This is a genomic window from Novosphingobium sp. PY1 (assembly GCF_017312445.1).
GTDB lineage: Bacteria > Pseudomonadota > Alphaproteobacteria > Sphingomonadales > Sphingomonadaceae > Novosphingobium.
In genome coordinates this window covers 398,415-454,661 of the sequence record NZ_BLTI01000001.1, presented here as the reverse complement: position 1 = coordinate 454,661, position 56,247 = coordinate 398,415, and the positions used below count along the sequence as shown (strand labels likewise).

59 protein-coding genes (2 of these 59 running past the window's edge) are annotated in these 56,247 nt (G+C 63.0%); 32 read left to right on the top strand and 27 right to left on the bottom strand.

Going from position 1 to position 56,247, the window contains the following annotated elements; genetic code table 11:
• On the bottom strand, positions 1–700 hold the start of the coding sequence (locus tag J3474_RS02125; RefSeq protein ID WP_242528146.1) for a TonB-dependent receptor. It extends 1,703 nt beyond the left edge of the window; only the first 700 of its 2,403 coding nucleotides appear in the window; the start codon lies at positions 698–700; the stop codon falls past the left edge of the window.
• A gap of 246 nt (positions 701–946) precedes the next feature.
• Here J3474_RS02125 and J3474_RS02120 point away from each other — a divergent pair, with 246 nt between their 5' ends.
• Complete coding sequence (locus J3474_RS02120) at positions 947–1,738, top strand: CmcJ/NvfI family oxidoreductase (RefSeq protein WP_207092931.1); 792 nt, start codon at positions 947–949, stop codon at positions 1,736–1,738.
• Positions 1,739–1,811: 73 nt separating this feature from the next.
• On the opposite strand, the gene J3474_RS02115 is transcribed toward J3474_RS02120, so the two are convergent.
• Positions 1,812–3,209, bottom strand: coding sequence for an aminomethyltransferase family protein (locus J3474_RS02115; RefSeq protein WP_013832463.1), 1,398 nt, complete (start codon positions 3,207–3,209; stop codon positions 1,812–1,814).
• A gap of 360 nt (positions 3,210–3,569) precedes the next feature.
• Here J3474_RS02115 and J3474_RS02110 point away from each other — a divergent pair, with 360 nt between their 5' ends.
• The 3 genes from J3474_RS02110 to J3474_RS02100 are packed head-to-tail and all read left to right on the top strand — an operon-like array spanning position 3,570 to position 6,060.
• The gene (locus J3474_RS02110; RefSeq protein WP_207092930.1) at positions 3,570–5,117 is read left to right on the top strand and encodes an FAD-binding oxidoreductase; all 1,548 of its coding nucleotides are present in this window, start codon (positions 3,570–3,572) and stop codon (positions 5,115–5,117) included.
• Entirely contained in the window at positions 5,114–5,530 is a 417-nt protein-coding gene (locus J3474_RS02105; RefSeq protein ID WP_207092929.1) for a cytochrome c, read from the top strand. The genes J3474_RS02110 and J3474_RS02105 overlap by 4 nt, the downstream gene beginning before the upstream one ends.
• Complete coding sequence (locus J3474_RS02100) at positions 5,527–6,060, top strand: hypothetical protein (protein ID WP_207092928.1); 534 nt, start codon at positions 5,527–5,529, stop codon at positions 6,058–6,060. Before J3474_RS02105 ends, J3474_RS02100 begins: the two co-directional genes overlap by 4 nt.
• Before the next feature lie 43 nt (positions 6,061–6,103).
• On the opposite strand, the gene J3474_RS02095 is transcribed toward J3474_RS02100, so the two are convergent.
• A complete protein-coding gene (locus tag J3474_RS02095) occupies positions 6,104–6,604 on the bottom strand; it encodes a nuclear transport factor 2 family protein (protein WP_013832459.1) in 501 nt (166 codons plus the stop codon).
• 96 nt (positions 6,605–6,700) lie between these two features.
• Between J3474_RS02095 and J3474_RS02090 the strand changes: the two genes are divergently transcribed.
• The 3 genes from J3474_RS02090 to J3474_RS02080 all read left to right on the top strand — a co-directional run bounded on the left by J3474_RS02090 (position 6,701) and on the right by J3474_RS02080 (position 12,475).
• Complete coding sequence (locus J3474_RS02090; RefSeq protein WP_207092927.1) at positions 6,701–7,615, top strand: NAD(P)H-binding protein; 915 nt, start codon at positions 6,701–6,703, stop codon at positions 7,613–7,615.
• Complete coding sequence (locus J3474_RS02085) at positions 7,612–9,810, top strand: PQQ-dependent dehydrogenase, methanol/ethanol family (protein WP_207092926.1); 2,199 nt, start codon at positions 7,612–7,614, stop codon at positions 9,808–9,810. The genes J3474_RS02090 and J3474_RS02085 overlap by 4 nt, the downstream gene beginning before the upstream one ends.
• A 277-nt stretch (positions 9,811–10,087) precedes the next feature.
• Positions 10,088–12,475 carry a TonB-dependent receptor gene (locus tag J3474_RS02080; RefSeq protein WP_207092925.1) on the top strand — a complete coding sequence of 796 codons (2,388 nt, stop codon included), beginning with the start codon at positions 10,088–10,090 and terminating at the stop codon, positions 12,473–12,475.
• A 66-nt stretch (positions 12,476–12,541) separates the two neighbouring features.
• Here J3474_RS02080 and J3474_RS02075 read toward each other — a convergent pair whose 3' ends face one another.
• Genes J3474_RS02075 through J3474_RS02065 form a run of 3 tightly spaced genes read right to left on the bottom strand, consistent with a single transcriptional unit; the run spans position 12,542 to position 14,216 of the window.
• Positions 12,542–13,048, bottom strand: coding sequence for a DUF3237 domain-containing protein (locus tag J3474_RS02075; protein WP_013832455.1), 507 nt, complete (start codon positions 13,046–13,048; stop codon positions 12,542–12,544).
• A gap of 14 nt (positions 13,049–13,062) precedes the next feature.
• On the bottom strand, positions 13,063–13,812 hold the full coding sequence (locus J3474_RS02070) for an SDR family oxidoreductase (RefSeq protein ID WP_207092924.1): 750 nt from the start codon (positions 13,810–13,812) through the stop codon (positions 13,063–13,065).
• An 11-nt stretch (positions 13,813–13,823) separates the two neighbouring features.
• Positions 13,824–14,216: a nuclear transport factor 2 family protein gene (locus tag J3474_RS02065; RefSeq protein WP_207092923.1), complete on the bottom strand. Its 393-nt coding sequence runs from the start codon at positions 14,214–14,216 to the stop codon at positions 13,824–13,826.
• Positions 14,217–14,487: 271 nt separating this feature from the next.
• Here J3474_RS02065 and J3474_RS02060 point away from each other — a divergent pair, with 271 nt between their 5' ends.
• Together J3474_RS02060 and J3474_RS02055 are read left to right on the top strand one after the other, a co-directional pair.
• Complete coding sequence (locus J3474_RS02060; protein WP_013832452.1) at positions 14,488–15,000, top strand: MarR family winged helix-turn-helix transcriptional regulator; 513 nt, start codon at positions 14,488–14,490, stop codon at positions 14,998–15,000.
• Positions 15,001–15,098: 98 nt separating this feature from the next.
• Positions 15,099–16,325 (top strand): multidrug effflux MFS transporter, encoded by a 1,227-nt coding sequence (locus J3474_RS02055; protein WP_242528145.1) that lies wholly within the window; start codon positions 15,099–15,101, stop codon positions 16,323–16,325.
• Between the two features lie 133 nt (positions 16,326–16,458).
• Here J3474_RS02055 and pnp read toward each other — a convergent pair whose 3' ends face one another.
• From pnp to J3474_RS02020, 7 genes are all read right to left on the bottom strand, one after another.
• Positions 16,459–18,744, bottom strand: coding sequence for a polyribonucleotide nucleotidyltransferase (gene pnp / locus J3474_RS02050; protein ID WP_207092921.1), 2,286 nt, complete (start codon positions 18,742–18,744; stop codon positions 16,459–16,461).
• A gap of 179 nt (positions 18,745–18,923) precedes the next feature.
• Entirely contained in the window at positions 18,924–19,193 is a 270-nt protein-coding gene (rpsO, locus tag J3474_RS02045; protein WP_007013686.1) for a 30S ribosomal protein S15, read from the bottom strand.
• Positions 19,194–19,198: 5 nt separating this feature from the next.
• A complete protein-coding gene (gene truB / locus J3474_RS02040; RefSeq protein WP_038575640.1) occupies positions 19,199–20,110 on the bottom strand; it encodes a tRNA pseudouridine(55) synthase TruB in 912 nt (303 codons plus the stop codon).
• 79 nt (positions 20,111–20,189) lie between these two features.
• Positions 20,190–20,600, bottom strand: a complete 411-nt coding sequence (locus J3474_RS02035) for a DUF6491 family protein (protein WP_207092920.1) — start codon at positions 20,598–20,600, stop codon at positions 20,190–20,192.
• 115 nt (positions 20,601–20,715) lie between these two features.
• Entirely contained in the window at positions 20,716–21,402 is a 687-nt protein-coding gene (locus tag J3474_RS02030) for a site-2 protease family protein (RefSeq protein ID WP_013832446.1), read from the bottom strand.
• A 78-nt stretch (positions 21,403–21,480) separates the two neighbouring features.
• The gene (locus tag J3474_RS02025; RefSeq protein WP_207092919.1) at positions 21,481–22,401 is read right to left on the bottom strand and encodes a hypothetical protein; all 921 of its coding nucleotides are present in this window, start codon (positions 22,399–22,401) and stop codon (positions 21,481–21,483) included.
• A 153-nt stretch (positions 22,402–22,554) separates the two neighbouring features.
• On the bottom strand, positions 22,555–23,136 hold the full coding sequence (locus tag J3474_RS02020) for a thymidine kinase (RefSeq protein WP_013832444.1): 582 nt from the start codon (positions 23,134–23,136) through the stop codon (positions 22,555–22,557).
• 119 nt (positions 23,137–23,255) lie between these two features.
• Between J3474_RS02020 and J3474_RS02015 the strand changes: the two genes are divergently transcribed.
• A complete protein-coding gene (locus tag J3474_RS02015) occupies positions 23,256–24,893 on the top strand; it encodes a DUF1963 domain-containing protein (RefSeq protein ID WP_242528144.1) in 1,638 nt (545 codons plus the stop codon).
• Positions 24,894–24,909: 16 nt separating this feature from the next.
• Here J3474_RS02015 and rbfA read toward each other — a convergent pair whose 3' ends face one another.
• From rbfA to pspF, 10 genes are all read right to left on the bottom strand, one after another.
• Entirely contained in the window at positions 24,910–25,308 is a 399-nt protein-coding gene (gene rbfA, locus J3474_RS02010) for a 30S ribosome-binding factor RbfA (protein ID WP_013832442.1), read from the bottom strand.
• A 190-nt stretch (positions 25,309–25,498) separates the two neighbouring features.
• The gene (gene infB / locus J3474_RS02005; RefSeq protein WP_041558812.1) at positions 25,499–28,201 is read right to left on the bottom strand and encodes a translation initiation factor IF-2; all 2,703 of its coding nucleotides are present in this window, start codon (positions 28,199–28,201) and stop codon (positions 25,499–25,501) included.
• 23 nt (positions 28,202–28,224) lie between these two features.
• A complete protein-coding gene (locus J3474_RS02000; RefSeq protein WP_013832440.1) occupies positions 28,225–28,950 on the bottom strand; it encodes a DUF448 domain-containing protein in 726 nt (241 codons plus the stop codon).
• Positions 28,931–30,565 carry a transcription termination factor NusA gene (gene nusA, locus J3474_RS01995; protein WP_013832439.1) on the bottom strand — a complete coding sequence of 545 codons (1,635 nt, stop codon included), beginning with the start codon at positions 30,563–30,565 and terminating at the stop codon, positions 28,931–28,933. Before nusA ends, J3474_RS02000 begins: the two co-directional genes overlap by 20 nt.
• 3 nt (positions 30,566–30,568) lie before the next feature.
• Entirely contained in the window at positions 30,569–31,129 is a 561-nt protein-coding gene (gene rimP, locus J3474_RS01990) for a ribosome maturation protein RimP (RefSeq protein WP_041558811.1), read from the bottom strand.
• 325 nt (positions 31,130–31,454) lie between these two features.
• On the bottom strand, positions 31,455–31,817 hold the full coding sequence (locus J3474_RS01985) for a JAB domain-containing protein (RefSeq protein ID WP_242528143.1): 363 nt from the start codon (positions 31,815–31,817) through the stop codon (positions 31,455–31,457).
• Complete coding sequence (locus J3474_RS01980; RefSeq protein WP_207092917.1) at positions 31,814–32,314, bottom strand: hypothetical protein; 501 nt, start codon at positions 32,312–32,314, stop codon at positions 31,814–31,816. The genes J3474_RS01985 and J3474_RS01980 overlap by 4 nt, the downstream gene beginning before the upstream one ends.
• A gap of 19 nt (positions 32,315–32,333) precedes the next feature.
• Positions 32,334–32,657, bottom strand: coding sequence for a hypothetical protein (locus J3474_RS01975; protein WP_232512642.1), 324 nt, complete (start codon positions 32,655–32,657; stop codon positions 32,334–32,336).
• Between the two features lie 92 nt (positions 32,658–32,749).
• Positions 32,750–33,265, bottom strand: a complete 516-nt coding sequence (locus J3474_RS01970) for a helix-turn-helix transcriptional regulator (protein WP_207092916.1) — start codon at positions 33,263–33,265, stop codon at positions 32,750–32,752.
• 137 nt (positions 33,266–33,402) lie between these two features.
• Entirely contained in the window at positions 33,403–34,437 is a 1,035-nt protein-coding gene (pspF, locus tag J3474_RS01965) for a phage shock protein operon transcriptional activator (protein WP_207092915.1), read from the bottom strand.
• Positions 34,438–34,603: 166 nt separating this feature from the next.
• On the opposite strand from pspF, the gene J3474_RS01960 reads away from it, so the two are divergent.
• The 6 genes from J3474_RS01960 to J3474_RS01935 all read left to right on the top strand — a co-directional run bounded on the left by J3474_RS01960 (position 34,604) and on the right by J3474_RS01935 (position 37,031).
• Positions 34,604–34,798: a hypothetical protein gene (locus J3474_RS01960; RefSeq protein WP_051010021.1), complete on the top strand. Its 195-nt coding sequence runs from the start codon at positions 34,604–34,606 to the stop codon at positions 34,796–34,798.
• Positions 34,795–35,655, top strand: coding sequence for a phage shock protein PspA (gene pspA, locus J3474_RS01955; protein ID WP_207092914.1), 861 nt, complete (start codon positions 34,795–34,797; stop codon positions 35,653–35,655). Before J3474_RS01960 ends, pspA begins: the two co-directional genes overlap by 4 nt.
• Before the next feature lie 121 nt (positions 35,656–35,776).
• A complete protein-coding gene (locus J3474_RS01950; RefSeq protein WP_207092913.1) occupies positions 35,777–36,154 on the top strand; it encodes a PspC domain-containing protein in 378 nt (125 codons plus the stop codon).
• 29 nt (positions 36,155–36,183) lie between these two features.
• A complete protein-coding gene (locus J3474_RS01945) occupies positions 36,184–36,468 on the top strand; it encodes a hypothetical protein (RefSeq protein ID WP_007013666.1) in 285 nt (94 codons plus the stop codon).
• A gap of 36 nt (positions 36,469–36,504) precedes the next feature.
• A complete protein-coding gene (locus tag J3474_RS01940) occupies positions 36,505–36,798 on the top strand; it encodes a hypothetical protein (protein WP_013832432.1) in 294 nt (97 codons plus the stop codon).
• Positions 36,795–37,031: a hypothetical protein gene (locus J3474_RS01935; RefSeq protein WP_041558808.1), complete on the top strand. Its 237-nt coding sequence runs from the start codon at positions 36,795–36,797 to the stop codon at positions 37,029–37,031. The genes J3474_RS01940 and J3474_RS01935 overlap by 4 nt, the downstream gene beginning before the upstream one ends.
• Here the strand turns inward: J3474_RS01935 and J3474_RS01930 are convergent, their stop codons facing one another.
• Complete coding sequence (locus J3474_RS01930; RefSeq protein WP_207093004.1) at positions 37,032–39,056, bottom strand: NAD(+) synthase; 2,025 nt, start codon at positions 39,054–39,056, stop codon at positions 37,032–37,034.
• Between the two features lie 139 nt (positions 39,057–39,195).
• Between J3474_RS01930 and J3474_RS01925 the strand changes: the two genes are divergently transcribed.
• Positions 39,196–39,606: a SufE family protein gene (locus J3474_RS01925; RefSeq protein ID WP_007013661.1), complete on the top strand. Its 411-nt coding sequence runs from the start codon at positions 39,196–39,198 to the stop codon at positions 39,604–39,606.
• Complete coding sequence (locus tag J3474_RS01920; protein ID WP_207092912.1) at positions 39,593–39,952, top strand: YbaN family protein; 360 nt, start codon at positions 39,593–39,595, stop codon at positions 39,950–39,952. Before J3474_RS01925 ends, J3474_RS01920 begins: the two co-directional genes overlap by 14 nt.
• 15 nt (positions 39,953–39,967) lie before the next feature.
• Here the strand turns inward: J3474_RS01920 and J3474_RS01915 are convergent, their stop codons facing one another.
• Entirely contained in the window at positions 39,968–40,486 is a 519-nt protein-coding gene (locus tag J3474_RS01915) for a sterol desaturase family protein (protein ID WP_013832430.1), read from the bottom strand.
• Between the two features lie 183 nt (positions 40,487–40,669).
• Here J3474_RS01915 and J3474_RS01910 point away from each other — a divergent pair, with 183 nt between their 5' ends.
• The 8 genes from J3474_RS01910 (at position 40,670) to J3474_RS01875 (ending at position 45,629) form a co-directional block, all read left to right on the top strand.
• Complete coding sequence (locus tag J3474_RS01910) at positions 40,670–41,056, top strand: hypothetical protein (RefSeq protein WP_207092911.1); 387 nt, start codon at positions 40,670–40,672, stop codon at positions 41,054–41,056.
• A gap of 97 nt (positions 41,057–41,153) precedes the next feature.
• Positions 41,154–42,587, top strand: coding sequence for a 3-isopropylmalate dehydratase large subunit (gene leuC / locus J3474_RS01905; protein WP_207092910.1), 1,434 nt, complete (start codon positions 41,154–41,156; stop codon positions 42,585–42,587).
• A 4-nt stretch (positions 42,588–42,591) separates the two neighbouring features.
• On the top strand, positions 42,592–42,756 hold the full coding sequence (locus J3474_RS01900) for a hypothetical protein (RefSeq protein ID WP_173364725.1): 165 nt from the start codon (positions 42,592–42,594) through the stop codon (positions 42,754–42,756).
• Positions 42,756–43,358 carry a 3-isopropylmalate dehydratase small subunit gene (gene leuD, locus J3474_RS01895; protein WP_207092909.1) on the top strand — a complete coding sequence of 201 codons (603 nt, stop codon included), beginning with the start codon at positions 42,756–42,758 and terminating at the stop codon, positions 43,356–43,358. The genes J3474_RS01900 and leuD overlap by 1 nt, the downstream gene beginning before the upstream one ends.
• Before the next feature lie 133 nt (positions 43,359–43,491).
• On the top strand, positions 43,492–43,815 hold the full coding sequence (locus J3474_RS01890; protein ID WP_013832426.1) for a DUF1476 domain-containing protein: 324 nt from the start codon (positions 43,492–43,494) through the stop codon (positions 43,813–43,815).
• A gap of 36 nt (positions 43,816–43,851) precedes the next feature.
• A complete protein-coding gene (locus J3474_RS01885; protein WP_007013653.1) occupies positions 43,852–44,085 on the top strand; it encodes a BolA family protein in 234 nt (77 codons plus the stop codon).
• Between the two features lie 34 nt (positions 44,086–44,119).
• Positions 44,120–44,449 carry a Grx4 family monothiol glutaredoxin gene (gene grxD / locus J3474_RS01880; RefSeq protein ID WP_013832425.1) on the top strand — a complete coding sequence of 110 codons (330 nt, stop codon included), beginning with the start codon at positions 44,120–44,122 and terminating at the stop codon, positions 44,447–44,449.
• 385 nt (positions 44,450–44,834) lie between these two features.
• The gene (locus tag J3474_RS01875) at positions 44,835–45,629 is read left to right on the top strand and encodes an NUDIX domain-containing protein (protein ID WP_207092908.1); all 795 of its coding nucleotides are present in this window, start codon (positions 44,835–44,837) and stop codon (positions 45,627–45,629) included.
• A 48-nt stretch (positions 45,630–45,677) separates the two neighbouring features.
• Here the strand turns inward: J3474_RS01875 and J3474_RS01870 are convergent, their stop codons facing one another.
• Positions 45,678–45,986 (bottom strand): PilZ domain-containing protein, encoded by a 309-nt coding sequence (locus J3474_RS01870; protein WP_207092907.1) that lies wholly within the window; start codon positions 45,984–45,986, stop codon positions 45,678–45,680.
• A 211-nt stretch (positions 45,987–46,197) separates the two neighbouring features.
• Positions 46,198–47,703: an AMP-binding protein gene (locus tag J3474_RS01865; RefSeq protein WP_242528141.1), complete on the bottom strand. Its 1,506-nt coding sequence runs from the start codon at positions 47,701–47,703 to the stop codon at positions 46,198–46,200.
• Positions 47,704–48,207: 504 nt separating this feature from the next.
• Here J3474_RS01865 and J3474_RS01860 point away from each other — a divergent pair.
• From J3474_RS01860 to J3474_RS01835, 6 genes are all read left to right on the top strand, one after another.
• Positions 48,208–50,433: a bifunctional diguanylate cyclase/phosphodiesterase gene (locus J3474_RS01860; protein ID WP_207092906.1), complete on the top strand. Its 2,226-nt coding sequence runs from the start codon at positions 48,208–48,210 to the stop codon at positions 50,431–50,433.
• Between the two features lie 77 nt (positions 50,434–50,510).
• Positions 50,511–51,629: a GGDEF domain-containing protein gene (locus tag J3474_RS01855; RefSeq protein ID WP_242528140.1), complete on the top strand. Its 1,119-nt coding sequence runs from the start codon at positions 50,511–50,513 to the stop codon at positions 51,627–51,629.
• A gap of 95 nt (positions 51,630–51,724) precedes the next feature.
• Complete coding sequence (locus J3474_RS01850) at positions 51,725–52,408, top strand: Fe2+-dependent dioxygenase (RefSeq protein WP_207092904.1); 684 nt, start codon at positions 51,725–51,727, stop codon at positions 52,406–52,408.
• Between the two features lie 86 nt (positions 52,409–52,494).
• Complete coding sequence (locus tag J3474_RS01845; RefSeq protein ID WP_207092903.1) at positions 52,495–54,702, top strand: TonB-dependent siderophore receptor; 2,208 nt, start codon at positions 52,495–52,497, stop codon at positions 54,700–54,702.
• Positions 54,703–54,758: 56 nt separating this feature from the next.
• On the top strand, positions 54,759–55,568 hold the full coding sequence (locus J3474_RS22545) for an energy transducer TonB (RefSeq protein ID WP_242528139.1): 810 nt from the start codon (positions 54,759–54,761) through the stop codon (positions 55,566–55,568).
• A gap of 39 nt (positions 55,569–55,607) precedes the next feature.
• Positions 55,608–56,247 carry the 5' portion of a PepSY-associated TM helix domain-containing protein gene (locus tag J3474_RS01835; RefSeq protein ID WP_207093001.1) on the top strand. Its footprint extends 32 nt past the window's final position, so only the first 640 of its 672 coding nucleotides appear in the window; its start codon is at positions 55,608–55,610; the stop codon falls past the right edge of the window.

The window sequence follows — 56,247 nt, the reverse complement described above, 5'->3', positions numbered from 1 at the left end:
AGTCAACCTGATCGACGTAGCCATCCTGCCGCTTGTGGACGGCAGCGATACGGGCATAGAGGTTGTCTGTCAGCACGAAGTTGGCACTGCCGCGCAAGTCCGTGCGATCGCGCGAACCGTAGGCGACCTCTACCGAGCCGCTGTTCTCGTTGCTGGGCTTCACCGAAAACAGCTTGATCGCGCCGCCGATCGAGTTGCGCCCGGTCAGAGTACCTTGAGGCCCCCGCAGAACTTCGACACGTTCGAGATCGAGCAGGTCCATGATCGAACCGGTCAGCGTCGCATAGTAAACGTCATCGACATACATACCCACGCCAGGTTCGTAGGCCGGGTTGAAGTCGTACTGCCCGATCCCGCGGACATAGACCGCCATCGACGAGCCGAAGGCGCCGCCCATCTGCGTAAGCTGAACGTTCGGCGCCTGAGCGGCGATCTGGGAAATGTCCGTCTGGTTTCTTGACGCCAACAGGTTTGCATCGACTGCCGTGATCGACAGCGGCGTATCCTGCAGGTTCTGCGCGCGGAACTGTGCGGTGACGATGATTTCATTGAAAGAGGGCGATTGCTCCGCCCGTTCTGTCTGCTCCGCTTCATTGGGCAGGTCCTGTGCAAGGACAGGCGCAGCAGCGAACAACCCGCTCCCCGAAACCGTTACAAGCAACACGCGACGCAAGCGTGCCCTGGTGAAGATCTGCATCATGGTCCTCTCCTGAACCGGCGCCCGGACGGTGTTCCGAACTCGGCGCCATGTGGTCGCCTGGATAGCGACATTATGTTTGTATGACATACTATTTTTGGATGGCAAGAGTATAGTCACGAATGTTACCCATCCATCCCATCGAAGCGCGGCCAGCCATCTGCATGAGAATCACGGAAACATGGATTTCGAGACCCGTTCCTGCGGGACGCCAAGTATTTTATACACTGTTAAAATTAGGAAATATCTATGATTTCTGAAATCTCCTACGCGGCAAGGACAGCCTCCAGAATGCTCTACCACGCAAATGATACTTCACGCGACACCGTCACGATTGACTCTAGAGCGATGCCGATTCACGATGCCAGAGGATCGAAAGCCTCGCTCGATTTTGAAGGATTCCAAATCATATCGGATGTTATGGCTACGCAGATTCTGCCAGCTGATGGCCAGACATCCGATTCACGACAGAATGAACTGGCGTCGCTTCTGACCCAAGTTACCGGCGCGGATCTTGTGATCCCGACAGGACGGGGCATACAACGCTTCTCGGAGCGCTCGCCCCTTTGCGGCACGCTCGACAATTCCCGTCCAGCCCGCTTTGCACATGTCGACGTTTCCGGCCGAACGGCCGAGACCTTCTCCCGGCGCTTCGCACCAGGCGGACAACCAAGACCCAGTCGCAGCGCGCACTACAACATCTGGAGCATCCTCACACCTCCACCCCAGGACGTTCCGCTGGCGCTTTGCGATGCAAGAACCGTCTCACCAGACGATCTGTTTCCCGCAGACGCCATCTTCGATCGCAACGGAGAAGACCTCTGGTCATTCGAAGGGCTGGTTCTGGCCCATTCCCCCCGACATCGCTGGTGCTGGTTCAGCAACATGTCGCCGGGCGAAGCACTTGTATTCAAGACGTACGACAGCGCACCGGACGTCGCTCGATGCGTCCCACACGTCGCCTTCGACAATCCTGACGCGAAGCACCACGCCGTGCCGCGCGCCTCCATCGAACAGCGGGCGATCGCATACTGGTTCTGATGCAAGACGCCCCACCAAAGCCAGACGGACAGGTCCGTACAAGCTTTGGCGGGGCGCCTAACGATTAGCGAAGTCAGGCGTCGACGCGCTGGGTACGCCATCCTTCGTGGTAGGTTTCACGGGCCACGCGCGAATAGGGAACCGGCGAAACGATGGCCCGCACCGCGAGCTGTTTGTGAGGCTCGACCGTGGTCTTGCGCGTGCCGCCGTCCTCTTCACCCCAGACAACCTGCACTTCGCTGCCGATGGGGATTTCAGGATCTATAGTCGCCAGCGAAAGCGCCTGCTTCTCATTGTAGGAGTAGCCGGTAAACATCGACAGGCCGACCGTCTTGCCGTCGGCATCGGTCACGCGGTCGTAGTTCGACGAAGCATAGTTCGCGAGGGGGACGTCGAAGAACTTGTACTGCTCGCCATCCGGATCGAACAGCGATGCCATGATCTTTGCCATGTCCTCAGGGTGCCAGGCCAGGGTCACCTTCCTGCGCTGCTCAGCCGGATCGATCGCTTCAAGCGCCTCGCGCCCATGGAAGTCGTGGTCGAACTTCACGAAGGGGCCATAACCCAGTTCCCAGGGATTGAGGTAATAGTCCTCGATCGACTGCGAGACGAAGCTGCCACCGATCGACCCCGTCGCTTCATAACTGTCAGCCCCCAGCCATTCGCGATAGCCCTTGAGCTTCTCGCCCGTGTAGATCGCCGGCAGCGGTGAGGGAATCCAACCCGATTCCAGCGTATTGGAAGGATAGGCGCGGCTGCCGCAGGCGATCAGGCCGAATTCCTTGCCTGCCTCGAGAATGGCCGCGCGGACTTCCTCCTGCTCCTCATAAGGCCCCCAAATTTCAAGGCCCGGCGCGCCGGACATGCCGTGGCGCAAGGTCCTGATTTCCCGGCCGGCGATTCGCATCGTACTCATGCTGAAGAAACGCAGCTGCTCGAGCGGTCCGCCATTGAGCTTCTCGATCACGTCCCAGGCCTTCGGACCCTGGATCTGGAATCGCCAGACCGAGCGTGACACCGGCTTGCCCATGGGCCGCATCGGCGAACGATCGTCAAGTTCGAGTTCGACATCGTAGCCCTGCTCGGCCTGATAACGCAGCCAGTTCGAAGCCGGAGCGCGGCCGACGTAGCAGAACTCTTCGGGAGCGAGCCAAAAGATGATCCCGTCGCCGATGACATGGCCATACGGCGTTGTCGGCACGTACTGCTTGGCCTTGTCGACCGCCCACCCCTTGGGCGAATTGATCATGGTATCGGTCAGAAGCTTGAAGGCATCCTTTCCGCGGATATACAAATTCACCATGTGGTGGGACTGATCGAACAGAACCGCACTGTTCTGCCAGGCCCACTGCTCCGAACGCCAGTTCGAGAATTCCGGCGCCACGACAGGATAGACGTAGGCACCCAACTGCGAATTTCGCAGCATCTCGACGGGATTACCCGCGCCCTGCAAAACCTGCTCAAGATTCATGGCCATCTAAATTCTCCCGCATCATGCGCACAACCTCTTGGCGCTTTCGCCCAGCCTAATACCGGCACGGCCCTTGAGACAAGGGGAATGTTTGCCAGAATGATCGTCACGTATGAAATGATGTTCATCCACCCAGACACCAGTCCGATGCTGCGATTGCAGCAGATATGCGCGATAATACGCAGCGAAAATGCCACGATTGACAGTGTCGCATTTTCGCATAAAAATATCATTTGTTACTGTACAAGATGAAATTTGGGCTTGGAGCAGGATGCAAACAATAGGCTCGAACAAGGCAAGCGAAGACCGTGCCGGACAAACTCGTCCCGGCGCCATCAGACCCGCAAGGGGAGCCAAGCAATGAGCGCGCCCTTACCGGACCTCGCAACGATCAAGCGCGCCAGGAACCAGTTCATCGCCGCCCTTGGTGCGTCGCAGGTCTTCTTCAACGAAGAGGATATCGCGAGCTATCGGGACAAGTTCGCAGTCGACGACTCCTTCCACTTGCCTGCCGGTGCGATCGCGCCGGAAAGCGTCGAGCAGATCCAGGCCGCCTTGCGCATCGCCCAAGAGAACGGCATCCCGCTTTGGCCCATCAGTCGCGGCAAGAATCTCGGCTATGGCGGTAGCGCGCCCGTGCTTGCAGGCTCGGTGATCCTCGACCTCTCTCGCATGAAGAAGATCGAGTACGACGAAGCGAACGGCACTGTCCTGTTGGAGCCGGGTGTCGGGTTCTACGATCTTTACGATTTCCTGCAGGCACGCGGGATGAAGCACTGGCTTTCGACGCCGGGCAATTCCTGGGGCTCCGTAGTCGGCAACGCGCTGGACCGCGGCGTCGGCTATACACCTTATGGAGAGAACACCAGCAAGATCTGCGGCATGGAAGTGGTGCTTGCCGATGGCACGCTCGTGCGAACCGGCATGGGCGCGCTGGATGGTTCGCCGACCTGGCAGCTCTATCGCTATGGCTTCGGCCCTGCCTGGGACCAGCTGTTCGTTCAGTCGAACTTCGGCATCGTGACCAAGATGGGTCTCTGGCTGATGCCGGCGCCGGAGTCGCTGATGGGCATGGACATCGAGTTCGATAGTCCGGACGATCTTGGCCCATTGGTGGACGCCATCGCCCCCTTGCGCCGCGAGGGGCTACTGCAGCAATCGCCGACCATCGGCAACTGGCTCCGCGCTGCAGCGGTCCTCACCACAAGGGACCAGTGGACCGACGAGCCCGGGGCTTTGAGCGACAAGGTCATCCAGGCGATCCGCAATCGCTACAAGGTGGGATGGTGGGGCGTGAGCCTGCGGCTCTACGGCAGAGAAGACGTGAACAAGGCTGCCTATGCGATTCTCGAACGAGAGATGGACCGGCTCAAGCCGATGAGCAAGAAACCGGCCCAATGGAAGCAAGGCGAGCCACTGGAAGCCTCGGGCTGGACCGGCACCCCGCTGACCTTCCCCATGCAGAATGCCAACTGGCACGGCGGACGCGGCGGCCATATCGGATTCTCCCCGGTCCTGCCCCAGTCCGGCAAGGCTGCCATGGAACAGTTCAAGCGGACCTACGAGCGCTATCGCGAATACGGCATGGATTACCAGGCGAGCTTCGCCTTCGGCGAACGCCACCTGATCAACGTCAATGCGGTCCTGCTGAACAAGGACGACCCGGCAATGATGAAGAAGGTCGATCCGTTCCTCAAGACGCTGATCGCCGACGCCCGGGCCCAGGGATACGGCGAGTATCGAACCCACCTCGACTACATGGATCTCGTCGCCTCGACATACGACTTCAACGGTAACGCCCTCGCGAAATTGAACCAGCGGGTGAAGGATGCGCTCGACCCGGTCGGCATCATTGCCCCTGGCAAGAGCGGCATCTGGCCGGGCAAGACCGGGGGAGCGCGCACATGAACTTCAAACCCCTGGCTTTGCTCAGCGGCCTCGCGCTGCTCAGCGGATGCAGCGTATCGGACGAAACTGCTTCGAACCAGGCGCCACCCGCCGGACCGCCGGCACCGGTAACCCTCAATGCGCGGCCCGATGCGAGTCCGGGCGAGCGTCTCTTCATCGAGAAATGCGCGATGTGCCACACCGCTGGAGGCATGGGCACTGGCCTGCTCGCCCGGCGATCCGAACAACCGCTGCTGGAAAAGCGTGAGGACCTGACGACAGAGTTCGTTATCCAGGCAGCCCGCATGGGGATCGGCAACATGCCGGCAGTTCCGCGAGGCGAGGTGAGCGACGAGGAGATGGACCAGATTGCCGCATACCTCGCACACGATCCCGCCACCCCCTCCAAGACGACATCGAAGGAGCAGCCATGACCTGGCTTTCGCGTCGGCAAGCCTTGAGCGCGGCAGCCTGCACGGCGCCTCTTGCGATGTTGAGCGGATCGCTGCCGCTTTTCTCCACGAACGGCAAGCATACTACGCATCTCGTTCATGACACGACGCTTCCGGCCGCCTGCTGCTTCGCTTCTCGCGCCATGGCTCTGGGCGCCCGGTCGATCCCCATAGAAGGCGACCGGGTGCGACTGTTCACGAAAATGCTGGACGCGGGACCTTCCCGGATATTCGGCGTGACCCGCCACGCCGAATATCTGCTTTTCGAGGAAGTCGCGCGCGAATACCGTTTTGCAGAGACTGTGCTGGTCCAACACAGCGCGTGCAGTGCCGCAACCGTGCATCATGACAGGGCCAATCTAAGCATGCCGTCGCTTGTTGCTGCGGCCGGGGCATTCTGGCCTGAAGCCTTTGCCGACCTCTCGCAAAATGAAACAACCGCACCGCCACCCGCAAGAAGAGCCAATCTCGCCGATGGCGCATTCAGCTGGGTGTTCGCGCGCGTTTCCTGAAGCGCTTGCGGGGCCGGACGCCAGACACGCCCAGCCCCATTGCTCACCGATCGATGACGAGCGATTCCGGGCGTTTGCGCGGCACCCATTCGCCCTTGCCCGGAAAGTTCTTCAGGATCTCTCCGTCCCACAAGCGGACCGTACGACGATGGAAGCGCCAGCGTTCGTCCTCGCACTTGACCGCATGATCGTCATACCAGCCGGTAAAGCGCAGCACATAGGGGGGCTCACCATCGCATTCGGTAACAAAGGCGAAAGCGCGCATCTTGACCGAGCCGTCGTCCTGCGGCCTGAACTGGATCTGCGTGACATGATGCTGCCGCCCCGGAAATCCGGGGGCATTGCGATAATGTTCAGCGATCCCGCGAATACCCTCGTGCCCTTCCCAGATATCGGGATCCTCAAACACTTCCTCGACCATGCGCGCATCGGGCGTGAAACAGGCGACAAGGGCATCGACGTCCCCGGTGTCGAGCGCCCAGCTGTAATCGGCAATCAGGTCCTGGAGGGCCAGGCGGTCTTCAAGCGGTAACAACAATGTCATCATCTCCTCAAATCGACAACTTGACCAAAACATAACATTCGTTACGTTTATCGGCAAGCAGCCTGATACATCCGGGCTCGTTGAAAGAGAGGACAAGTGGGCAAGATTATCGTCACCGGCGCTTCTGGCGCATTTGGCAATGCAGCCGCCGAACTTCTGCTCGACCGCTGCGCGGCGGAAGATCTCATCCTCCTGTCGCGCACACCGGACAAGCTCAAACACTTCGCGGAAGCCGGCGCGATCGTGCGCCAGGCCGACTTCGACGATCCGACCTCCCTGCCCCAGGCTATGGAAGGCGGCGAGCGCATGCTGCTGATCAGCACGGCGCGTGTGGGCACCCGGGTCTCGCAGCATCGCAATGCGGTCAAAGCCGCCGTCGCTGCCGGGGTTCGACACATCGCCTATACCTCGCTCATGTCCGCCGACGCCCCGGCCAATCCGGCGATCGTCAAGCTGGATCACCGCGCGACGGAAGAAATCATCGAGGGTTCGGGTGCTCAGTGGACCCACTTGCGCGACAGCCAGTATTCCGAAGCGGTGGCGCTGGCGATGGTGATCCCCGCCCTCGCCAGCGGCCGCAAGCCGGACAACTGCGGGGACGGCAAGGTCGCATTCGTGAGCCGGGACGACTGCGTTTCATCCGCAGTCGGTGTGCTGACCCAGGAAGGCCACGGCTGCAAGGCCTATACGCTGACCGGGCCCGAAGCGCTCTCCGTGCCCGAAGCTCTCGCCATGGCCAGCGAGATCGCCGGAAAGCCGATCGAAGTCGAACAGGTCGATGACGAGGGCATGTTCGCCTACTTCGATTCGCTCGGCGTCCCCCGCCACGCATCCGACATCATCCCCGATGGCCCCATTCCGTGGTCCAGCGACGACATGGTAACCTTCGGCACCGCCATACGCGAAGGGTACTTCGCGCAGGCCACGGATCACGTCGATCGCCTGACCGGTCACCCCCCGCGCTCCTTGCGTGAAGTCATGCTGCAGCATTGCGGAGCCTGGCCCAAATGAAGCATTTGACGGTGCGGCTGTGCGGCTTCGTCCTGCCCCTTGCACTTCTTGCGGGCTGCTCACCAAGCGCGCCGGATGAGGGAACGGGAGACGACTGGCCATCACCCAAGGGTGATAGCGATGCATCGCATTATTCGGCGCTGACCCAGATCGACAAAGGCAACGTTTCCCGGCTCGGCCTCGCCTGGTCCTATGACCTCGGCACCAACCGCGTGCAGGAAGCAACGCCCGTCGTCATCGACGGCATGATGTACACGAGCGGCAATCTGGGCCGCGTGTACGCACTCGACGCCGCATCCGGAAAACCGAAGTGGACCTTCGAGCCCGAAGTCGACATGCAGGTCAATCGCACGGCCTGCTGCGACCAGGCCAATCGCGGCGTCGCCGTGGCAGACGGCAAGGTCTTCGTCGGCACGCTGGACGGCCGGCTCTACGCTCTGGATGCCAAGACCGGCGAAGTCGCATGGAATGTCGACACCGTTGCCGACCATACGCGCGGCTACACCATTACCGGCGCCCCGGAAGTGGCCGGCGACCTCGTCGTGATCGGCAATGCCGGTGCTGAGTTCGATGCGCGCGGCTACGTCACCGCCTACGACCTGAAGACCGGTCGGCAGGTCTGGCGCTTCTTCACGGTACCGCACGATCCCAAGCTCGGCCCGCAAGAGAATCTGGAGCTGGAAGCGGCGGTCAGGACATGGGCAGCAGACAGCCGCTGGGACATCGGCGGCGGCGGCACCGTCTGGGATGCGATCAATTACGACCCGCGCTTCGACACCGTCATTATCGGCGTCGGCAATGGCGGCCCCTATAACATCACGCGGCGCTCGCCGGGCGGCGGCAGCAACCTCTACCTGTCATCGCTCGTCGCGCTCGACCGCAAGACCGGACGGGTCAAGTGGCATTACCAGGAAACACCCGGCGACGCCTGGGACTATACGGCCACGCAGCCGATGCTGTTCGCCGACCTCGAAGTGAACGGGAAGATGCGCCCCGTCCTGATCCATTCGCCCAAGAACGGCTTCCTTTTCGTGCTGGACCGGGAAACCGGAAAACCGCTGGCCATCAACGCGCTGGTTCGCACCAGTTGGGCGAAGGACTTCGATCTCAGCACCGGCCTCCCCAAGAAGACGCCCGCGGGCTCGGCCTACTGGCAAGGTCCCAAGATCGTCTTTCCCGCCTCGTCCGGCGCACGCAACTGGTATCCGGCAGCATTCGATCCGGATCGAGGCCTCTACTTCGCCTCGGTGCTCGACATGGGCAACCTCATGTTCACTACGCCCCCGCTCGAAAAAGGCGATCCCCGGCGCAAGAAGGGTCTGAACGTATCGGCGGCACTGATGTTCACTGCAGATCTGCAGACGGCCATGCCGTCCTTGCCGAAGCCGCTGCAGGATCAGGTCAGGGCCCTGCCGGAATGGCAGTGGGTCAAGGACAAGCCCTATAGCTCGCAGCTACGCGCGATCGATCCTCTGACGGGCAAGGCGAAATGGGCGGTCGAAACCGAAGGCTGGCAGGACCGGCCCGGTGTGCTCGCGACCAAGGCCGGCCTGATATTTCACGGCTCCGTCGGCGGGAAATTCATTGCCCGCGATGCCGACACTGGCAAGGTACTGAAGCAGATCGACACCGGCAGCTCGATCATGGCCGCACCCATGACCTACCGGATCGACGGCGTGCAATATGTCGCCGTGGCCGCCGGCTTCGGCGGTGGCGGCTGGGGCTCGGTTCCCGCCTATTCCGCCGCCTACACATACGGCAATGCGAACCGTTTGTTGGTCTTCAAGCTGGACGGAGGTGAAGTCCGCAAGCCCGAACCGCTGGGCCCGCTCGAAGTGGCCCCGGCTGCCCCGCCTCAAGCCCCGGGTGTCACGCCTGCCACCATTGCGCGCGGCCAAGCCTTATTCATGGGCACTTGCATTCTTTGCCACGCCAACCAGCCGCGGGCGGCCCTGCCCGACCTCAGACGCATGAGCCCGGAAACCCATGCGGCGTTTGACGATATCGTAATGGATGGCCTGTTTCTTCCGGCTGGAATGCCACGCTGGGACGATCTGCTTTCCAAGGACGACACGAAAGCCATCCATGCCTACCTGATCGATGAGCAGACGAAGCTGCGAGCCCGTGAACTGCGCCTCAAGGCGGATGGCAAGCCGCTTGGCGCGGGTCCCTCGGGCGCCCGGGCCGGATATTGATCGACCTGCCACCCGCCATCACCGACAACGAATCGCATTGACACATTCATAACGAACGTTATCTTTGTTGACAGCATGATATGCAGTCCTGTCGAAGCCTGTCTTCAGCGGCCTAGCAAAGCAGAATTGCATATCCATTGCGGCACAATGCCCCGCTAACCCGGGCGACAATGCAATCACGGCCCCGACACCGGACAGCGAATGTGCGCCTTGCCGCCTGCAGCAGGCCGGCCTGTCAGAGACTGCGGCGATCGGGTTCCGAAGGGAGGAAGCATCTATGAAACGCAAGTTAGGCGGCTATTCTTGTCATGGCGCAGCGCTGGCCGCGATCGCCCTGTCACTTTTTTCGAGCGAAGCATACGGACAGGACGTCGCATCCGGCGATGCGCCGCAAGAGAACGTCTCCGCGCCGGAAATCATCGTAACCGCGCAATTCCGTGCCCAGCGCCTTCAGGACACGCCAATTGCCATCACCGCAACGACCGGTTCGCAACTGGCGGCCAAGAACGTCGACAGCGTCACCGACCTCACGGCCATCGCGCCCAACGTCAATCTCTCCGAAGCGACGGGCCTGAACGGGAGTGCAGTGCAGGCCTATATTCGAGGTATCGGACAAAGCGATTCCAGCTTCGCGCTCGAACCGGGCGTAGGCATCTACATCGACGATGTCTATTACGGCACCACTTTCGGCGCGATCCTCGACCTCAATGACCTCGACCGCGTCGAAGTCCTGCGCGGACCGCAAGGCACTCTGTCCGGCAAGAACTCCATTGGCGGGTCGGTCAAGCTGTTCAGCCGCAAGCCGGATGAGGACACGGACGGCTTCGTCGAAGCGACCACGGGCAGTTTCGGCCGGATCGATTTGAGAGGCAGCGCCGGCTTCGTCATTGCCGACGGGTTCTATGCCAGGGTTTCCGGCGTCTCCAAGCATACCGACGGCTATTTCGATCTGCTCGACTATGGCTGCGTCTTCCCGGACTCCGGTATCGCGTCGACCGGTTCCGGCGGAGACTGCAAGGTCGGCACGGAAGGCGGCGTCGACGTCAAGGGAACGCGCCTGGCGCTTCGCTATGCACCGGTCGGCTCATCGCTCGAAGTGAACGTTGTTGCAGACTACGCACACAACACGTCCGACCAGGTCGCCACCAAACTGCTCTATGCCGACAATCCCAACACGCGCAGCTACGTGGCGGGCGACCCGACGGGCGGCATCCCACTGGATGATCGCTTCCTGACCGGCCGCCACGCCTATTCGAGTTACGCGAATTATGCAGCTGGCGGCAATTACACGACGGTCTTCGGAACAAACTATCAGGTCGAGCCGGGCAGCTTCAATTCCAGCCCCGACAGCTCCGCGAAAAGCTGGGGCGTGGCGGGAACCGTGGACTATGAGTTGACCGGCGACCTCAGCATGAAGTCGATTACCGCCTACCGGAAAGCGACAGGACGCACCGGCATCGATCTCGACGGCTCGCCCCTATCGATCCTCGTGCAGGAGTTCGACTACGAACACCGGCAATTCACGCAGGAACTGCGCATCTCGGGACGGATCGGCACACTCGTCGACTTCACCACCGGAGCCTACTACTACGATGCTCACGATCGCTTCTCGGGTCGCGTCCTCATTCCCAATGCATTCTTTAACTTCGTGCAGGACGATCCTGTCACCAACCGCAGCATTTCAGGCTTCCTGCACACTGAGTTGCACCTGAGCTCCAACCTCAACCTGATCGGCGGCCTGCGCTACACCGATGACCGCAAGACCTACGGATTCAGTCGAAGGAACGTCGATGGTTCCTTGCCAACCGGGGAATTCCTGACGGACAATTTCCTGATCGTTGGCCTCGATGGCCAGAGCGGAACTTTCAAGGGTGACCGCCTCGACTATCGCCTTGGCGTGAACTACCGGTTCAGTCCGTCCGTAATGGCCTATGCGCAAGTGGCTACGGGCTACAAGGGCGGCGGCATCAATCCGCGACCCTATACGCCCGACCAGATCGTGAGCTTCAAGCCGGAAACACTGACGACCTATGAAGCGGGATTCAAGTCGGATCTTTTCGAGAATCGCATTCGCCTGAACGGCACGGTGTTCTACAACGATTACCGGGACATCCAGATCAATCGCTATCTATGCCCGGAAAGCGCCAGCACAACCTGCTCGCAACCCGCGAATGCCGGCGATGCAAAGACGTGGGGTATCGAAGCGGAATTCTTCGCAGAACCTGTCTACGGCCTCACAATCGACGCTTCGACCGGCTACCTGCACTTCAAATACACGCGGGTCGATGCGACCACACTGGTCGAGAAAGACTTCAAGGCACCCTTCAATCCATCATGGCAGGCGAGTGCAGGCATCCAGTATGCGGCCAACCTGGGCGAGAATTGGGGCACGATTACTCCCCGGTTCGATTGGAACTACCAGTCGTCGTTCTACTTCGGATCGATCAACAACGAATACAACCGCGTTGCCGCGCGCAACCTGTTCAACTTGCGCGTAACCTATGATTCCCCGGACAAGTCCTGGCAATTGAGCGCCGGTGCAACGAACCTGTTCGACAAGTTCTACTACACCGGCGCAAGCGAAAACGTGGCCAACTACGGGGTCAGCTCCGGCACGGTCGGGAGGCCGCGTGAATGGTTCGTCTCGCTTCGAAGGAACTTCTGAAGCGAGACCGGCACCCGCTTGAGAGGAATGGCAGTGTACGGCGCCCCTTGCGCCGTACACACATCCTCAGGTCAGGGCGTAGTAACGCAGGACATTTCCATCGGCCCTTCGCTCGCCAACGCCGATGAAAACATGCTTGGTCAACCAGTCATGCTTGCCGACCGGACATTCGAACGTAGGATTTCCGCGCAGATAGTATTCCTGCTGGTCGACAGGCTCGCCCTCCTTGAAAGCCCAGTCGCGCAGCCGCTCCATCGTGTCGGGCCTGCGCCCCCACAGAAAGCCGCGGTTGTTGAGCAGGATCAGGGTCCCGTCGCATTCCTCGAGCATGTAGCGGGCATCGAAGACGGCAACGTCGTCCGGCCGAAAATAGGCGTAGTCGCCGCCCGATCCGGGCACGGCCGTTCCCTTGATATTGGGTCCTTCGAAAGTTCCTCCTTCGACGTACACCGCGCTGCGGTTACCGCCCATGGGTGTCCCGACAATCGTCTGCACCCGCGGAAACGTTAGACGCACTTCCATGGCGAATTCGAGACGCGGATTGTCGAGAGTGGAAAACGGGCCTTCATGCATATCTGGATCTATCCTCATCCGATTTCGACGGCACCGCCATCGACGAAAAGATTGGCGGCGGTAATGAAACTGGCCTCCCCGGATGCAAGGAAGAGCACGGCGGCGGCGACTTCTTCCGGGCGGCCCATCCGTTTCATCGGCACGGCGGCGACCATCTGCTTGCGCATGGCCGCCACCTCATCCTCGCTCATGCCCGGGTTGCGATAGAGCAAGGGCGTTTCGATCGGCCCGGGGCTCACCATGTTCACCCGAATTCCGCGCTCGACCAGCTCGCCGGCAAACTGCCTCATGGAGAACGCAAGTCCAGCCTTGGCCGAACCATAGGCCAGGTTGCCCGGAACGAAAGCGTGACCGCCGATCGAGCCGGTCACGACGATCGCGCCGCCCTCTCCCATGAGCCGCGCAGCCTGTTGCATCGCGAAAACGCAGCCGCGCAAATTGATGGCATGGACTTCATCCCAGTAGTCGACGGCAAGATCGTCGACGGTAGAAAAGCCGCCCATTCCTGCATTGACGACCAAAACATCCAAGTTGTCCCACTCGCGTTCGAGCACGCTGAAGTAATTCTTCATCGCGTTCATGTCGGATATATCGACGCTGTCGCCCCTGCTGCCGGGCAAGTCCCGCGTCGCCCGTGCAAGTGTCGCCGGATTGCGTCCGGTGATCCGCACTGCGCCACCTTCACGCGCGAAGGCATGCGCACAGGCAAGACCGATCCCGCTATTGCCTCCCAGGACCAGGACTTTCCTGTCTGCGAAACGCATCTTTATCCTCCTCAAAACGGGCCCAGGGGGTTTGGACTATCTTCCGGGACGTCCTGAACGACGTCCCAGTGCTCCACGATCATGCCGCCTGAGAGGCGGAAGATGTCGACCACGGCCCAACCTCGGTCCTGCGGCCAGCGCCGGACGTGATAGTGGACGATCACGTGGTCTGCGTCAGCGAAGATCCGTTTGATATCGTGCACGGCCTGCGGAGTTTCGCTGCGAATTCGACGAAGCAAGGCCTGGAGCGGCTCGAGTCCCTGGCCCACCGCCTGGTTGTGCTGGATATATTCACGGTCAATGAACTCATGCGCCGCTTCGGCATCAAGCGCATTGAGGACCTGGTCGAACATTGCGCGGACATGCCGGACATTGGCGTGCTCCTGCTCGGTCCATGTCTCCATTCGCATTGCCTGCCATTCCCATCCCATTCGTGCACCTGTCGTGCCGCTTACGCCCGGACAATCATCATAAGCTGCGTGAAGATCTTCTGGACACGCTAAGTTGATAACGATAGTTATTGATACAGTCATTGCAAGTGTAAAGATGGCTGAAGGAAACACCGCAATGGCGCGCTAATCCGTGCCTCAGGCCCTCAAGGTTCGATATAGCATTAATGCAAACCGTTACCGTCACAGCCGGCAGGAGCGTTGAAAGGGCGCGGGAGAACACAAGATGAAGAAGGCAACCACCACCAGCCCCCGCGCGAAGATCCTCCACCGAGTGCTCAAGCTGTCGAACCGGCTGCTGGCCCCGTTCTCCGCGCACCTTGAAGACCAGCACAGGATCAGCCTCAACGAATTCCGCGTGCTGATGCTCGTCGGCCACCTCGGGCGCGCTGCCAGTCATGAGATAGTCGAAAGAACCGGTGTGTCCGCCATGAGCGTTTCCAGGGCAGCCATCACGCTAGAGCGCCAGGACCGCATCCGCATCGAACGAGACCCCGCAAACCGCAGGCGCAAGCAGATCACTCTCACTAACGAAGGCCAGCGCCTCTACCGGGCTCTGCAACCGAACGCAGGAAGAGTGGCAGACTACATGTTGTGCAACCTGCAACCCCATGAAATTGCCATGCTCGATCACATCCTGGACACCCTCATCGCTGCACTCGAAGCGACGGACGAGAACGGACACTCCAGCTTCCTGGAGTTCACGAAGCCCGAGAACAAACAGGCGCCAACACCCTGAGCGAGGCGCCTCGCTTGCAACAGCGACCAATGTATAATAACGAACGTTATTATGATTCTGATAAACCGCAATGCATGCGCCACTCACGGCAGCGCGAAGTGACAACGGCCAAAGCCGGACCAACCACAAGAGAGCCCGGTCTCGGCCTTGGCATTGCCCTGGGATTTCTCTCCGCGCTCGGCCCCTTCGCCATCGATCTCTACTTGCCGGCCATGCCGGACATGACGGCGTCGATCGGAGCAGCCGAGGCCAATGTCCAGCGAACGCTCTCCGCATTCTTCCTGGGCCTGGCCATTGCCCAGATCCCTATTGGATCGCTGTCCGACCGCTTTGGCCGCAAGGCTCCTCTCTTGGGTGGCCTTTGCCTTTTCGTTGCAGCATCCATTGCCTGCATGCTGGCCACCGACCTGAACCAGCTGGTCGCTTTCCGTTTCCTTCAGGGCATGGGCGCGTGCGCCGGAACGTCAAGCGCACGCGCCATCATTCGTGATCTTCACCGCGGCCACAAGGCCGCGAGGCTGATGGCGTTTACCTTCCTGATCATCGGGATTTCCCCGATGGTCGCACCGCTGCTCGGCACCGGACTGCTTCAGCTCTTTTCCTGGCGCGGCCTCTTTGGCGTCCTTGCAGGCGCCGGTGCACTTGCCGCAATACTGGTGCTGTCTTTCCTGCCCGAGACACTCCCCCCAACCAACCGAACGAAGGACTGGTCCAATCTACCGCGACACCATGCAAGGCTGCTGCAATCGCCAAGGTTCGTCGGCTGGGCATTGGTCGCGGGACTGGCAACGACGATCCCCTTCGCTTTCATCACCGCAGCGCCATTCATCTATTCAGGACTCTACGCACTCACTCCGGCAACCTTCAGCCTGTTGCTCGCAGCCAATGCCGCAGCCTCGGTGCTGGCCACGCAATTCGCGCCCAACCTGCTGCAGCGCGTGGGAGCCCCGCGACTGGCCGGGAGCGCGGCTTTCGTCGCCCTGGCCGCAACGACTTCGCTTGCCCTTCTCGGCACCAGCGGCGTGTCGCTGGCCCTATTCCAGGCATTTTCGATGTTCCTTTTCATGATCGCCGGGCTGCTCCTCACTCCAGCGGCGACAAGCGCCCTCGATTCGGTGCGCTCAGGGATCGGTGCTGCAGCCGGGCTGCTCGGGACGATCCAGCTCGCCGTAACGGCTCTGGCCAGCGCAGCCGTCACCTTATGGCCGCCGACGTCACTGCGTCCGCTCACCTCGGTCCTGGGAACCGCATTCGCGGCCATGGTCGTGATCGTGGTTGTCCTTGGCAGGCTGCCTTTACCCGCGGAGGACACCCGGGCGAACTGATCCTGCGCCGCCCGGGTGCTTGCACCGGACAGGCTCAATCCTCTGCCGGTCCGGTGCGGCACTGCCCGCCCAAGAAAAAAGGGGCCGCGTTACCGCAGCCCCTTCTTCCGGATTTCGAATTGTCGAAAGCCTGTCAGTCTTCCTTGAGGAAGGCCGGCATGTGGTTGGGATCGCCACCGCCGTTGTCGTCACGATCGCGGCGCGGGCCACGGTCGCGGCCGCGGCCACCACCGCCTTCGCGACGCGGACCACGGCGATCGCCACCACGGCCGCCGCCTTCACGGTCGCCGCGCGGTTCGCGGGGCGGACGGGTGTCCTCCAGCTCTTCACCGGTTTCCTGGTCGACGACGCGCATCGACAGGCGGACCTTGCCGCGGTTGTCGATCTCGAGGACCTTGACCTTCACTTCCTGGCCTTCCGACACGACGTCGGTCGGCTTTTCCACGCGCTCGTTCTTCATTTCGGAAACGTGGACGAGGCCGTCCTTGCCACCCATGAAGTTCACGAAAGCGCCGAAGTCGACGATGTTGACGACCTTGCCGGTGTAGATCTTGCCGACTTCCGCTTCCTCGACGATGCCGAGGATCCAGTTCTTGGCGGCCTCGATCTGGTCGAGATCCGAGGACGAGATCTTGATCACGCCTTCGTCGTCGATGTCGACCTTGGCGCCGGTTTCGGCGACGATCTCGCGGATGACCTTGCCGCCGGTGCCGATGACATCGCGGATCTTCGACTTGTCGATCTGGATCGTCTCGATGCGCGGCGCGTGGGCCGACAGCTCGGTGCGGGCCGAGCCGAGAGCCTTGGTCATTTCACCCAGGATGTGCGCGCGGCCGGCCTTCGCCTGCTCCAGCGCCTTGCCCATGATTTCCTTGGTGATGCCGGCGATCTTGATGTCCATCTGCATCGTGGTGATGCCGTTCTCGGTGCCAGCCACCTTGAAGTCCATGTCGCCGAGGTGATCCTCGTCGCCCAGAATGTCCGAAAGGACAGCGAACTCGTCGCCTTCGAGGATGAGGCCCATCGCGATGCCCGAAACGGGGCGCTCGATCGGAACGCCTGCGTCCATCATCGAGAGACAGCCGCCACAGACGGTCGCCATCGAAGACGAGCCGTTCGACTCGGTCACGTCCGAAAGGACGCGGATGGTGTAGGGGAAGTCCTCCTTGGCGGGCAGGACCGGGTGCAGCGCACGCCACGCCAGCTTGCCGTGGCCGACTTCGCGGCGGCCCGGGGCGCCGAAGCGGCCGACTTCGCCGACCGAATAGGGCGGGAAGTTGTAGTGCAGCATGAACGCCGAGTACGACAGGCCTTCGAGGCCGTCGATCATCTGCTCGGAATCCTTGGTACCCAGGGTGGTGGTGCAGATGGTCTGCGTTTCACCGCGGGTGAACAGGGCCGAACCATGGGTGCGCGGCAGGAAGCCGACCATCGATTCGATCGGGCGGACCTGGTCGAGCTTGCGTCCGTCGATACGCTGGCCGTCCTTGAGGATGGCGCCGCGAACGATTTCGGCTTCGACCTTCTTCATGGTCTTGATCGCGACCATCTGGGTCTGCGGCTCGGCGTCGGCGAAAGCTTCCTTCGCCTTGGCGCGCGCTGCGTTGAGCGCGTTCGAGCGGGCCGACTTGTCGGTCAGCTTGTAGGCGGCGGCAACGTCCTTGCCGACGACTTCCTTGAGTTTCGCCTTGATGTCGGCCGTGTTGTCCGACAGGTCGATTTCCCAAGGCTCCTTGGCGGCCTGTTCGGCGAGGTCGATAATGAGGTTCACGACCTTCTTGCACTCATCATGCGCGAACATGACGGCGCCGAGCATTTCTTCCTCGGTCAGCTCCTTGGCTTCCGATTCCACCATCATCACGGCATCGCCGGTAGCGGCAACGACGAGGTCGAGGCGGCCATCGGCCAGCGCGGCTTCCTGCTTCGGGTTCAGCGTGTACTGGCCATCGACGAAGCCGACGCGGCAGGCGCCGATCGGACCCATGAAGGGCACGCCCGAAATGGTGAGCGCGGCCGAAGCGGCGATCATCGCAACGACGTCGGGCTCGGTCTCGCCATCATAGCTGAGGACCTGCGCGATGCAGTTGATCTCGTTGTAAAAGCCTTCGGGGAACAGCGGGCGAACCGGGCGGTCGATCAGACGGCTGGTCAGCGTTTCCTTTTCGGTCGCGCCGCGCTCACGCTTGAAGAAGCCGCCCGGGATACGACCGGCGGCGGAGAACTTTTCCTGGTAGTGCACGGTCAGCGGGAAGAAGTCCTGGCCTTCCTTCACCGACTTGGCGGCAGTAACCGCGCAGAGCACAACAGTTTCGCCATAAGTGGCGAGGACCGCGCCGTCGGCCTGACGGGCAATACGGCCGGTTTCCAGAGTGAGGGTCTTTCCGCCCCACTCCATCGATACGGTTTTGACGTCGAACATAGAGTTTTCCTCAACCCACCGGCCCTATTGCCTGGCGGGGTTTACTGCCGGGGATTCCGTCCCGGTCCGGTGCGGGGCCTTTCTCGGCCCCAAGGCCCCTCGCCGAATTGCGAGGATACCCAGAAAGGGTGGCCCAGATGCAAGAAGCGGCCCGCTCAGGGGCCGCCTCCGCGTCAGTCTTACTTGCGCAGACCGAGCTTCTGGATCAGTGCGTTGTACCGCGCGACATCCTTCTTCTTGAGGTAGTCGAGCAGCGAGCGGCGCTTGTTGACCATGGCCAGCAGACCGCGACGCGAATGGTTGTCCTTGTGGTGCGACTTGAAGTGTTCGGTCAGGTTGACGATGCGCTCGGTGAGGATCGCGACCTGAACTTCCGGGCTGCCCGTGTCGCCAGAGGCGCGAGCGTTGTCCGAAATAATTTCCTGCTTCTTCTCAGCGGTAACCGACATTCATTCTACTCCGCGACATCCGAAAGATTGAACCCCCTGACGACGCGGGCTTCACCGCCCGAAAGCTCCATCAACGCGACCGGAACAATTCCTTCTCGCGCCCAATGCAGCCCGTCTTCATGGGGCAGCCCGGTCAGAACGCGGCCCTGTCGGACCGCCCTTGCCTGCTCCGGACCGAGGTCGATGGCCGGGATGTCGTCCAGCCCCACCTCCAGTGGCAAGAGTATCTGTTCAAGAGGGGCGCCCTTACCGATTTCGTTCAATTTGTCCAGCGAAATCGCGTGAGACAGGTCGAACGGACCGGCCTTGACGCGGCGCAGCATGGTCACCGTACCGCAGCTACCCAGAGCCCGGGCGATGTCGCGCGCCAGCGACCGGATGTAGGTCCCCTTGGATACGTGGGCCAGAAATGTCGCCTCATTCGCCGCTTCACCCTCGGGATCGCACAGCGACAGCGCATGGATCGTCACTGCACGGGACTTGAGCGCGACGTCCTGCCCGGCACGGGCAAGGTCATAGGCGCGCTCACCGTCGACCTTCAGCGCCGAATAGGCCGGAGGCACCTGCTCGATCGGGCCGGTGAAGCGCGGCAGCACCGCTGCCACCAGATCGCGCGTGGGCACGACATCGCTGCGCGAGACGACTTCGCCTTCGAGATCGAGCGTCGTGGTCTCCTCACCGAAGCGGACGGTGAAGGCATATGTCTTGCTGGCGTCGAGCATGCGCCCGGTCAGCTTGGTCGCCTCGCCAACGGCGATCGGCAGGATGCCGGTCGCCAGCGGATCGAGGGTGCCGCCGTGGCCGACCTTGACCTTCTTGCCATAGCCTGCCTCGCGCAAGTTGCGCTTGACGGCGGCCACGCCCTGGGTCGAGCCGAGCCCATGCGGCTTGTCGAGAATGATCCAGCCGTGCGGCATCACGAAACGGTAACGGGAAGCTTCATTGCGCCTCCCAAGGCCGCCGGCATCGATTTGTCAATCGCACCGCCCCTTGGCACTACTTTGCGGGCTTCGCCTTGGGTGCGTCGATCCGGTGCTGTCCCTTGCCACTTTTCTTGGGCGGAGCATCGACCCGCTCGAACGAGGTGATCTGATAGCGCTGCCCCTTGACGACAACAGCGCCGAACTTGTCGAGCGTGCCGGTCGGACCCGCATCGATGCCGATATGCTCAACATAAGGCAGATCGAAAGCAGGCGACATCAACGTGGCACGATACCATTGCCGGTGACTGTCCCGAAAATAGATCGTCCGGCTGTCGCCCGCGCGCCAGTCATCGACTCCCCCGTGGTCGGCAAAGGGAATGGAGGCCTGGCCCTGCTGCTGGGCGGTCGCGGTTGGCGCCGGTTCGGCCATGGCCGGAACCGCGACAAGCAAACCGAGCGGGATGAGCAATGCGGACATCTTCATGGTGACTTCCTTTCGAACTCTCGAACGGTTTCACCCCCTTGCCTTCCCATTTCGGGCCCGGCGCGGGTCACTTCAAGGGCAACGACACTTTGTTACAAGCTCGCGCCGAAGCGGATCAGCCTCCCGCGACAGCTGCGGCCAGGGCATAGTAGTGATCGCTGGCCCAGATCACCGGCGGCAGCACCAGCCGGCGCACAATGCCCCAGTCCGGGAACAGGTAGGGGATCACCAGCAGGACAAGAAACAGCAGCGGCAGTCCGTAGGGTCGCATCCGCGCATAGACCCGCGCCGCATGGCGCGGCAGCGCGCCCTCGACGATGTGCGAACCGTCGAATGGCGGGATCGGCAGCAGGTTGAACAGCGCCAGGAAGACGTTGATCAGGATGAAGTTGTTGAAGTTCATCGCCGCGAACCTCTCAACCGGTCCCAGCTCCGCTCCGGCGAAGCGCACCAGCAAGCCCAGCATAACTGCGCCCACCGCGGCGAGCACGAGATTGGTTCCCGGCCCTGCCGCAGCCACGGCCATCATTCCCTTGCGCGGATCGCGCAGGCGGTGGTGGTTGACCGGCACCGGCTTGGCCCAACCGAATATCGGCATGCCGGTAAGCGCAAGAAAGCCCGGCAGAACGACCGTGCCGATCGGATCGACGTGGCGGAACGGGTTCAGGCTGAGGCGGCGCTGCTCATAGGCCGTCGGATCGCCCAGCGCCCTCGCGGTCCAGCCATGCGCCACTTCGTGGAACACGATGGCGAAAATGAGGGGGATGATGAGCGCTGCGGCCTGCAGCAGTGTATCGTTCATGCCTACCATCTAGGCACGGAGCGCCTGACCCGCAATCTCGGCCGGAAGATATGTCCGGCTGCGCGGGACCTGCGGGCATCACACCGGGTAGCCGAGTTCCTCCAGCGGCAGGTCGCGCAGCGCCATCAGCCGGCGATTGCTGTCAGGATAATGCTCGGCGATGCGGCTGCGCAGCCGGGGCGAGAGCTGCGCCGGCCTGCGGTTGATCACGGGAACCTGCCCGAGCAGCCACTTGGCACCGTGCCGCAGGGCCTGCCCTCCCGGCAGGTCGACAATGCGGTCCTTGTTGACCACCGACTGGCGCGTGAACAGGTTGACCGCGCGCATCGCCGTCAGCCCCGCCCCGCCCAGCGAGCGGTTGGAGCGCGATCCTTCCGGCGGCAGCGCCTCGAGCGAGAGGCCAAGGTCACCCTCCAGTCGGGCAATCAGGGCAGAGCGATCCTTGAGCCACTCATAAGGATAGACGTGTACCCGGTCGGCCCCGAAGAGACCGTCGTAGTGCGCCACGAGACGGTCGTACTCGAAATGCTCGAACTGGAAAACCGGGGCCTTCCAGGGACGGGTCAGCGCGCCGCGCACGAAGTTCGCCGTTTCGAAATAGCGCCGCTGCCCCCAGGTTCCGCCGCCCGAGACATATTGTGCATAAGTGGCGCGGCAGATGTCGAACTGGTTGCGGATGAAGATGACGATGCGGGCATCGGGCAGCACCGACTTGACCCGGCGCGCCACTTCGGGGGCGAGGAACCCGTGCAGGCCGCCATTGTGCAGATAGCCGGAGAGGTTTTCCTCGCTCAGCAGCACCGGTCGGTTGCGACCCTTGAGCGCAAGTACATCGCGCGCGCGATCCGGGCAGAAATGCATCCCGCAAGGCGCAAGGAAAGCCTCCTGGACCGTCTTGCGCGGCAGGAAGTCGTGACTGCTGGCCATCGGGAAGAGCTGCTTTTGCAGCCATGTCGTGGCGGTCTTGTGATAGCCCAGATGGACAATTGCGTTCTGCATGGCGGACCCGTTTTCTGCCGTCGTTGTCGCGGCGGAATATCGAATGCCCGTGTTGCATGAATTTTTCAGGTCCGTGCGCCCACTTTTGCAATCGAATGCGGGGGAGCGCCCCGGATATGCGGCAGCGCGAGTGCGCAGCCCGTTATCGCAGCCTCAGGCAGAACCCAGTGCCTCTCCGAAATGCCGGCGGCACAGCGCGACGTAGCGATCGTTGCCGCCGATCTCTGTCTGCGCACCATGGCTGACCGCCGCGCCTTCGGCATCAACGCGCAAGTTCATCGTCGCCTTCCGGCCGCAATGGCAGACTGCCTTGAGCTCGACGAGCGCATCGGCAATGCCCAGCAGCACCGCAGAGCCGGGGAACAACTCGCCCCTGAAATCGGTCCGCAAACCGTAACACAGAACCGGGATGTTCTCGCCATCGGCAAGGCGCGCCAGCTGCCAGACCTGCTCCGCACTGAGGAACTGCGCCTCGTCCACGAGGACGCAGGACAGCGGCCGCGCGCGGTGCAACGCCAGGACGCTTCCATGCAGATCGGTATCTGCAGCGAAGCGATGAGCATCGGCGTGCAGGCCTATGCGGCTCTCGATCGCGCCTGCCCCGCCGCGGTTGTCGATAGCCGCAGTCCAAAGCATCGTGCGCATCCCGCGTTCGATATAGTTGAAGTTCGCCTGCAATAGCGTCGCCGACTTACCGGCATTCATGCTGGCATAGTAGAAGTAGAGCTTGGCCATCGTGACAGTGGATAACACGGCCAATTCGGCCCCGCACGAGGACATCGACAGTTCTCCCCGCTTGAATGAATTCGTTTGAAGTACTCTAAGATGAACGACGCAGGCCGTGGGAGTTCGCAATGAAGAAATTGCTCGCCATGTTCGCTGTCTTCGGGTTGGTCGCACTCGTCGCCGCCTATGTGGCGCTGGCTCCGCTATCGACTTCCGGCCCCGGAGCCGTGCAGACCGCGCTCGCCTTTCTGGACGAAGGTGCAGCGCGCATTTCCGCCATTGCCGGGCGCAGCGAAGCCGTCCTTGCCCTGCTCGGCTCGGGCATGGTGCTTGGGCTCATTGCGGCCCTGGCCGTGGGCAAAAGCTCCGCCACCCCTCAAGACGAGGACGTAACGCCCGCGCCCGGCCCGGTCTGGCGTCCCGAACCGCATTCGCACGAAGACCGTATCGCCGGTCTGCGTCGGCGGGCAAGCGGCACGACTGCTTCCGAACCGGATTATGAAAGCCCCGTGATCACCGCGCTTGTCGACGAAACGGAGTATGGCCAGACGGCCGATGCGCAGGCCTGCGAAGCGGCAGAACCGGAAGTCATTACTGCAGAGCGTCCCCGGCCGGTTATACTCGTGCGCAAGGCGCGCGAACGCAATCGCGACTGGACCTGGGACCTGAGCTGGCTGGGCGGGTTGCCGCGGCTGGGCTCGGCGCCATGGCCGCGCGATTCCCACGGCACGCCCCTGCCCTTCGCAGCGCAGGTCAATCTTTCCGAGCTGGCCGGGGCCTGCGCTGAAAGCCCATTGCCCCATTCCGGGTCGCTGGCCTTCTTTCTGGGCGAAGGCGCGGTCGTCGCGGTCTCGCCGGGCGAACACGATTTCACCGATCCACCCGCCGACCTGCCGCCCGCCTACGAGGAAGACGGCACGCCGCTGCCGTCAACGCCGACACGGCTCAGCCGCTACCTGTTCCCGTTCTGGCCGGTCGAACCGGTGGCCGAGCCTGGCGACGAGGAGCCGGGCCCATCCACCCTGCAAGAACACGGCATGTCTTCGGCGGCGCTGGCCGAGGTCGGCGAGGACAACTTGTGGTGGTACGGCGTCTTCCATCTGACCGACCAGCTGCGTGAGGCACTGGACGGCGCGCAACGCGACTACGATGCCGAACTGTCGCAGGAAGGGAAAGCAAAGGACGCCCTGGCAGCCCTCGAAGCGCGCGGCGACGCGCTTCCTGAGGCGGTCGCCGGGGCGCGTCGGAAGATCCACGATATCGATGCCCGGCTGCGTGAAATCGAGGAGCAGGCAAGCGAGATGCCGGCCATGATCGAGGCGCTGGAGGGGTTCAGTTCAGGCCGCGGTCCCTGGGAACCGATGACCGAGGAAGAGCGCGGCCTCGTTACGGAGATCCTTGGAGAAATTCACGCCCGCCACGGCAAGCTGGTCGAAGCGCGCCTGCCGCACGCGCTGGCGCCGCTGCGGGCCCTGTGCATCCGCGCCATGGCGACCGGCGCGCCCAAGGCCTTTGCCGCCCTGCCCGACGACCTGCTGGAGAAAATCGCCGGAAACTGTGCGGTCCCGCCCCGCGACCATCACCGGATCTTCACCGGCCCGGCTCATGGATCGCAGGACGACGACCTGCTGCTGCTGCAACTGGCCAGCGACGACATGATGGAATGGCGCTGGGACAATCTCGGCCGCTACCAGTTCCGCATCGACCGCAAGGACGCGCTGGGCGGTAACTGGCAGAACGCAAGGCTGATCTTCGAACCGGCGTGATCCGGCTCGGCGGCGATCAATCTTCCTGGTCGAGATCGCGCTTCACGCGCGGATCGGACAGGAGCGCGTCGATGCGGCTTGCCTCGTCGAAAGTCTCGTCGGCGCGGAACCGGATCTTGGCCGCGAACTTGAGCTTCAGGCGCTGTGCCACTTCGCGCTGGAAATAGGCCGTGTTGGTCCGCAGCGCCTTGAGCACCGCTTCCTCGTCCATGCCGAGCAGTGGCTTCACATAAACGGTGGCCTGCCGCAGGTCCGGCGTCATGCGCACTTCGGTGACCGACACCGAATGCCCGCTCAAGGTGTCGTCGTGCACCTGCTGCCGGGTCAGAACTTCACTGATCACATGACGCACCTGTTCGCCCACCTTCAGGAGGCGGACAGAATGCTGTTCGGGGGTAACTTGCTGGCGTGCCATCGTCTGCGTCCATTTGGGTGCCCGGCGGCAATTTGCAACACGTGAGAACGGCCCGCAGCCGGTCCCCTGGCGGTGTCCCTCATGAGATTGCCTCACAAGGGAAATGGGGCAGCGATTCGCGATCGCCACCCCATCAATCCATCGATCCGACCGGTACCGCACCGCGGCACCGGGGAACGCGCGAAGGGCCTCAGCCGATCGTGCGCTCGCGCTCGCTGACCTCGAAGACTTCGAGGTGGTCGCCCGGCTTGATGTCGTTGGTATCGGCCAGAACCACGCCGCACTCGAGGCCGGTGCGCACTTCGTCGACGTCGTCCTTGAAGCGACGCAGCGAAGCGATGGTCGTTGCCGAAACGATGACGTCGTTGCGGGTAAGACGGGCATGGAGCCCCTTGCGGATGACGCCTTCGACGACCAGCAGGCCAGCCGCCTTGTCCTTCTTGCCGGCCGGGAAGACCTGCTTGACCTCGGCGCGACCGACGACTGTCTCGACCTTTTCCGGACCCCAGATGCCGGCCATCTGCTTGGCGACTTCCTCGGTGAGTTCGTAGATGACATCGTAGTACATCATCTCGGTCTTGGTCTTCTCGATCTGTTCGCGCGCCTTGGCGTTGGGACGGACGTTGAAGCCGACAATCGGCGCGCCCGAGGCCGAAGCCAGGGTCACGTCGCTCTCGGTGATCGCGCCCACGCCCGAATGCAGGATGCGGACCTTGATCTCGTCGTTCGAGAGCTTGTGGAGCGCGTTGTTGATCGCTTCCACCGAACCCTGGACGTCCGCCTTGATGACCACCGGATACTCGATGACGTTCTGCTTGGCGGCCAGCGCCGAGAACATCGTGTCGAGGCTCGCCGGCGCCGTCGCCGTGCGCTTGGCGGTCGCCTGCTCCTGACGATAGGACGAGACTTCGCGGGCACGCTGCTCGCTCTCGACCACGGTCAGCACATCGCCGGCCATCGGCACGCCGCCGAGACCGAGGACCTCGACCGGCATCGACGGTCCGGCTTCCTTGACCTGGCGCCCCTTGTCGTCGTTCATCGCGCGAACACGGCCGCTCTCGGTGCCGACCACGAAGATGTCGCCACGCTTGAGCGTGCCGCGGTTGACGAGGACGGTCGCGACCGGGCCCTTGCCCTTGTCGAGCTTGGCTTCGATGACGGTCGCTTCCGCGGCGCGGTCCGGATTGGACTTGAGTTCCATGAACTCGGCCTGGAGCAGGATCTTCTCGATCAGCTCGTCGAGACCCTTGCCGGTCTTCGCCGAGACTTCGACGTCCTGAACGTCACCCGACATTTGCTCGACGATGATCTCGTGCTCGAGCAGGCGCTCACGCACCTTCTGCGGGTTGGCGTCTTCCTTGTCGCACTTGTTGATCGCCACGATCATCGGAACGCCCGCGGCCTTCGTGTGATTGATGGCCTCGATCGTCTGCGGCATGATCCCGTCATCGGCCGCTACCACCAGGATGACGATGTCGGTGACATTGGCACCGCGCATGCGCATCTGGGTGAAGGCCGCGTGACCCGGCGTGTCGAGCACGGTGAGCTGGGCCCCGTTCTTGGTCTTGATCTGGTAGGCACCGATGTGCTGCGTGATGCCGCCGGCTTCGCCGCGCACCACGTCCGTGCCGCGCAGGGCGTCGAGCAGGCTGGTCTTGCCGTGGTCGACGTGACCCATGATCGCCACGACCGGAGGACGCGCCTTCAGCGTCTCATCGGCATCGACGTCGCCGGTGGTGTCGATGTCGACATCGCTTTCCGAAACGCGCTCGATGTTGTGGCCGAACTCGGTGACGAGCAGTTCTGCGGTATCCTGGTCGATCGTCTGGTTGACAGTGACCATCATGCCCATGTTGAACAGCGCCTTCACGAGGTCGGCACCCTTCTCGGCCATGCGGTTGGCCAGTTCCTGAACGGTGATCGCCTCGGGGACGATGACGTCGCGAACCTGCTTCTCACGCTGCTGGCTCTGGCCCGAGAAGTGCGCACGACGCTCCTTCTCGCGGGCGCGCTTGAGTGCTGCGAGCGAACGTGCACGTGCACCTTCGTCCTCGTTCAGCGCGCGGCTGACGGTCAGCTTGCCGGACTGGCGACGATGATCGGGAGCCTTGCGGTCGCCACCACGCGGAGCGGGCGCGCCCTTCTTGGCGCCCGCCGGACCCTTGCTGGCTCCGCCGCCGGCGGCACCGCCACCCGATGCGCCGCCTTCCGGCTTGCGGGCCGCAGGTTCGGGGCGCTTGACCGGAGTGAAGCGGCGCGGCGCGGGCGCCGGGGCTCCGGCTTCCCTGGTCTTGCCTGCGGGAGTTGGGGCAGCAGCAGCCTCGGGCGCGTCCTGCTCAGCTTCCTTGGCCTGCTCGGGTTCTGCTGCAGTTTCCGCTGCGGGTTCAGCCTTGGCTTCGGGCTGCGGCTCAGGAGCGGCCTTGGCCACTTCCTGTTCGGCTTCCTTGGCCTTGGCGGCCTCTTCCTCGGCGCGGCGATTCTCCTCGGCGCGGCGCTTTTCCTCCTCGATGGCGCGCAGCTTTTCTTCCTGCTCGCGACGATTGGCTTCCTCCAGCGCGGTGAGTCGGGCTTCCTCGGCTTCGCGCAGCAGGCGAGCCTGCATTTCCTGACGGGTCTCACCCGCAGGAGCAGCCGGCTTCTTGGGCGCGGGCGCCGGAGCCGGTGCAGGCTTCTGGGGCGCTGCCTTGGCTTCGGGCGCCGGAGTTTCCTCGGCCTTGGTTTCCACGACGTCGCCCGCCCCCGGCTTTCCGAGGATCTTGCGGCGCTTGACCTCGACCACCACCTTGTTGGTGCGGCCGTGGCTGAAGGTCTGCTTGACCTCACCCGCTTCCACCGAGCGCTTAAGCCCAAGCGGCTTGCGGCCCAGGGTCGGTTTGTTGTCGGTCTCGCTCATATCTCTCGTCGTGCCCTTCAATCTCAATTCGTCGTGACGGGCGCGGCGCCAGCCTGCCCGTTATCTTCATCCATACCGACCGCGTGCCCTTCGGACGCGGCCTGCCCCTGGAAATGCAGGAGGCGCTGCAGCAGCGATGCGACTCGATTAGCCGCGCCGCGATCGGTCAGCGCCAGGTGAACGACGTTGTCGCGGCCCAATGCCACAGACAGTGTCTCCCGGTCCAGTGGCAAGCGCGTCCCTTGCAGGCCGCTTCCCTCCGCCTCGCTACCGACCCTCCAGGCCTGATCGAGCTTTCGCGAGCCGTCCTGGCTCGCATCGGCGGAATGACCAAGCCACTCGACCCGGCCCTCACGCGCGTTCTGCGCAATGCGGTCCGAGCCCATGAGCAGCTTGCCCGATTTCAGTTCAAGGCCCAGCCTTTCGGTCAGCGCGCGAATCAGCGCCTGCTCGATCCGATCTGCCAGGTCGTCGGGAACGGACAGTGGCGCACCCTTGAAGGCGCGAGCCAACGCTCCCTTAAGTTTGCCCTTCGCGACCGCTTTTTCAAGAGCCTCGCGCGACACGCCGATCCACGCGCCGCGCCCGGGGGCACGCGCGTGGACGTCCGGAAGGACGAGGCCGTCGGGCGAGATCGCAAGGCGCAGGAGTTCGTCCCGCGCAGCCGTCCCGCCGGAAAGGATGCAGGTCCTTTCCGGGCTGGCACTATCGATGTCGGAGCTTAAGCGCTCATTGCGAGGATTCCGCATCGGCGGCCTCCTCGGTTACAGGCGCTTCGTCCGCCGGTTCGTCGTCGAACCAGTGGGCGCGAGCGGCCATGATGATTTCATTGCCCTGCTCTTCGGTCAGGCCGTACTCGCCGAGTACACCGCCCTTGTCCTCTTCGCGGGCGCGTCGGTTGACCGAGCCGTCGCGGCGACGCTGCTCGGAACGCTTCTTGGCGATGAGTTCGTCGGTGGCGAGGTCGGCAACGTCGTCGAGCGTCTTGATCCCGCCCTTGCCGAGCGTGACCAGCATCGCTTCGGTGAGGTGCGGCAGCTCGGCCACGGCATCCTCGACGCCCAGCGCGCGGCGTTCCTCGCGGGCGGCCTCCTCGCGGCGCTCGAGCGCTTCGTGGGCGCGGCTCTGGAGTTCTTCGGCAAGTTCCTCGTCGAAGCCCTCGATCGCGGCCAGCTCGGACAGTTCGATGTAGGCGACTTCTTCCAGCTCGGTGAAGCCTTCGGCAACCAGCAGCTGCGAGAGGGTCTCGTCGACATCGAGTTCATCCTCGAACATCTTGGAGCGCTCGGTGAATTCCTTCTGGCGCTTCTCCGAAGCCTCGGCCTCGGTCATGATGTCGATCTGCGAACCGGTGAGCTGCGAAGCGAGGCGCACGTTCTGGCCGCGGCGGCCGATCGCCAGCGAAAGCTGGTCATCGGGCACGACGACTTCGATGCGGCTCTCTTCCTCGTCGATGACGACGCGGCTGACGGTCGCGGGCTGCAGCGCGTTGACGACGAAAGTCGCGGTGTCCTCGCTCCAGGGAATGATGTCGATCTTCTCGCCCTGCAGTTCCTGCACGACGGCCTGGACGCGGCTGCCCTTCATGCCGACGCAGGCGCCGACCGGGTCGATCGAGTGATCGTGGCTGATCACGCCGATCTTGGCGCGCGACCCCGGGTCGCGGGCGGCCGCCTTGATCTCGATGATGCCGTCGTAGATCTCGGGCACTTCCTGCGCGAAGAGCTTCTTCATGAACTCGGGGTGCGCGCGAGACAGGAAGATCTGCGGACCGCGGTTCTGGCGCTCGACACGCAGGACCAGCGCACGCACGCGCTCGCCGACGCGGGCCGCTTCGCGCGGGATCTGCTGGTCGCGGCGGATAACGCCTTCGGCGCGGCCGAGGTTGACGATCACGTGGCCGAATTCGACCGACTTGATCACGCCGGTGATGACTTCACCCGCACGATCCTTGAATTCCTCGTACTGGCGGTCGCGTTCGGCATCGCGGACCTTCTGGAAGATCACCTGCTTGGCCGACTGCGCATCGATGCGGCCGAGATCGACCGGCGGCAGCGGATCGACGATGAAGTCACCGATCTTGGCGTCCTTCTGCAGCTTTTCGGCCTGCTTGAGATCAACCTGCTTGAAATAGTCTTCGACGTGCTCGACCACTTCGACGACGCGCCACAGGCGCAGGTCGCCGGTACGCGGATCGAGCTTCGCACGAATGTCGTTCTCTGCACCGTAACGGTTGCGGGCCGACTTCTGGATGGCTTCTTCCATCGCCTCGATGACGATCGACTTGTCGATCATCTTCTCCGATGCGACGGAGTTCGCGATCGCAAGCAGCTCGGCGCGGTTGGCGGAAATCGCACTGGCCATGGCTTAGTCTTCCTGTTCCTCGAGAATCTCGTCGGCGCCGCTCGTATCCAGCGGGCGGGTTGCAGCAATCAGCTTGTCGGTAAGGACCAGCCGCGCGGAATGAACGTCGGACAGCGGGAAAGTTACCCGGCCCGATTTCCTGTCTTCGAATTCGACCGTTTCACCGTCGAGGCCGACAAGTTCGCCATTCAGCGTCTTGCGATTGCCCTCAATGGGAGCGGTCAGATTGATTCGCGCCTCGTGACCGGCCCAGTTGACGTAATCCTTGGGACGCGTGAGCGGACGATCGATACCCGGCGAGCTGACTTCGAGGCGGTAGGCCTCTTCGATCAGGACTTCGCCCGCCTCTTCAAGAGCGTCCATGCGGTCGGAGATGCGATGCGAAAGCTTCACACAGTCGTCGAGGACGAGCTGCCCGGTCTTCGGGTTCTCGGCCATGATCTGCAGCGCATGCTCATCGTCGCCGACTTCCGAACGGCCGAACAGCTTCACGCGCACGAGATCGAATCCCAGGGCTTTGACCTCAGGTTCGATGACTTCGACAAGGCGCGCGATATCGACCAAACGAAACTCCACGTTAAATCACTGGTTTACCCGTAGCACATCGATGCAACGCGGTTCCGCGCCGGCCCCTTCCGGCGCCAGCCCGAACCTTGTTTCACCAATGTCGGGATGAGGCGCAGATAAGCGCATTGCCTTCAAAACGCAAGGCCCGATGAAAGCGGCGGCAATCTGGGCGAAGACCCGAGAAACCCGAAGCGCGACCTGCCGTACCGGACGCTGACCACACCGGTAACGACAGGCCGCTACTCCCCCATGCAGCTCTTGCCCCGAGACCCCGCGCCTGCCCGGCGCACGATTCGTATCCCGCGAAAGGCAGGGATGTCGGCTAAGTTTTGGACCGGCCGGGACGGCTGATCATCAATCCCGCCCTGCGCATGCTTACGGCCATGCGTCCGGCAATGACGAGATGATCGAAAAACTCGACTTCCACCGCTCGCGCGATCGCGGCTAGCTGGCGCGTGGCAGCAATGTCCGCCTCGCTCGGGCTCGGATCGCCGGAAGGATGGTTGTGGACGAGGACCAGCCCTGTCGCGTCAACATCGAAGATGCGCTTGAGCAGCGGACGATAGCGCCCGCGCACCGATGCGCTTGTCCCTTCACTACCGGACAGACAGGTTACCAGTATGCCGCGAACATCGAACAGGAGCGCAACCACGACTTCATGGCGCAAACCGCCGATCTGGCTCACCAGCGATTCGAGGGTCGCTCCGGATAGCGGCCTGACGACGCAGGCCCCCGGGACCAGTTCTGCCATGAGGGATCGGCTCCATTCCGCTTCAATCTGACCATGTGCAGGACCGTCCCCACCAGCAGGGCCGCCAGGGCCACGAAGGTCGGAGAGCCGCGCATCAGCGCGTAGACGAACGGCGGCACGCCGATGTCCGCCCACCGCGCGAAGTGCGCGCTCACGCTGAGGAGTTGTAGGGACGCTGCCCATATCGGCCAAATTCTCCGGGCTTGAACAGCCAGTATTCCAAAACCCGTAAGACCGACGAAATCGGTCACGAGTGCCGCCGGATCGACGCTGACGAAATGGCTGGGCACGAAGACGATGGCGATCCGCTGGATCACGGCCATCGCGACGATCACCAGTGCTCCGTAACGCTCCGGCGCCCCGCCCTTCCATGTCGCCAGAATGAGGGAGAGGGGCAGCAACAGGAAGAATGCCAATTGTTCACTTCCCAAACCTGCCCCTCCTCATTCCTCAGGCGACGGCGCGCTCCAGGTCGAGGTCGCGCAACTCGCCGCGATTATCCGGGCACTCGTAAGGAATGTCCATGCGTTCCGCGAGCTTGGACAGATCGGAGTGCGCACGAACCAGTTCCGAACGCGCTTCCATCAGATTGCGCTGCATGTTCGCGACCCGCATCATCGGGCGCTGACCTTCATAGGCATCTTCGGTCGTGGCGATGCGCCCCCGAGCGATTTCGGCAAGAAGTTCCCCGGCCTTGGCGAGCAGTTCGTCCATGCCCGTTTCCACCGACTTGATGCTGCGGGAAATCCGCATTCCAGCAATTTCAGGAGTCATGCTCTTCGTCTCCGCTGGCGCCCCCGGCGCTCATTCAGGTTCGAAGGCAATCGGTGCTCAACCGGGCCGGTTCGCCCCGTCAGGGCCGACCGTCAGATCAGCCTGCCCAGGGCATCGGCAATGGCCAGCGAAGACGCGAGCGTCATCGCCATGATCATGGCCAGAACGAGAATGGCCACCAGCCGCCCCGCCCTGCCGAATTTCGCATCGAAAGCCTCCAGGCCCGCCGGTCGCCGTCCCTTGTCCTCGTACCACTCGCGATGCATCGCCATCGGCCTTGCATCGGAGAGGACGAAGACCGGATCGACCGGCAAGTCCTGATCAGCGTCATCCCCGCCGCCGGGCTCATCGTCGACACGTGAAAAATCACATATGGTTTTGTCACATAGCTCAAGAAGCTGGACATAGCGCCGCGTGGTATCCTTGCGGTTGGTCGTCCCCCACTTGTCACGAACCGCGGAAATGCGCTGGTCGACCGTATTGGGCGCGATGTTCAGCTCACGCGCGATTTCCTTGGTGGTGCGGTGCATCGCGAGCAGGTCCAACACTTCGACCTGCTTGGCCGTCAGGCTGTCCAGCAGTGACCTGGCTTCATCTTCGTCGAACACCGGAATACGACTCGCCCGCCTATTGTATGCCTACCCTACACGACAAACCGGCACGCCATAAACGACCCCGGCCTTATCCTAAGCTGTCAGTTAATTGCATGGCAAAGCGACCCGCCCGTGACAAGGTCGCGCGCCAGTTATTCCGTCGCCATGATTCGGTGCTTGCGGATACAGTGCCTGATCTGATCATAAGTAAGCCCCAGCGCAGCAGCCGCTCGACGCTGGTTCCAGCGGTGCCCATCGAGCGCCGCGCGCACCAGGCTGCTTTCGTAGGCGTCGACCGCCGCGCGCAAGTCGTCGACCTGCTCCGGCTCCGGCGCCGACAAGGCCCGCTCCTGAGACGACGTCTCGTCTACCCGAATGCGGGCGCGTGGCTCTTGTAGCGAATCCGGTCGATGCCATGGGCTTTCGAAGGGATCGAACACGATTTCGGCAATCGGTTCGTCTTCCAGTCCCCAGCGATAGACCGCCCGCTCCACGACATTGCGCAACTCGCGAACGTTGCCCGGCCACTCATGACCTTCGAGCGCATCGCATGCGGCCGCGCTGAAACCGGGCCACCCCTGCCACTCCAGTTCGGCGGCCATACGTCTCCCATAATAGTCCGCCAGTTCGAAGACATCCCCTTCCCTCGCCCGCAGCGGAGGAAGATTGATGACTTCGAAACTCAACCGATCCAGCAGGTCGGCGCGGAACCTGCCTTCTTCGGCAAGGCGCGGGAGGTCGGCATTGGTGGCGGCCACGATGCGCACATCGACAAGTGAAGGTCGCGACGATCCGATCCGAGCGATTTCGCCATACTCGATCGCGCGCAGCAGCCGTTCCTGCGCGGCCATTGACAATGTTCCCAGCTCATCGAGGAAAAGGGTGCCGCGGTCCGCTTCCTCGAAGCGCCCGACCCTTGCCTTGACCGCCCCCGTGAAGGCGCCCGCCTCATGACCGAACAGCTCGGCCTCGATCAGTGTTTCGGGAAGTGCCGCGCAGTTCATGGTCACGAGCGCCTCGTCCCAGCGGGGGGACAGGCGATGAAGTCGCTGGGCAATCAGTTCCTTGCCGGTCCCGCGCTCCCCGATGACGAGAACCGGCCGGCTGACGGCGGCGGCCCGACTGGCCCGCTCCACCACATCAAGAAAGGCCGTCGACTGGCCGATGAACTGCACATCGCGATCCATGACCAATAATTAGCGAAATTTCCCATTAGTTGGCAATTCATCTTTTCCGTGGACCTTCAATCTTCGGATGAACCACAGGAATTCCGCCATTTCGGGCAATTGGCACGCCCTTTGCGTTCGATGGGGCGTAGTGAACGCAAGACCGGAAACTGAGGGAATTCACGTCATGTCGACCAGCATCGCAAGCACCGAACGCACCGACCGCCAGCCGGAAGGGCCCACCGTGCGCAGCAAGCTTGACTGGGCGATCATCGCCAGCGTCCTCGCCATGGGCACTCTCAATATCCTGGTCCTGTCCGACCAGGTCGGTCCGGCCAAGGCCTATGCCGCTTCGCCCGTCTGCGGAGTGCCGCTGCAATGAGCAGGCTCGACGCGGAAATCGAAATCCTCCAGAATCCGGTCAAGCACTCCTGCACCGGCGAGGCCCGCTTCGGCAGCGCCCCAACCGACGCCCAGACCCAGAACTTCGGCCCGACCTACATCAAAGGAAACATCAGGATGGGTATCTTCTCCCGCACGCGCGACATCATCGCCGCGAACTTCAACGACATGCTCGACAAGGCCGAAGATCCCGCCAAGATGATCCGGCTGATCATCCTCGAGATGGAGGAGACCCTCGTCGAGGTCCGCACTTCGAGCGCGCGCACGATCGCCGACCAGAAGGAACTGCGCCGCCATGTCGCCAAGCTGGAAAAGCTGCAGGACGACTGGGCGGACAAGGCCCAGCTGGCCCTCAGCAAGAACCGTGAGGACCTTGCCCGCGCCGCGCTGATCGAACGCAAGAAGGCAGCGGACATGGCGACTCAGCTGCGCGAGGAAGTCCTTGTCCTGGACGATGCGCTGCGTGCCTACGAGGAAGATATCGAAAAGCTGCAGAGCCGTCTTCGCGAGGCCCGCAGCCGCCAGAGCTCCATCGCCGCACGCTTGCAGAGCGCCGAAAATAGGGTCAAACTGCGCACCCTGCTTTCGAGCGAGCGCGTGGACGAGGCGATGGCACGCTTCGACCAGCTTGAGCGGCGCGTCGATTATGCCGAAGGTCGGGCCGAGGCGCTGGGCCTCGCCGACAGGCGCCAACCGACGCTCGCCGAGGAAATCGCCGCGCTTGCCGATGGCGACAAGATCGAGGCCGAGCTTGCCGAGATGAAGCGCAGCATGGGCCATGCCCCCGAGAAGTCGAGCGACGCATCGGGCAAGCGCGCCGAAGATCAACCGGAATAATTGCGGCGCGCGCCAGGCTCCCGGAAGCGCGCTCCGCCCGCGATGGGCCAGGACCGGGAAACAGGGACAGCGCACGCCCATTCGCAAACAGGGACGCGCGCAAACAAGGGAAGGAACACCAGTGTCACGCGGACAATTCTATCTCGACAAGTCGAATGCCAAGCTCGCAGGCGTATGCGCCGGCATCGCCGACTATACGGGCGTCGATGCGCTCTGGATCCGTCTGGCCGCCGTTCTGCTGACTTTCTTCGGCTTCTACCTTACCATTCCGATCTACATCGCGGTCATGGTGCTGGCCGACAAGCGCCCCAACTACCTCTACAGCAAGGAAGAGGAAGAGCGCCTGCTGCGCCGCATGGAGCGCCGCCGCTCCAGGCAGGGCCGCTCGACGCGACTGCGCTCGGAAATCTCCGACATCGACCGCCGCGTGGCGGACATGGAAGCCCACTACACCAGCAGCAATTCGCGGCTCGCCGCAGAGATCGAGAGCCTGCGCTGAGCGCAGGCCTCACGAAAGGACCGCTTCTTATGTTCAACTTTGCGGAACTCATCCCCATCGTGGCGCTGTCGATCCCGATCGTAGCGATCTGGACCCGGCACCAGCGCAAGATGGCGGAGCTCCAGGTTAAGGCGACCGCCGAAAAGGCCGCTCAGTACGCAACCAGCAACGCCGAACTCGAGGAACGCGTGCGGGTACTCGAGCGGATCATCACCGATGGCGGTTACGACACCGCCCTGCAGATCGAGGCCCTGCGCGATACGCGCGACGGCGACGCGCTGCGCAAGTCCGAAAGGGACACATCCGTCAACTGAGAGCCGCTTGCGGCCGGGTTACAGGGGCAGAATACGATGGGTTTCGGTGACGTCATCGCCTTTGCCGCGCTCATGGGCGCACTGATCGCCATGGTCGCGCTCGCATCGGGCGCCTACAAGCGCCGGCTTGACTTCCAGCAGCGGAAGCTGGAACTCCTTGCCGGCAAGGAAACGCAGCATGCAAAGCAGCTTGAGGTGCATTGCGCCGAGCTGGAGCAGCGCCTGCGCGTCCTGGAAAGAATTGTCACCGATGCCGAGAGCAAGAACCCGATCGCCATGCAGATCGAGGCCTTGCGCGACAGCGATGCACAAGAGGTTGTCACGCAATGAGTTTCTGGACTGCCGTCGTCGTTCTCTTCGCCATCGCGTCGATTACCTGGCTGCGCTCGCAAAAATACCGCGCCATGGGCGACCGTCGCGGGCCGGGCCACAGCGCCCGCGAGGAAGAACTCGAGCACGAGGTGGAAGCCCTGCGCAAACGCATCTCGGTGCTCGAACGCATTGCCACCGACGATCGGCGCAGCTCCGATCTCTCGCGCGAGATCGAATCGCTGCGCGACTGATCAGGGCAGCCGCGCTTCCAGTTCCGCCAGCCAGACCGCCGCGCTCGCATCGGACGGTGCACGCCAGTCCCCGCGCGGGCTCAGCGCCCCGCCAGAAGACACCTTGGGCCCGTTGGGGATCGCCGAGCGCTTGAACTGGCTGAAGGCGAAGAAGCGGCCCAGGAATTTCTCGAGCCAGCTGCGGATGGTCTCCAGGTCGTAGGCATTCTTGCGCTCGTCCGGGAACCCGGCCGGCCAGGTGCCCGCCGCCGTGTCATGCCAGGCATGCCAGGCAAGGAACGCCACTTTCGAAGGCTTCTGCCCGAACCGCATCACGTGGTGCAGGAAGAAATCGTTGAGTTCGTATGGCCCGATCTTGGCCTCTGTGCTCTGGATCGCGCCGTCGGCCCCGGCCGGGACCAGTTCGGGAGAGATCTCGGTAGCCAGAATCGCCAGCAGGATCTTCGCGGTCGGCTTGTCGAAGTCGCCAGTCGTCGCACACCAGCGGATCAGGTACTGGATCAGCGTCTTGGGCACGCCGGAATTGACCGCGTAATGGCTCATCTGGTCGCCCACACCATATGTGCACCAGCCCAGCGCCAGTTCGGACAGGTCGCCGGTCCCGATCACAAAGCCGCTGTTCTGGCTGGCCAGACGGAAGAGATAATCGGTGCGCAGGCCCGCCTGCACATTCTCGAACGTCACGTCGTAAACCGGCTCACCGTCGGCGAAGGCATGGCCGATGTCCTCCAGCATCCGGGTCGAGGCGGGAATGATGTCGATTTCGTCGGCAGTGATGCCCAGGGCCTTCATCAGCTTCCAGGCATTGGACTTGGTGCCCTCGCTCGTGCCGAAGCCGGGCATCGTATAGCCGCGGATGAAAGCGCGCGGCAGGCCCAGCCGGTCGCAGGCCCGGGCGGCGACGATCAGCGCATGGGTCGAATCGAGGCCGCCCGAAACGCCGATGACCATCGACTTCGCGCCGGTCGATTCGATGCGGCGCATGAGGCCGTCGACCTGGATGTTGAACGCCTCGTAGCAGTCCGCATCGAGCCGCTCTGCGCGGTCGGGAACGAAGGGAAAGCGGCTCACCTGCCGGATCAGGCCTATATCGCGCCCCGCGGGCGCGTGTCGGAACGACACGGTGCGGAACGTCTCGTCGGGCCGCCCGGCCACTTCGCCGGAATCGTTGAAGGTCGGCAGGCGCATCCGGTCGTTGAGGATACGGTCGCAGTCGACGTCGGCGATGCACAGCTCGGGATCGAGCGAAAATCGCTCGGATTCGGCGAGCAGGTCACCCAGTTCGTAGATGACGCCCTGCCCGTCCCAGGCAAGGTCGGTCGTGCTCTCGCCATGCCCGGCGGCGCAATAGACATAGGCCGCCGTCGCGCGGGCCGATTGCGAGCGGCAGAGCATGTGCCGCTCGTCCGACTTGCCGATCACGATGTTGGAAGCCGAAAGGTTGCACAAGATCGTCGCCCCGGCGAGCGCGCCAAGCGAACTGGGCGGGGTCGCGGCCCAGAAATCCTCGCAGATCTCGGCGAAGAAGCGGAAGCCCGGCAGGACTTCGGAGGCAAAGACGAGGTCCGTGCCGAAAGGCACATCGTGCCCGTTGACCCGGATCGACTGGCCGCGAATGTCCTTCCCGCTGGCGAACCAGCGCTTTTCGTAGAATTCGCGATAGTTGGGCAGGTAGGACTTGGGAACCGCGCCCAGAAGCTTGCCATGGGCGATTGCCAAAGCGCAGTTGTAGAGCCGGCCGTTCCTGCGCAGCGCAGCGCCGATCAGAAGCACAGGCGTCAATTGCGCGCTTGCCTTGACGATTTCGCCGATCGCCGCCTCGACTGCCTCGATCATGGCCTGCTGCAGGTGCAGGTCGTCGATCGCATAGGAGGACAGGCACAGTTCGGGATAGACCAGCAGATCGACATGCGCCTCGTGCGCGCGGCGCGCCTCGGCCAGAATCGCGTCGCGATTGAAGGCGACGTCAGCCGTGCGCACGTGCGGCGTGGAGGTCGCGACGCGCACGAAACCGTGCTCGTGCATGGCGTAGAACGGGTGGCTGTGCGTGGCGTTCAAGGTTGCGGGGCTCCGTACGTCTCTTGAGTGACTCCACTGACAGCAAGACGCTGGCGAGGCAAGGAATCCCCTTGCCCTTGCCCATTCGGCGCTTAAATGGCCTAGCATGCGCAGCCTCGACGATATCCGCGAAGAGTACGAATTCCTCGATGGCGACGAACGCTATCGCCTGCTGATCGAACTCGGCCGCGAACTGGACGCCATGCCCGATGCGCTCAAGACCGATGCGACCAGGGTGCGCGGCTGCTCGGCCAGCGTCTGGGTCTATCCGATGGCGCAGGACGACGGCAGACTGCACTTCCTTGCCGACAGCAACGCGGCCATCACCAAGGGCATCGTCGCGCTGGTGATCTCTGCCGTGCAGGACAGGCCCGCCGCCGATGTCGCTGCAACCGACATCGCCGCCGCGCTCGAACCTTTCGACCTGAAGAACCAGCTGTCGTCCAACCGCACTCAGGGCGTGCCCAACATGATCACCCTGATTCGCGAAACAGCAGCCCGGTATGCGGCAAGTTAAACGCGGGGTCTGGCTGGCGGCGGGGATCTTCTTCGTCGCGCTGGGGACCATCGGCATCTTCCTGCCGATCATGCCGACCGTGGTGTTCTACCTGCTGGCGGCCTGGTGCTTTTCCAAGAGCCATCCCAAATGGGCGGAGAAGCTTCACAACCATCCCATCCACGGCCATCACCTGCGCGCCTGGCGCGATCGCCGGGCGATCAGCCGCAAGGGCAAGGTCTCCGCGATCCTCGCGATGACCGCCTCGATACCCTTCACATGGCTGCTGACCGGCTGGCCCTGGTTCCTGATCCCGGTCGCGGTGCTGGCGATTCTGGGCCCCTGGATATGGACGCGGCCCGAATAGGGCCGGAAGCCTGGCTCAGTCCTCGACCGCCTCGCGCAGGACAGCGATGCCGGCCTGGCGCTGCTCGCGCAGTTCGCGCTTGAGCACTGCCGGATCGCGGGCGACCACGAAGCCGAAGCTCACCCCGCCTTCCTTGCCGATCGTTGCGTGGTGCAGCTTGTGCGCCTGCACCAGCCGCTTGGCATAGCCGCGCTTGGGCACCCAGCGGAAATAGCGCTGGTGGACGAGGCCATCGTGAATCAAGGTGTAGATCACACCATAGACGAGGATGCCGAGGCCGATCCACGTAGCCGGCGCCCAGGCGCTCTCTCCGAGGACAAGCGGAGAGCCGAGCGCGAACATCGAAATGCTCATCCCCGCGCCGACGAGCGCGAAGAGGTCGTTCTTCTCCAGCAGGTTGTCGTGCGGTTCGTGATGATCGCGGTGCCAGGCCCAGCCGAACCCGTGCATGACGTACTTGTGGCTCGACCAAGCGACGAATTCCATCGCGGCCACGGTGGCAAGGACGATCAGGCTGGCAACAACTGCGGACATGCGGATCGCTATAGCACTGCAATCGCGCCCTGCGACACTCTCTTACAAATGCGCATGGATTTGCGACGGGTCATATTCCTGCCGTTCATCTTCGCAGTCATATTTCTGAATGCACGGAACGCCGAGCAGCACCCCCGAGTTGCCCCGCCCTTTCCGGACAGATGCAAAGAAGGAAATGACATCATGCGCACCCTGACCAAGATCGTCGCCCCCGCCCTCGTCGCCGCACTGGGCATCGCCACCATCGCCCCTGCCTCGGCCCACGAAACCGCCCGCTACGACAATGTCCGTCATGACGCGGCGCGCCACATCCCGGCCCGCAATGCATCGATCCGCAGCGACATCAATGACCTGCGCCGCGACATTGACCGTGCAGCCGCCCGCCGCAAGATCAGCCAGCGCGAAGCCAAGGGCCTGCGCCGCGACGCTGCCGAAATCCAGCGCCTCTACGCCAGCTATGCCCGCAACGGCATCTCGGCCCGGGAGATGCAGATCCTCCAGCGCAAGGTCGATCGCGTCCACGTCGCCCTGCGCATGGAGCGCCGTGACCGAGACAACCGCCGCGGCTGACGCTGGGCACCCGGCACCGCCTCCAACATCCGCTCTACGATTAGGTCCGCTCGTTCCGCTTGAATTGCGGGGCGAGCGCGCCTAATCGCGCCTCATCATGAGCACGAAACCGCGTACACTCTACCAGAAGATCTGGGACGCCCACGTCGTTGACCAGCGCGACGACGGTACCAGCCTCGTCTACATCGACAGGCACATCATCCACGAGGTGACCAGCCCGCAGGCCTTCGAAAGCCTCCGCGCCGCAGGCCGCCCCGTGCGCCGCCCAGACCTTACGCTCGCGGTTCCCGACCACAACCTGCCGACTACGGCGCGCAAGGACGCTGCAGGCAATGTCCTGCCCATTGCCGACCCGCAGAGCGCCCAGCAGCTCGCCGCGCTTCAGAAGAATGCGCCCGAGTTCGGCATCCGCTACATCGATTCGACCGACCCGGAACAGGGCATCGTCCACGTCGTCGGCCCCGAACAGGGCTTCTCGCTGCCCGGCGCGACGATCGTGTGCGGCGACAGCCACACCGCCTGCCACGGCGGCCTGGGCGCACTGGCATTCGGCATCGGCACGAGCGAAGTCGAACACGTACTCGCTACGCAGACCCTGCTGCTCAAGCAGTCCAAGACCATGGAAGTGCGCGTCGAGGGCACGCTGGGCGCGGGCGTCACGCCCAAGGACGTGATCCTGCACATCATCGGCCTCATTGGCACCGCTGGTGGCACCGGCCACGTGATCGAGTATCGCGGCAACGTCTTCGAGGAAATGTCGATCGAGGGCCGCCTGACGGTCTGCAACATGTCGATCGAAGGCGGTGCGCGCGCAGGCCTGGTCGCGCCCGACGAAACCACATTCGCCTATATCAAGGGACGCCCCTACGCGCCCAAGGGCGAGGAATGGGACAAGGCCATCGCCTGGTGGAAGAGCCTTGCCACCGACGAAGGCGCGACTTTCGACAAGACCGTCTCGGTCCGCGCCGAAGACATCCAGCCGACCGTGACCTGGGGCACCAGCCCCGAGGATACCTCCGCGATCGGCGGCGTCATTCCGGCACCGGAAGACTTCGCCGACCCTTCGAAGCAAAGCGCAGTCAAGGTCAGCCTGGAATACATGGGCCTGACGCCCGGCACGAAGCTGACCGACATCGAAGTGCAGAACGTCTTCATCGGCTCATGCACCAACAGCCGCATCGAGGACATCCGCGCTGCCGCCGAAGTGCTCAAGGGCCGCCACAAGGCCGACAACGTCAAGTGGGCGATCATCGTCCCCGGCTCGGGCCTCGTCAAACAGCAGGCAGAGGCCGAAGGGCTCGACAAGATCATCATCGAGGCCGGTCTCGAATGGCGCGAACCGGGCTGCTCGGCCTGCCTTGCGATGAACCCGGACAAGGTTCCCGCCGGAGAGCGCTGCGCCTCGACCAGCAACCGCAATTTCACCGGGCGCCAGGGCCCCGGTGCCCGCACCCACCTGATGAGCCCGGCCATGGCCGCAGCGGCTGCCGTCACCGGCAAGCTGACAGACGTGCGCGATCTGGTAGGATAAGAAGATGTCCGAGGAATCCGAAAGCAATCTGGCCAGCAAGGCCGCCATTGCCGCCGGCGCCGCCATTGGCTCTGCCGCCATCGCCGCCGCCCTGCTCTTCGTGAAGCGCCGCAAGGCCCGCAACGAGGAAAAACCGCTCCACCCCGAAACCGCGCCCGAGACCGACTGATGGAATCCATTTCGCATGTATCCGGCCGCGCCATTCCGTTCGGCCGCAAGAACGTCGACACCGACGTGATCATCCCGGCCGCCTGGCTCAAGACGATCACCCGCGAAGGGCTTGGCCAGGGTGCCTTCGAGGCGGTCAAGCAGGAACCGGGCAACGTCTTCACCGACCCGGAATATGCCGGGGCGCCGATCCTGATCGCCGGCGACAACTTCGGCTGCGGCTCCAGCCGCGAACACGCCGCCTGGGCCCTGCTCGACATGGGCGTGACCTGCGTGATCGCGCCCAGCTTCTCCGACATCTTCTCCAGCAATGCCTTCAAGAACGGCATTCTCACCGTGGCGCTGCCGCAGGATGCCGTCGATCGCTTGCTGGAAGTCGCGAAGAGCGATGCCATCGACGTCGACCTCGAAGCGCAATCCGTGACCACGCCGTTTCAGGACCGCTTCACTTTCGAAATCGATCCGTTCCGCAAGCATTGCCTGCTTGAGGGTCTCGACGAAGTCGGGCTTACCATGGCGCAGGGCGCGGCCATCAAGGCTCACGAAACGCGCGCGAAAGAGGAAATGCCTTTCCTTGCCCGCACCATCGCGACGGTCGACTGAAAAAACCTTCGCCATGACGAAGGAATAAGGGCAATCGGCGAATCTGGATTGAACCAAGTCAATCCGGGCCTTATCCGCTTCTGGTAAGCAACAGGGGCCCTATTCCCGTGGGCATTATTTTCGAGGTTGTCATATGACGAGTTTTGAAGACCGCGAACGCGCAGAAGAAGCCAAGTTCGCACATGATGCCGATACGCAGTTCCGCATTCAGGCGCGCCGCAACCGGCTTGTCGGGGAATGGGCCGCAGAACGCATGGGCCTTTCGCAGGCCGAAACCGAAGCCTATGCCAAGGCCGTCGTCCAGGCCGACTTCGAGGAAGCCGGCGACGAAGACGTCATCCGCAAGCTGCTCGGCGACATCACCGCCGCCGGCGTAGAAACCACCGAGGCCGAAGTGCGCACCGCACTCGAAGCCAAGCAGGTCGAGGCCCGTCGCGCCTTTCTCGGCGAAGTCTGAGAAGCGCAGGGCACAGGAAACTCAGGGAACCCAACCATGGCAATGTCCGCAGAACAGATCGAAACCCTCATCCGGGCCTCGCTGCCCGATGCGCAAGTGACGATCACGGACCTTGCCGGTGACGGCGACCATTATTCCGCGCACGTGGTTTCCGCCGCATTCACCGGCAAGCCGCGCGTTGCGCAGCACAAGATGGTCTACGAAGCACTGGGCGGTCGCATGGGCGGCGAACTCCATGCCTTGCAACTGACGACCGCCGTTCCCAACTGAGCTTGCGTAGAAGATTAAAAGGTCAGCCTTCACCATGTCCGAAGTCAACGCCCGCATCGGCGAGATTGTAAACAAGAACGACATCGTCCTGTTCATGAAAGGGACGCCGCTATTCCCCCAGTGCGGCTTTTCCAGCCGTGCCGTGGCGATCCTCGAACACCTCGGCGCTCCCTATGAGAGCGTCGATGTGCTGCAGGACATGGAAATCCGCCAGGGAATCAAGGCCTACTCGGATTGGCCGACGATCCCCCAACTCTACGTGAAGGGCGAATTCGTCGGCGGCAGCGACATCATGATGGAAATGTACGAGGCCGGTGAACTGCACCAGCTCTTCATCGATTCCGGACTCGCCACGCAGGGCTGACCTGCGCAGGGTATCGCGTCGCATCGCAAGATCGGGACGCTCGGAAGGAAACTTCCGGGCGTTTTCTCTTGCACTCAAGGGATTGGCGGCGACGCAAACCTCTCGGCCTGTCGCAGTGCAAGATCGTCGATGCCGGGAAGTGTCTCGGGGAGACGGGGCCGTGGAGACTGGTCGGCCCCGTCTCTATTCGAGACTACTCGGGGGTACGGACCTATAAGCATATACCATGCCAATTTCGATTTTCGCCGGTTTTCCGCGTTTCCGGTCCGGCTCGCCCAAAGGCCACCGCAGGATAGTGTAAAGGCACCCGACACCATTCCAGTGCCGCGCGCGCCTCTCACATTTATGCCTTGCCTGCTTCGCCCCGTCGCGCGACAGCAAGGCCATGTTCGAATTCCCTCAGACCGATGAGCCCATTCCCGCAGATGGCCCGAATGTCATCCCCGCCGCGACGGTCGTCATCTTCCGCCAGTCGAGGACCGGAGGCGCGCCTGAACTGCTGATGCTGCAGCGGGCGAAAGAAATGCGCTTCGCTGGTAACGCGACCGTCTTTCCCGGCGGGCGGGTCGACCCTGCCGACCGCGATCTCGCCAAGGCCTTGCTTCCCGAGGTGCCAATCGAAAGGGCAGCGGCCAAGATCGCGGGAATTCGCGAAACGCTGGAGGAGACGGGGCTGATGATTGCCGTGCGCACTCCGGTCAGCCCGAAGGAAGCCGCTGCTGCCCGGGCCATGCTGCTCAAGGACGGCAGGCTCGCACCGGTTCTCGATCATTTCGGCTGGGAACTGGCCACCGACAGTCTCACGCTCTATGCCCACTGGTGCCCGATCTGGGAGCGCGCTTTCGACACGCGCTTCTTCATCCACGACCTCGGCACCGGCTCGGTCGATGTCGAAGTCGATGCGACGGAGAACACGCGCCTGTTCTGGACCAGCGCCGCCGATACCCTGGCCATGGCAGGCCGCGGTGAGATCAAGATCATCTTCCCGACCAGGCGCAACCTCGAAAGGCTCGCACAGTTCAATTCCTACGACGAGGTTCTGGACGACATTGCACGCCATCCCGTGCGTCGCATCAATGGGATTACCGTCGACCACGATGGCGAGAAGTGGCTGATGCTGCCTGAAGATGCGGGCTATCCGGTCCTCGGCGAACCCCTCTCAAGCGTCAGGCGCAGCTGACTTACCAGTCATCCCGGCAGGCAGGCACGTGCCCAAGCCTGCCTTCGCTCAAGGCTCGATGGCGTGCCTCTGCGCGAGGTGATCGACAACGGGAGCGTAGATCGGCCGATCGAACTCGATCCCGGCCACATCGTTCTTGTTCCAGCGCACGACGCCGGTCAGCGCTTCCATGCCCTCGGGCCGGATCATGACACGCGTGCCAACGCGGAAGAACAGGCTGCGCGGCCGGATGCAACATCCTTCGACCGAAATGTCGGAGATCTCACCCTCGTCGCGCATGCCCGCCTGCGTCCGGCACTGCACGGGCAGGGACACGGGCCGACGGATATAACGGCGAGGCAACAAGGGTCGGGTCATGGTCGCTCATCATGACCGAAACTGGTTGATCAACTTTTAAAGCGGCCTGCAGACATGTCGAAGCGAACCAGTAATCGTCCAGTAGACCGACGGCATTACTGAGATTTTAAAGGCACTTGGCAAGATAACGATCAAGCACAAGCACTCGCCTTTTCTCACGGAAAGACGTTCAGAATCGACCATTCACCTGCGCTGCAAAACAAAAATCGGCTCAAGCGAAGAGCCCGGCGAACTGTTCGCGCAAGAGCTTTTTCTGGATCTTGCCCATCGTGTTGCGCGGCAACGCATCCAGGGTCAGAATGGTTTTCGGCACCTTGAACGCCGCCAGATCCTTGCGCAGGTCCTCGCGCACCGCATCGGGATCGAATGCTCCCGCGGGCTGGACCACGGCGACGACCGCCTCGCCGAAGTCGGGATGGGGCACGCCGATCACGGCGGCTTCGGCCACGTCATCGCGGTCGTCCAGCAAGGCTTCCACTTCGGCCGGGTAGACGTTGAGGCCGCCGGAGATGATCAGGTCTTTCTCGCGCCCGACCAGCTGGACGTAGCCCTCGGCATCGATCACCCCCATGTCGCCGGTAATGAACCAGCCGTCGGGCCGAAACTCGGCCGCGGTCTTCTCGGGCATCTGCCAATATCCCTTGAAGATATTGCGCCCCTGGACTTCGACGATACCGACTTCCCCCTGGGGCAGCACCGTGCCGGTCTCGAAGTCGGCAATGCGCAGCGAAACGCCGGGAAGCGGCGGACCGACAAAGCCGGCGCGGCGCTCACCGTCATAGGGATTGGATGTGAGCATCCCGGTCTCGGTCATCCCGTAGCGCTCAAGGACGCGGTGGCCGCAGCGTGCCTCGAATGCGCGGTGGATGTCGGCAGAGAGCGGGGCCGAGCCGGAGATGAACAGGCGCATGTTCGACGCCGCCTCGCGCGTGAATGCAGGATCGGCAAGCAAACGAATGTAGAACGTGGGCACCCCCATCAGCACGGTCGAATGCGCCATCAGCTCGATCACCCGCCCGCTTTCGAACTTCGGCAGGAAAACCATCGAGGCGCCTGAGAAGAGTACACAGTGAACCGCCACGAACAGGCCGTGGACATGGAAGATCGGCAAGGCGTGAATGAGCCGGTCGTCAGGCGTGAAACGCCAGAATTCGATCAGCATTTCGCCGTTCGAAGCTAGGTTGTCTTGGGTCAGCATAGCTCCCTTGGGCTTGCCGGTCGTGCCCGAAGTGTACAGGATCGCCGCGATGTCGTCGCTCTGGCGCGGCACGGGCGCCGCCCCCTCTTGCGGCATGTCGGCGAAGAGCCGTTCGAGCGTCGTCACCTGCATCTTGCCGCCGCCGATGCGCTCGAAAAGCCCTGTGCTCGGATCGCGGCAGACGGCCAGGACAGGCGTTGCATCGCTGGCAAAATAGGTCAGCTCGGCTTCGGTATAGTCGACGTTGAGCGGCAGGTAGATCGCCCCGGCCCGGATCGCGGCGATGTAGAGGATCAGCGTCTCGACGTTCTTGTCGGTCTGCACCAACACCCGCTCGCCCGGCGCCACGCCCAGCGCCTGCAGCCGCGCGGCCAGTCGTCCAGACTCCTGTTCAACCTCGCGATAGGTCCAGCAACGCTGCCCGTCTTCGACCAGAATCCTGTCCGCGAACACACCGAAACTGCGCGCAAAGCGTGAATAGAGATCGCCCGACACGTATTGCCTCTTCCCTTGCGTCAATGCCTGAAGCCTCGAATGGGGGAGGCGCTGGGGATACGCAACCCCTGCGCCAGAAGCAGCCTTTCCCAATTTCCTCAAGTGAGCTGCAGAACCCACTGCAACTTAAGGAAATATATGACGAATATTACCGCAGCTCTTTCCCGGCGTGCAGCATTCCTTGCAATGCGATCCAATTGACGCGGCCATGAACGCATGGGTCATAAATTCAACTAACGCAATACATCCCCGGAATACTGCCGAAGCAGCCCACCGGACAAGAGTCCGGATGCAAGGAGCCGCCACGAGAATGCGTTGCAATAGTGCCACTACGGTCACTCTTACGCTTGCCCTGCAAGCACTCTCCTGCGAAACGAAGCAATCAGCACAACTCCGGACTTGACCGAAACCCATCGCAATTGACGTTTTCACATGCATTATCGAAAAAATAACCAAATATTTTCAATAGCGTAAAATCAGAGCACAAAAGTAATTCGGATCGCCGCGCTCAAGGAATTTCAGAAGATAATGCCCCCCATTCCACCGAATGATGCAGAGCGGGTCGCAGCGCTCAGGCAACTCGAATTGCTCGACGGTCCCGGACACCCATCGTTCGACGATGTCGTGCAGGTCATCAGCCGAACGCTCGATTCCTCGATCGCGATGATCTCGCTGATGGATGAGCAACGGCAGTGGTTTCTTGCCTCTCGAGGGATCGATGTCCGGGAAACGCCGCGCGAGATGGCGTTCTGCAATTATCCGGTTGCCTTTGGCGAACCTTTCCTGGTTCGGGACGCTCACAGCGACACGCGTCTCGCCGATAGCCTGCTTGCGCACGAGGGCCCGCAGATCCGCTCCTACATCGGTTATCCGGTGCGCGCCCCCGACGGCCATATCCTCGGCACGGTGTGCGCAGCTGACCCGGCCGCGGACAAGTTCGACACTTCGCACCTCGACCTGATGGGAAATCTATCGACACTGGTCGAACAGCTTGTCGCGGCCCATGCCCTCACGCTCGAGCTGGATCGCATGCATCGCGACCTGGCAGCGGAGAAGACGAGGCTAGAGCAGGTCAACATGACCTTCAGCCAGATGGAACGGATCGCCCGGATCGGGGCCTGGGAGTACGACATCGAGTCCGCCCGGCTCTCCTGGTCCGAGAGCATTCACACGATCCATGGACACCCCATCGATCAGCCCATCGATAGCAAGACCGCCATGGACTACATCGTCCCAATGCACAGGCCGATAGTGCGCGATGCCATTCGGGCCATGGTGGACGGTGCGAACGAGATCGACTTCGAGGCCGACATCATCACCCGTACCGGCAAGTCGAAGCGCATACACATCGTCGGCCAGAGGCATAAGGAAAGCGAACGCGCCCGACGCATCGTCGGTGTCCTCATGGATGTCACCGAACGATACAAAACGCACCTTGCGCTGAAGCGCGCGGCCGAAATCGACGAGCTGACCGGGCTGCTCAATCGCAATGCCTTTGCCGCACACCTGGATGACACGGTCCAGTTGAACGGCGCCGGCAATCGGCCGCCACACCTGCTCATGTTCGACCTCGACGGACTGAAGGATACAAACGAGATCTACGGCCACACCGTGGGCGATCAGGCTCTGCGCGAGGTCAGTGCGCGGATCGCCGCTCTGGCGACGGACCGGCTTTCCGTCTCGCGCTGGGGAGGCGACGAATTCGCCGTCACCATACCGGGCGACATGCCGGTCAATGCGATCCGTGAATTTGCCCGCAAGGTGATCGACGCCATCGCGGTCCCGATCGAGCAACCCCGCCGCACGATCTACCTGAGGGCCACTTGCGGCGTCGCGGAAAGCGAACCGCACATTTCGGGCAAGGAACTGGTGCGACGCGCCAACCAGGCGCTCCACCTCGGCAAGACCACCGGGATGGGCCTCGTCCATTTCTACGACCAGTCGTTCGAGCAAAGGAAGCAGGCGCGCAAGGCAATAGAGCTGGAAATCCGTTCGGCGCTCGAACAGGGGCGGATCTTTGCGCGCTACCAGCCCATCGTCGACCTGCATACCGGCCGCACCGAAGGCTATGAAGCGCTGCTGCGACTGACCAACGCAGCGGGCAAGGAACTCACGGCGGCACAGCTCCTGCCCGCTCTTGTCGATCCGGAACTGTCCAGACTCGTCGCCTCCCGGATGATGAACCTCGTCGCCGCGGACTTCGCGGAGATTTCACGCTCTGCCGGAATCCCGGGCTTCATCAGCATAAACGCCACCGAGGCAGACCTGCTGGGCTGCGACTATGTCGATATGCTGCTCTCCACCCTCGCCGCGCATGCCATTCCCACAGAGCACATCACGCTGGAAGTGACGGAAACGATGCTGCTGGTAAACGATCTGGACCGGATGCGCGCCGTGCTCGAACGCCTCAAGGCCGCGGGGATCTCGATCGCTCTCGACGATTTCGGGACCGGATTTTCCTCGCTGACCCATCTCAAGGTCTTCCCGATCGACAAGGTGAAGATCGATCGCAGTTTCGTGTGCGACATCACGCAGGACCGCTATGCGCATTCGATCGTGGCTGGCGTCATTGCCATGGCACGCAGCCTCTCGGTCGACATCATTGCCGAAGGTATCGAAACCCGGGAGCAGTTGGCGATGCTGCGCGAAATGGGCTGCGTGATGGGCCAGGGCTTCCTTCTGTCCAAGCCCGTCCATGCAAGCGACTGCCGGCCGCACGCCGCTTTCGTTGCAGCTACTGAAAACGGCTTATGACAAAACTAATCTTTTCAGATTAGGGATAAATGTGTCGCGCTGCCGGCACAAGCCGGCAAGCTGGGAGAGAAACAGGCGTGCCATTGAGTTCGACAGAGCCGCTCAACGACAGGGTTTATGTTGAGCTCGTCCGCAGCCTCTACGCCAACATCACGCCCGCCCTGATCATGATGCTGGCCTTCATGCTCGCGTTTGGCATCATCTGGCTGGAATCCCCGGGCGAGGATCCACTCCTGATCGTCCTCGGGACGGTGAGCACGCTGGCAAGCCTGGCCCGGTTCCTCGTAACGCTCGCCTATCGCAACACCGCGCTTACGGCAGCCCTTGGCCGCCGCCGGGCGCGCCGGCTCGAACTGGTCTTCGCGGTCCCCTACATCGGCTTTGCGGCTCTGCTCGGGCTTTATGGCGCATACGTCTTCTGGATGCCTTTGACCGAGGCCCATACCATGATCATCGCCCTGCTCGTCGGCTATTGCGCCGGCGTTGCCACAGGCACCGGGCTGCGTCCGAACATCGCCGTTCCCAGCATGTGCCTGGCAATCGGGCCGACGATCCTGATTTCCGCAATCCGCGCCGACCCGGTGCACATCGGCCTTGCCGTCATCACCCTCGCGTTCCTCTTCGCCGGTTCGCAGACAGTGCTGATGCGCCACGATACGACGCGCGCGGAGATCGCCAAACGGCTGGCATCGGTTTCGCTCGCCCGGCGCGACACGCTGACCGCCCTGCCCAACCGGCTGGCGCTTCAGGAATATTACGAGGAAAACGCCGCGACTATCTCTCCCAACGGATTGATCGCCGTGCATTATCTCGATCTCGATGGCTTCAAGCCGGTCAACGATACTTATGGCCACGGGGTCGGCGATGCCCTGCTAACGTCGGTGGCCAGCCGCCTGCGCGGCGCGATCCGCAGCGGCGATATCGTTGCGCGGCTGGGCGGAGACGAATTTGCCGTCATCCAGTTCGGTCTGCAGCGCGCGGACGAGGCTGACCTGCTTGCCCGCCGGATCGGCGCAAACATCGCGCAACCTTTCGAAATCGGCGATCACAGCGTCACGATCAGCACCTGCATCGGAACCGTGGTCAGCACCGACCGCGGCCAGCGACTCGACCTGTTGCTGCAGGAAGCGGACGAGAAACTCTACGCCCGAAAGCGGGCCCGCGGTGAAACCGCGGCACTGCGCGACATCGCCTGAATTGCAGCCCGGAAATCACCCGCGAGAGTCTTCGCGGTTGTCTTGGGGCCCTCTCCTGACCTAGGTGCGCGGCCTTCAATCATGGAGAGAGACGCATGTTGCTCAAGCTTGAGGGAGTGATGTCCCCCGATGACGTTGCCGCCTGCCGCGCCCTGATCGATCGCGGAGATTGGGTCGACGGCAACGAGACGTCCGGCCACCAGTCGCGTCTGGCCAAGAACAACCTGCAACTGCGCAGCGGCAGCGCCGAGGAGCGTCAGGCCGGGGAGATGGTCGCCGCCGCGCTGGGCCGCACGCCGCGGTTCGTTGCGGCCGCCCTGCCGCTCAAGGTCTTCCCCCCCCTGTTCAACCGCTACGGCGGCGGGCAGGCGTTCGGCGCCCATGTCGACAATGCGATCCGGCAGGTCCAGGGCACAGAATTCCGCATTCGCAGCGACTTGTCCTGCACCCTGTTCCTGACCGAGCCCGAGGACTACGACGGCGGCGAACTGGTGATCCAGGACCTCTACGGCGAACAGCGGGTCAAGCTGCGCGCCGGAGACATGGTGCTCTACCCCGCGTCGAGCCTGCACCGCGTGACGCCGGTCACGCGCGGTGAGCGCATCTCCAGCTTCTTCTGGCTGCAGAGCATGGTTCGCGACCACGGCGAGCGCGAACAGCTCTATCGCCTCGACTGTTCGATCCAGACGCTGTCGGCCGAGCGCGGCGGGCAGGATCCGGTCGTTCTGGAGCTGACCAACCTCTACCACAACCTGCTGCGCCGCTGGGCGGACACCTGATTGTTAATGAAAATAATTCTCATTAAGCATTGACTCGTTGCGACTGACTCGCAATAGCCCCTGTCGAGATTCAACAGGGGAGTTTTATGACGCGTACCCGCATTACTGGCGGCCAGGCGGCCGCCAGCTTCGTCGCTCTGAGCTGCGTTGGCTTCATTGCGACAGCACCGGTTCAGGTCTCGGCGCAGGAAGCCAAGGACCAGCCGGTCCGCCTCGAGGGCGTCTCCGTCACCGAAAGCGCCATTGAAGAAGATTACGGCGCCGATCGCGTCCAGAGCCCCAAGTCCACGGCTCCGCTGATCGACACCCCGCGTACCGTCAATGTCATCACCACCGACGTGCTAAAGGACACCGCGTCATTCGATTTCGCCGATGCCCTGCGCACGGTACCCGGCATCACGCTTGGCGCCGGCGAAGGCGGCGTCGCCAGCGCCGACATTCCACTGATCCGCGGCGTCGACGCCACCTCGGACACTTACGTCGACGGCGCCCGCGACGTCGGCTCGCAGACCCGCGAGACATTCGCGGTGGAGCGCATAGAGGTCTTCAAGGGGTCCACGGGAGCGTTCGGCGGCCGAGGCTCGGCCGGCGGCGCCATCAACATCGTCTCCAAGATGCCGCGCGACGGCAACTTCGCCAATGCTGACGTGACCGTAGGCACCGACGACTTCAAGCGCGTCGCCGTCGACGTAAACCAGAAGCTGGCCGAAAAGCTGGCCGTGCGCATCAACGGCATGTGGCACGATGCCGATGTCGCCGGGCGTGACGCGGTCTTCAACAAGCGCTGGGGCATCGCTCCTTCCGTCACCTGGGGGATCGGCACGGAGACCACCGCGACGCTCTCGTACTACCACTACGAAACCGACGACATGCCGGACTACGGCATTCCGATCACCTCGCGCGGCCAGCTCGACGGCGTGCTGCCCGAGGGATCGCGCCGGCCCGCCGACACCGACTACGACAACTTCTACGGCCTGACCGACCGCGACTTCCAGAAGACCAAGGTCGACTCCGTCACCTTTCAGTTCCAGTATGACTTCGGCCGCGGCTGGGTCCTGTCGAACACCGCCCGCTGGTCGCGCGTGCGCAACGACTACATCGTCACAAACCCTGATGACAGCAAGGGCAACGTCGCCAACGGCCTCGTCTGGCGCGGGGTCAAGAGCCGCAATTCGCTCAACCAGAGCCTCGTCAACAACCTGAACCTGGCAGGCCGGTTCAAGACCGGCGGCATTGAGCACAGCATCGCGATGGGCTTCGAGATGTCGGCTTCCGACACCGACCGCTACTCCTACTCGGTCGATACCGGCGACAGCACCTGCGCTTCGCTGGCGGACTACAACTGCACCACGCTCGACAATCCCAACCCCTCGGATCCGTGGGCCGGGACGATTGCTCTCAACACCGACAGCCCTGTCCTCACCCGCGCTGAAGACTACAGCTTCTACGCTTTCGACACGGTCACGATCATCCCGCAGCTTCTGGTCAACGGCGGCGTACGCTGGACCAGCTTCAATATCCGTGCGAGCGGTTCGAGCCGCGGCGTTCCTTACTCGGTCGACAAGCAGACCGACTTCTGGACCTGGCAGGGCGGCGTCGTCTTCAAGCCGGTCGAGAATGCCAGCATCTACTTCTCCTATGCGGACTCGGCCACGCCTCCGGGCGCGGACGTCGGCGAAGGCGCAAATGCCGTGAGCGGCACCAACGCCAATTACGAACCGCAAACCATGGAAAACTGGGAAGTGGGCGCCAAGGCCGATCTCTTCGGCGGTGCACTCAGCCTGACGGCAGCCGCTTTCCAGATCGACCGCAGCAACATTCGCGACTTCAATCCGGAAACCGGGGATCAGATGATCATCGCCAACAAGGCGCGCATCAAGGGCTTCGAAGTCGGTGCGTCGGGCCGCGTCGGGCCGGTCTCGCTGCTTGCCGGGTATAGCTACACCGACAGCTCGTTGCGCGACAGCAGTGCGGACAACGGCAACGCCCTGCCCAACACGCCCAAGCACAACGTGGCGCTCACCTCGAGTGTCGACGTGACCGACCGGTTCAGCATCGGCGGCGGCGCCTATCACGCTTCCAAGCGCTATGCCGACACGGCCAACCTCATCGAGGCGGACGGCTACTGGCGCTTCGATGCCAATGCCGGCTTCCGCTTCAACGAGAACTTCTCGGTCAAACTGAACCTGCGCAACCTGACCGACAAGCGCTACGTCACGAAGCTGCGCAATCCGCACTTCGCGGTGCCGTCCGCCGGTCGCCAGGCCCTCGTCACGCTCAGCGCGAGCTACTGAGGCCAGCCTGACGCCGCCCCTTCCCTGCCCCCCGAAATTGCATGTTGAGGACGACCATGGAACTATCCATTACCGATACCCTTGACCCGATCGCATCCGGGCAGGCGAAGGGCGCGGCGCGCCCGAAGGAACGCGCGCCGAAGGACGAGACGACATGGATCGTCCCTTCCGCGCCCCCCCCGGTCGCCCGGGAACCTGAAATTGACCGAGTCCTTGAACCGTCCGGTGCGCGCTATGCCCCGGGCGGCTTCAACTATCGGGCCTTCGCGATCGTCGCCGCGATCCATGTCCTCGCCATTGCCGCCCTGCTCGGCATGGGCGTGGTGAAGGTTGCGAAGGCGCCGCAAAAGCACCTGACGGTCTTCGCCGTCTCCCCGCCGGCACCCCCGCCCGAGCCCGCACCTCAGCCCGAGATCGACCCGCAACCGCTGGTCCAGGAAGCGCAGCCGACAGTCGTCAAGCCGATGATCGAGCTGCCCTCCAAGTCCCCGATGGTGATCGACGCGGCCCCGGTGCAGAACGCGGTTGCCGTCAAGGTCGATGCGCCGCCAGCGCCCAAGGCCCCGCCCGCACCGCCGGCCCCGGTGACCCCGCCCGATTTTTCCGCCGCCCAGCTCAACAATCCCGGTCCCACCTACCCCTACGCCGCCCGCCGCGCGCGGGAACAAGGCACGGTGATGCTCAAGGTCCTGGTAACGCCCGAAGGCCGTGCCGGTGACATCGAAATCAACGAGTCCAGCGGCTTCGACCGGCTCGACAAGGCCGCGATCCAGACCGTGCGCAAGTGGCGCTTCGTTCCGGCCAAGCAGGCCGGGAAGCCGGTTGCCGCCTGGGTGCTCGTGCCCGTCGGCTTCCACCTGAACTGATCCATGAACGAGACCGCCATGCCCGATACGACTACGACCATGCGCGTCGGCGCCAATGCCAACCCATCCGACCGGTCGGGCGGGACCGCGCGCCCGCGCAAGAAGCTGACCCGCGGTTTCTGGCTGCGCCACCTGCACACCTGGCACTGGATCAGCTCGGCCATCTCGCTCGTCGGCCTGACGCTCTTTGTGTTGACCGGGTTCACCCTCAACCACGCCGCCGACATCAGCTCCCAACCGCAGGTCGTCGAGGGATCGGCAAACCTTCCGGCCGAGATGCGCGAAAGCCTCTCCGGCCTCGCCACCGAGGGCAAGGCCCCGCTTCCCGGCGACCTGCGAACCACGCTGTCCAGCCAGACCGGCATGGCCGTTTCGCAGGCTCCCGCCGAACTGAGCGAGGACGAGGTCTATCTCGCCATGCCGCGTCCCGGCGGCGATGCCTGGATCGCGATCGATCGCACCAGCGGCAACGTCACCTGGGAAAGCACCGACCGCGGCTGGATCTCCTACCTCAACGACCTGCACAAGGGCCGCGACACCGGCAAGGCATGGCGCCTGTTCATCGACGTCTTCGTGCTGTCGGCCATGGTCTTCATCGGCACCGGCTTCGTGCTGCTCTGGCTCCATGGCCGAAACCGCCCGGCGACCTGGCCGCTCACCGGCCTCGGCTTCCTGGTGC

What these genes read in the sequence shown, in the direction of transcription:
- J3474_RS02120 (WP_207092931.1), top strand. Translation starts at nt 947, where the DNA reads ATGATTTCTGAAATCTCCTACGCGGCAAGGACAGCCTCCAGAATGCTC.
- J3474_RS02115 (WP_013832463.1), bottom strand. Translation starts at nt 3,209, where the DNA reads ATGAATCTTGAGCAGGTTTTGCAGGGCGCGGGTAATCCCGTCGAGATG.
- J3474_RS02110 (WP_207092930.1), top strand. Translation starts at nt 3,570, where the DNA reads ATGAGCGCGCCCTTACCGGACCTCGCAACGATCAAGCGCGCCAGGAAC.
- J3474_RS02105 (WP_207092929.1), top strand. Translation starts at nt 5,114, where the DNA reads ATGAACTTCAAACCCCTGGCTTTGCTCAGCGGCCTCGCGCTGCTCAGC.
- J3474_RS02100 (WP_207092928.1), top strand. Translation starts at nt 5,527, where the DNA reads ATGACCTGGCTTTCGCGTCGGCAAGCCTTGAGCGCGGCAGCCTGCACG.
- J3474_RS02095 (WP_013832459.1), bottom strand. Translation starts at nt 6,604, where the DNA reads ATGACATTGTTGTTACCGCTTGAAGACCGCCTGGCCCTCCAGGACCTG.
- J3474_RS02085 (WP_207092926.1), top strand. Translation starts at nt 7,612, where the DNA reads ATGAAGCATTTGACGGTGCGGCTGTGCGGCTTCGTCCTGCCCCTTGCA.
- J3474_RS02080 (WP_207092925.1), top strand. Translation starts at nt 10,088, where the DNA reads ATGAAACGCAAGTTAGGCGGCTATTCTTGTCATGGCGCAGCGCTGGCC.
- J3474_RS02075 (WP_013832455.1), bottom strand. Translation starts at nt 13,048, where the DNA reads ATGCATGAAGGCCCGTTTTCCACTCTCGACAATCCGCGTCTCGAATTC.
- J3474_RS02070 (WP_207092924.1), bottom strand. Translation starts at nt 13,812, where the DNA reads ATGCGTTTCGCAGACAGGAAAGTCCTGGTCCTGGGAGGCAATAGCGGG.
- J3474_RS02065 (WP_207092923.1), bottom strand. Translation starts at nt 14,216, where the DNA reads ATGGAGACATGGACCGAGCAGGAGCACGCCAATGTCCGGCATGTCCGC.
- J3474_RS02060 (WP_013832452.1), top strand. Translation starts at nt 14,488, where the DNA reads ATGAAGAAGGCAACCACCACCAGCCCCCGCGCGAAGATCCTCCACCGA.
- pnp (WP_207092921.1), bottom strand. Translation starts at nt 18,744, where the DNA reads ATGTTCGACGTCAAAACCGTATCGATGGAGTGGGGCGGAAAGACCCTC.
- rpsO (WP_007013686.1), bottom strand. Translation starts at nt 19,193, where the DNA reads ATGTCGGTTACCGCTGAGAAGAAGCAGGAAATTATTTCGGACAACGCT.
- truB (WP_038575640.1), bottom strand. Translation starts at nt 20,110, where the DNA reads ATGCCGCACGGCTGGATCATTCTCGACAAGCCGCATGGGCTCGGCTCG.
- J3474_RS02035 (WP_207092920.1), bottom strand. Translation starts at nt 20,600, where the DNA reads ATGAAGATGTCCGCATTGCTCATCCCGCTCGGTTTGCTTGTCGCGGTT.
- J3474_RS02030 (WP_013832446.1), bottom strand. Translation starts at nt 21,402, where the DNA reads ATGAACGATACACTGCTGCAGGCCGCAGCGCTCATCATCCCCCTCATT.
- J3474_RS02025 (WP_207092919.1), bottom strand. Translation starts at nt 22,401, where the DNA reads ATGCAGAACGCAATTGTCCATCTGGGCTATCACAAGACCGCCACGACA.
- J3474_RS02020 (WP_013832444.1), bottom strand. Translation starts at nt 23,136, where the DNA reads ATGGCCAAGCTCTACTTCTACTATGCCAGCATGAATGCCGGTAAGTCG.
- J3474_RS02015 (WP_242528144.1), top strand. Translation starts at nt 23,256, where the DNA reads ATGAAGAAATTGCTCGCCATGTTCGCTGTCTTCGGGTTGGTCGCACTC.
- rbfA (WP_013832442.1), bottom strand. Translation starts at nt 25,308, where the DNA reads ATGGCACGCCAGCAAGTTACCCCCGAACAGCATTCTGTCCGCCTCCTG.
- infB (WP_041558812.1), bottom strand. Translation starts at nt 28,201, where the DNA reads ATGAGCGAGACCGACAACAAACCGACCCTGGGCCGCAAGCCGCTTGGG.
- J3474_RS02000 (WP_013832440.1), bottom strand. Translation starts at nt 28,950, where the DNA reads ATGCGGAATCCTCGCAATGAGCGCTTAAGCTCCGACATCGATAGTGCC.
- nusA (WP_013832439.1), bottom strand. Translation starts at nt 30,565, where the DNA reads ATGGCCAGTGCGATTTCCGCCAACCGCGCCGAGCTGCTTGCGATCGCG.
- J3474_RS01975 (WP_232512642.1), bottom strand. Translation starts at nt 32,657, where the DNA reads ATGACTCCTGAAATTGCTGGAATGCGGATTTCCCGCAGCATCAAGTCG.
- pspF (WP_207092915.1), bottom strand. Translation starts at nt 34,437, where the DNA reads ATGGATCGCGATGTGCAGTTCATCGGCCAGTCGACGGCCTTTCTTGAT.
- J3474_RS01960 (WP_051010021.1), top strand. Translation starts at nt 34,604, where the DNA reads ATGTCGACCAGCATCGCAAGCACCGAACGCACCGACCGCCAGCCGGAA.
- pspA (WP_207092914.1), top strand. Translation starts at nt 34,795, where the DNA reads ATGAGCAGGCTCGACGCGGAAATCGAAATCCTCCAGAATCCGGTCAAG.
- J3474_RS01945 (WP_007013666.1), top strand. Translation starts at nt 36,184, where the DNA reads ATGTTCAACTTTGCGGAACTCATCCCCATCGTGGCGCTGTCGATCCCG.
- J3474_RS01940 (WP_013832432.1), top strand. Translation starts at nt 36,505, where the DNA reads ATGGGTTTCGGTGACGTCATCGCCTTTGCCGCGCTCATGGGCGCACTG.
- J3474_RS01935 (WP_041558808.1), top strand. Translation starts at nt 36,795, where the DNA reads ATGAGTTTCTGGACTGCCGTCGTCGTTCTCTTCGCCATCGCGTCGATT.
- J3474_RS01930 (WP_207093004.1), bottom strand. Translation starts at nt 39,056, where the DNA reads ATGCACGAGCACGGTTTCGTGCGCGTCGCGACCTCCACGCCGCACGTG.
- J3474_RS01925 (WP_007013661.1), top strand. Translation starts at nt 39,196, where the DNA reads ATGCGCAGCCTCGACGATATCCGCGAAGAGTACGAATTCCTCGATGGC.
- J3474_RS01920 (WP_207092912.1), top strand. Translation starts at nt 39,593, where the DNA reads ATGCGGCAAGTTAAACGCGGGGTCTGGCTGGCGGCGGGGATCTTCTTC.
- J3474_RS01915 (WP_013832430.1), bottom strand. Translation starts at nt 40,486, where the DNA reads ATGTCCGCAGTTGTTGCCAGCCTGATCGTCCTTGCCACCGTGGCCGCG.
- J3474_RS01910 (WP_207092911.1), top strand. Translation starts at nt 40,670, where the DNA reads ATGCGCACCCTGACCAAGATCGTCGCCCCCGCCCTCGTCGCCGCACTG.
- leuC (WP_207092910.1), top strand. Translation starts at nt 41,154, where the DNA reads ATGAGCACGAAACCGCGTACACTCTACCAGAAGATCTGGGACGCCCAC.
- J3474_RS01900 (WP_173364725.1), top strand. Translation starts at nt 42,592, where the DNA reads ATGTCCGAGGAATCCGAAAGCAATCTGGCCAGCAAGGCCGCCATTGCC.
- leuD (WP_207092909.1), top strand. Translation starts at nt 42,756, where the DNA reads ATGGAATCCATTTCGCATGTATCCGGCCGCGCCATTCCGTTCGGCCGC.
- J3474_RS01890 (WP_013832426.1), top strand. Translation starts at nt 43,492, where the DNA reads ATGACGAGTTTTGAAGACCGCGAACGCGCAGAAGAAGCCAAGTTCGCA.
- J3474_RS01885 (WP_007013653.1), top strand. Translation starts at nt 43,852, where the DNA reads ATGGCAATGTCCGCAGAACAGATCGAAACCCTCATCCGGGCCTCGCTG.
- grxD (WP_013832425.1), top strand. Translation starts at nt 44,120, where the DNA reads ATGTCCGAAGTCAACGCCCGCATCGGCGAGATTGTAAACAAGAACGAC.
- J3474_RS01875 (WP_207092908.1), top strand. Translation starts at nt 44,835, where the DNA reads ATGTTCGAATTCCCTCAGACCGATGAGCCCATTCCCGCAGATGGCCCG.
- J3474_RS01870 (WP_207092907.1), bottom strand. Translation starts at nt 45,986, where the DNA reads ATGACCCGACCCTTGTTGCCTCGCCGTTATATCCGTCGGCCCGTGTCC.
- J3474_RS01860 (WP_207092906.1), top strand. Translation starts at nt 48,208, where the DNA reads ATGCCCCCCATTCCACCGAATGATGCAGAGCGGGTCGCAGCGCTCAGG.
- J3474_RS01850 (WP_207092904.1), top strand. Translation starts at nt 51,725, where the DNA reads ATGTTGCTCAAGCTTGAGGGAGTGATGTCCCCCGATGACGTTGCCGCC.
- J3474_RS01845 (WP_207092903.1), top strand. Translation starts at nt 52,495, where the DNA reads ATGACGCGTACCCGCATTACTGGCGGCCAGGCGGCCGCCAGCTTCGTC.
- J3474_RS22545 (WP_242528139.1), top strand. Translation starts at nt 54,759, where the DNA reads ATGGAACTATCCATTACCGATACCCTTGACCCGATCGCATCCGGGCAG.